Origin of the sequence: Geodermatophilus maliterrae (genome assembly GCF_041018925.1) — a bacterium.
In the GTDB taxonomy this organism is placed as follows: Bacteria; Actinomycetota; Actinomycetes; order Mycobacteriales; family Geodermatophilaceae; genus Geodermatophilus; species Geodermatophilus maliterrae.
Genome location: NZ_JBFNXQ010000044.1, coordinates 1 through 40,384, shown reverse-complemented (window position 1 = coordinate 40,384; position 40,384 = coordinate 1). Strand labels below are relative to the sequence as shown.

At 74.3% G+C, this 40,384-nt stretch carries 36 protein-coding genes and 1 pseudogene; 21 read left to right on the top strand and 16 right to left on the bottom strand.

What is annotated here, in order from left to right; all coding sequences use genetic code 11:
- The 5 genes from ABQ292_RS14600 to folP all read left to right on the top strand — a co-directional run.
- Window positions 1–471 (top strand): sarcosine oxidase subunit gamma (locus tag ABQ292_RS14600; RefSeq protein ID WP_369207574.1); only part of this gene is annotated, 471 nt, incomplete at its 5' end.
- A 52-nt stretch (window positions 472–523) separates the two neighbouring features.
- Window positions 524–2,998, top strand: a complete 2,475-nt coding sequence (locus ABQ292_RS14595; RefSeq protein ID WP_369207572.1) for a GcvT family protein — start codon at window positions 524–526, stop codon at window positions 2,996–2,998.
- A gap of 98 nt (window positions 2,999–3,096) precedes the next feature.
- Window positions 3,097–3,717 (top strand): cyclodeaminase/cyclohydrolase family protein, encoded by a 621-nt coding sequence (locus tag ABQ292_RS14590; RefSeq protein WP_369207570.1) that lies wholly within the window; start codon window positions 3,097–3,099, stop codon window positions 3,715–3,717.
- Window positions 3,714–4,553 (top strand): bifunctional 5,10-methylenetetrahydrofolate dehydrogenase/5,10-methenyltetrahydrofolate cyclohydrolase, encoded by an 840-nt coding sequence (locus tag ABQ292_RS14585; RefSeq protein WP_369207568.1) that lies wholly within the window; start codon window positions 3,714–3,716, stop codon window positions 4,551–4,553. The genes ABQ292_RS14590 and ABQ292_RS14585 overlap by 4 nt, the downstream gene beginning before the upstream one ends.
- Before the next feature lie 91 nt (window positions 4,554–4,644).
- Window positions 4,645–5,526: a dihydropteroate synthase gene (gene folP, locus ABQ292_RS14580; protein WP_369207566.1), complete on the top strand. Its 882-nt coding sequence runs from the start codon at window positions 4,645–4,647 to the stop codon at window positions 5,524–5,526.
- A 109-nt stretch (window positions 5,527–5,635) separates the two neighbouring features.
- Here folP and ABQ292_RS14575 read toward each other — a convergent pair whose 3' ends face one another.
- The gene (locus tag ABQ292_RS14575; protein ID WP_369207564.1) at window positions 5,636–6,304 is read right to left on the bottom strand and encodes a GntR family transcriptional regulator; all 669 of its coding nucleotides are present in this window, start codon (window positions 6,302–6,304) and stop codon (window positions 5,636–5,638) included.
- Window positions 6,305–6,448: 144 nt separating this feature from the next.
- Here ABQ292_RS14575 and ABQ292_RS14570 point away from each other — a divergent pair, with 144 nt between their 5' ends.
- Genes ABQ292_RS14570 through ABQ292_RS14560 form a run of 3 tightly spaced genes read left to right on the top strand, consistent with a single transcriptional unit; the run spans window position 6,449 to window position 10,077 of the window.
- A complete protein-coding gene (locus ABQ292_RS14570; RefSeq protein ID WP_369207562.1) occupies window positions 6,449–7,822 on the top strand; it encodes an L-serine ammonia-lyase in 1,374 nt (457 codons plus the stop codon).
- A gap of 10 nt (window positions 7,823–7,832) precedes the next feature.
- Complete coding sequence (gene purU / locus ABQ292_RS14565) at window positions 7,833–8,681, top strand: formyltetrahydrofolate deformylase (protein ID WP_369207560.1); 849 nt, start codon at window positions 7,833–7,835, stop codon at window positions 8,679–8,681.
- A gap of 19 nt (window positions 8,682–8,700) precedes the next feature.
- Window positions 8,701–10,077 (top strand): bifunctional folylpolyglutamate synthase/dihydrofolate synthase, encoded by a 1,377-nt coding sequence (locus ABQ292_RS14560; RefSeq protein WP_369207558.1) that lies wholly within the window; start codon window positions 8,701–8,703, stop codon window positions 10,075–10,077.
- Window positions 10,078–10,230: 153 nt separating this feature from the next.
- Here the strand turns inward: ABQ292_RS14560 and ABQ292_RS14555 are convergent, their stop codons facing one another.
- On the bottom strand, window positions 10,231–10,695 hold the full coding sequence (locus ABQ292_RS14555; protein WP_369207556.1) for a MarR family winged helix-turn-helix transcriptional regulator: 465 nt from the start codon (window positions 10,693–10,695) through the stop codon (window positions 10,231–10,233).
- Between the two features lie 77 nt (window positions 10,696–10,772).
- On the opposite strand from ABQ292_RS14555, the gene ABQ292_RS14550 reads away from it, so the two are divergent.
- Together ABQ292_RS14550 and ABQ292_RS14545 are read left to right on the top strand one after the other, a co-directional pair.
- Window positions 10,773–11,432 (top strand): NADPH-dependent F420 reductase, encoded by a 660-nt coding sequence (locus ABQ292_RS14550; protein ID WP_438940592.1) that lies wholly within the window; start codon window positions 10,773–10,775, stop codon window positions 11,430–11,432.
- Between the two features lie 30 nt (window positions 11,433–11,462).
- Entirely contained in the window at window positions 11,463–11,984 is a 522-nt protein-coding gene (locus ABQ292_RS14545; protein ID WP_369207552.1) for a VOC family protein, read from the top strand.
- A 1,568-nt stretch (window positions 11,985–13,552) separates the two neighbouring features.
- Here ABQ292_RS14545 and ABQ292_RS14540 read toward each other — a convergent pair.
- From ABQ292_RS14540 to ABQ292_RS14530, 3 genes are all read right to left on the bottom strand, one after another.
- Window positions 13,553–14,203, bottom strand: coding sequence for a response regulator (locus ABQ292_RS14540; RefSeq protein ID WP_369207550.1), 651 nt, complete (start codon window positions 14,201–14,203; stop codon window positions 13,553–13,555).
- Window position 14,204: 1 nt separating this feature from the next.
- Window positions 14,205–14,831 carry a hypothetical protein gene (locus ABQ292_RS14535; protein WP_369207548.1) on the bottom strand — a complete coding sequence of 209 codons (627 nt, stop codon included), beginning with the start codon at window positions 14,829–14,831 and terminating at the stop codon, window positions 14,205–14,207.
- A gap of 273 nt (window positions 14,832–15,104) precedes the next feature.
- The gene (locus ABQ292_RS14530; protein ID WP_369207546.1) at window positions 15,105–16,268 is read right to left on the bottom strand and encodes a sensor histidine kinase; all 1,164 of its coding nucleotides are present in this window, start codon (window positions 16,266–16,268) and stop codon (window positions 15,105–15,107) included.
- Between the two features lie 388 nt (window positions 16,269–16,656).
- Between ABQ292_RS14530 and ABQ292_RS14525 the strand changes: the two genes are divergently transcribed.
- The 3 genes from ABQ292_RS14525 to ABQ292_RS14515 all read left to right on the top strand — a co-directional run bounded on the left by ABQ292_RS14525 (window position 16,657) and on the right by ABQ292_RS14515 (window position 20,005).
- Window positions 16,657–17,526 carry a thioesterase family protein gene (locus ABQ292_RS14525; RefSeq protein WP_369207544.1) on the top strand — a complete coding sequence of 290 codons (870 nt, stop codon included), beginning with the start codon at window positions 16,657–16,659 and terminating at the stop codon, window positions 17,524–17,526.
- 624 nt (window positions 17,527–18,150) lie between these two features.
- On the top strand, window positions 18,151–19,341 hold the full coding sequence (locus ABQ292_RS14520; RefSeq protein ID WP_369207542.1) for a sensor histidine kinase: 1,191 nt from the start codon (window positions 18,151–18,153) through the stop codon (window positions 19,339–19,341).
- 4 nt (window positions 19,342–19,345) lie between these two features.
- Window positions 19,346–20,005 carry a response regulator gene (locus tag ABQ292_RS14515; protein WP_369207540.1) on the top strand — a complete coding sequence of 220 codons (660 nt, stop codon included), beginning with the start codon at window positions 19,346–19,348 and terminating at the stop codon, window positions 20,003–20,005.
- Window positions 20,006–20,021: 16 nt separating this feature from the next.
- On the opposite strand, the gene ABQ292_RS14510 is transcribed toward ABQ292_RS14515, so the two are convergent.
- Complete coding sequence (locus ABQ292_RS14510) at window positions 20,022–21,158, bottom strand: hypothetical protein (protein ID WP_369207538.1); 1,137 nt, start codon at window positions 21,156–21,158, stop codon at window positions 20,022–20,024.
- Window positions 21,159–21,456: 298 nt separating this feature from the next.
- Between ABQ292_RS14510 and ABQ292_RS14505 the strand changes: the two genes are divergently transcribed.
- Window positions 21,457–21,690: a hypothetical protein gene (locus ABQ292_RS14505; protein WP_369207536.1), complete on the top strand. Its 234-nt coding sequence runs from the start codon at window positions 21,457–21,459 to the stop codon at window positions 21,688–21,690.
- A 299-nt stretch (window positions 21,691–21,989) separates the two neighbouring features.
- Here the strand turns inward: ABQ292_RS14505 and ABQ292_RS14500 are convergent, their stop codons facing one another.
- Window positions 21,990–23,441 (bottom strand): serine hydrolase domain-containing protein, encoded by a 1,452-nt coding sequence (locus ABQ292_RS14500; protein ID WP_369207534.1) that lies wholly within the window; start codon window positions 23,439–23,441, stop codon window positions 21,990–21,992.
- Window positions 23,442–23,549: 108 nt separating this feature from the next.
- Between ABQ292_RS14500 and ABQ292_RS14495 the strand changes: the two genes are divergently transcribed.
- The 3 genes from ABQ292_RS14495 to ABQ292_RS14485 are packed head-to-tail and all read left to right on the top strand — an operon-like array spanning window position 23,550 to window position 27,054.
- Entirely contained in the window at window positions 23,550–24,497 is a 948-nt protein-coding gene (locus ABQ292_RS14495) for a TetR/AcrR family transcriptional regulator (protein WP_369207532.1), read from the top strand.
- A complete protein-coding gene (locus ABQ292_RS14490; RefSeq protein ID WP_369207530.1) occupies window positions 24,497–25,417 on the top strand; it encodes an ABC transporter ATP-binding protein in 921 nt (306 codons plus the stop codon). The genes ABQ292_RS14495 and ABQ292_RS14490 overlap by 1 nt, the downstream gene beginning before the upstream one ends.
- Window positions 25,414–27,054: an ABC transporter permease gene (locus ABQ292_RS14485; RefSeq protein ID WP_369207528.1), complete on the top strand. Its 1,641-nt coding sequence runs from the start codon at window positions 25,414–25,416 to the stop codon at window positions 27,052–27,054. Before ABQ292_RS14490 ends, ABQ292_RS14485 begins: the two co-directional genes overlap by 4 nt.
- Before the next feature lie 14 nt (window positions 27,055–27,068).
- Here ABQ292_RS14485 and ABQ292_RS14480 read toward each other — a convergent pair whose 3' ends face one another.
- The gene (locus ABQ292_RS14480; protein WP_369207526.1) at window positions 27,069–27,278 is read right to left on the bottom strand and encodes a response regulator transcription factor; all 210 of its coding nucleotides are present in this window, start codon (window positions 27,276–27,278) and stop codon (window positions 27,069–27,071) included.
- A gap of 200 nt (window positions 27,279–27,478) precedes the next feature.
- Here ABQ292_RS14480 and ABQ292_RS14475 point away from each other — a divergent pair, with 200 nt between their 5' ends.
- Window positions 27,479–27,973 carry an SgcJ/EcaC family oxidoreductase gene (locus tag ABQ292_RS14475; protein ID WP_369207524.1) on the top strand — a complete coding sequence of 165 codons (495 nt, stop codon included), beginning with the start codon at window positions 27,479–27,481 and terminating at the stop codon, window positions 27,971–27,973.
- 166 nt (window positions 27,974–28,139) lie between these two features.
- Here the strand turns inward: ABQ292_RS14475 and ABQ292_RS14470 are convergent, their stop codons facing one another.
- Window positions 28,140–29,021, bottom strand: a complete 882-nt coding sequence (locus tag ABQ292_RS14470) for a LysR family transcriptional regulator (protein WP_369207522.1) — start codon at window positions 29,019–29,021, stop codon at window positions 28,140–28,142.
- 145 nt (window positions 29,022–29,166) lie between these two features.
- On the opposite strand from ABQ292_RS14470, the pseudogene ABQ292_RS14465 reads away from it, so the two are divergent.
- Window positions 29,167–29,928, top strand: a pseudogene (locus tag ABQ292_RS14465) (EamA family transporter); the annotation flags it as partial.
- Between the two features lie 122 nt (window positions 29,929–30,050).
- Here the strand turns inward: ABQ292_RS14465 and ABQ292_RS14460 are convergent.
- Window positions 30,051–30,860 carry an IclR family transcriptional regulator gene (locus ABQ292_RS14460; RefSeq protein WP_369207520.1) on the bottom strand — a complete coding sequence of 270 codons (810 nt, stop codon included), beginning with the start codon at window positions 30,858–30,860 and terminating at the stop codon, window positions 30,051–30,053.
- 90 nt (window positions 30,861–30,950) lie between these two features.
- Here ABQ292_RS14460 and hutH point away from each other — a divergent pair, with 90 nt between their 5' ends.
- Window positions 30,951–32,504 carry a histidine ammonia-lyase gene (gene hutH / locus ABQ292_RS14455; RefSeq protein ID WP_369207518.1) on the top strand — a complete coding sequence of 518 codons (1,554 nt, stop codon included), beginning with the start codon at window positions 30,951–30,953 and terminating at the stop codon, window positions 32,502–32,504.
- 74 nt (window positions 32,505–32,578) lie between these two features.
- Complete coding sequence (gene hutU, locus ABQ292_RS14450) at window positions 32,579–34,249, top strand: urocanate hydratase (RefSeq protein WP_369207516.1); 1,671 nt, start codon at window positions 32,579–32,581, stop codon at window positions 34,247–34,249.
- Between the two features lie 89 nt (window positions 34,250–34,338).
- Here the strand turns inward: hutU and hutI are convergent, their stop codons facing one another.
- From hutI to ABQ292_RS14420, 6 genes are all read right to left on the bottom strand, one after another.
- Window positions 34,339–35,538, bottom strand: a complete 1,200-nt coding sequence (hutI, locus tag ABQ292_RS14445) for an imidazolonepropionase (protein WP_369207514.1) — start codon at window positions 35,536–35,538, stop codon at window positions 34,339–34,341.
- Entirely contained in the window at window positions 35,535–36,872 is a 1,338-nt protein-coding gene (locus tag ABQ292_RS14440; protein ID WP_369207512.1) for a formimidoylglutamate deiminase, read from the bottom strand. Before ABQ292_RS14440 ends, hutI begins: the two co-directional genes overlap by 4 nt.
- The gene (locus ABQ292_RS14435) at window positions 36,863–38,161 is read right to left on the bottom strand and encodes an allantoate amidohydrolase (protein WP_369207510.1); all 1,299 of its coding nucleotides are present in this window, start codon (window positions 38,159–38,161) and stop codon (window positions 36,863–36,865) included. The genes ABQ292_RS14440 and ABQ292_RS14435 overlap by 10 nt, the downstream gene beginning before the upstream one ends.
- A gap of 749 nt (window positions 38,162–38,910) precedes the next feature.
- Window positions 38,911–39,231: a YbjQ family protein gene (locus tag ABQ292_RS14430; RefSeq protein WP_369207508.1), complete on the bottom strand. Its 321-nt coding sequence runs from the start codon at window positions 39,229–39,231 to the stop codon at window positions 38,911–38,913.
- Between the two features lie 199 nt (window positions 39,232–39,430).
- Window positions 39,431–39,853, bottom strand: coding sequence for a MarR family transcriptional regulator (locus ABQ292_RS14425; protein WP_369207506.1), 423 nt, complete (start codon window positions 39,851–39,853; stop codon window positions 39,431–39,433).
- 131 nt (window positions 39,854–39,984) lie between these two features.
- Window positions 39,985–40,384: Rossmann-fold NAD(P)-binding domain-containing protein (locus ABQ292_RS14420; RefSeq protein ID WP_499803396.1), on the bottom strand; the 400-nt coding region annotated here is incomplete at its 5' end.

Sequence of the window (40,384 nt, the reverse complement as noted above, 5' to 3'; positions counted from 1 at the left end):
CTCGGCACCGTCGGCGCCGAGGCGTCAGCGGCGCTGGGCGTCGACCTGCCGACGGCGCCCGACACCTGGGTGCCGACCGGCACGGGTCGGGCCGTCTGGCTCGGCCCCGAGGAGTGGCTGCTCACCAGCAGCACCGAGGCACCCGAGGATCTGGAGGTCCGGGTCCGCGCCGCCGTCCGCCCGCTGGGCGGGTCCGCGGCGGACGTCTCCGCCCAGCGGACCGTCCTGCGGCTGACGGGGGCGCGGGTGCGCGAGGTGCTGGCCAAGGGCTGCAGCATCGACCTGCACCCGCGGGTCTTCGGCCGGGGCCGCAGCGCGCAGACCACGCTCGGCCAGGCGGGCGTCGTGCTGCTCGCCCTCTCCGACGCGGGCGAGGACTTCGCGCTCTTCGTCCGGTCCTCCTTCGCCGGCCACCTGGCCGACTGGCTGCTGGACGCGGTCCTCGAGTTCACCCCCACCTCCACCAGCTGACCGGCCCTCGTCGGCAGTCCCCGGATCCACCGGCACGTCAGGAGCGAAAGCAATGTCCACCACCCCTCGTGTGGTCATCATCGGAGCGGGGATCGTCGGCGCCAACCTGGCCGACGAGCTGACCGCCCGTGGCTGGGACCGGGTCACCGTGGTCGACCAGGGACCCCTCCCGCTGACCGGCGGTTCCACCTCGCACGCCCCGGGGCTGGTCTTCCAGACCAACGCCTCCAAGACGATGACGGCCTTCGCCAGTTACACCGTCGAGAAGTTCCTCGCCCTCGACGTCGACGGCGCGTGGTGCTTCAACCAGGTGGGCGGCCTCGAGGTCGCCACCACCCCGGAGCGGCTCGCCGACCTGCACCGCAAGCAGGGCTGGGCCACCTCCTGGGGCGTGGAGTCCCAGGTGGTCGACGCCGAGGAGTGCGTGCGGCTGCACCCGCTGGTCGACCGCGAGCGCATCCTCGGCGGCCTGCACATCCCCACCGACGGCCTGGCCAAGGCATCCCGGGCGGTCGTCGCCCTGGCCCGCCGCGCCGAGGCCAGGGGAGCCCGCTTCCAGGGCTCCACCCGGGTCACCGGCATCGAGCAGGCCGGTGGCCGGGTCACCGGCGTCCGGACCCCGGACGGGGTCATCCCCGCCGACGTGGTCGTCTCCTGCGCCGGCTTCTGGGGGCCGGCGGTCGGCGCCATGGTCGGCATGGACGTCCCCCTGCTGCCGCTGGCCCACCAGTTCGTCTGGACCGGCCAGGTGCCGGACCTGGTCGGCCGCAACGACGAGCTCAGCGAGGCGAGCCTGCCGATCCTGCGCCACCAGGACCAGGACCTCTACTACCGGGAGAAGGGCGACCGCCTCGGCATCGGCTCCTACGCCCACCGCCCGATGCCGGTGGAGCTCGGCGACCTGCGCGAGCTGCCCCAGGGCGACGACGTCCGGGAGTCGTCGATGCCCTCGATGCTGCCCTTCACCGAGGAGGACTTCGCCGAGCAGTGGGCGCGGAGCCAGGAGCTGCTGCCCTCGCTGCGCTCCTCGAAGATCGACAACGGCTTCAACGGCGTCTTCTCCTTCACCCCGGACGGCGGCCCGCTGGTCGGGGAGTCCCCGGACGTCGCCGGCTTCTGGATCGCCGAGGCGGTGTGGGTGACCCACTCCGCCGGGGTCGCGCGGTCGGTGGCCCAGCTGCTGGTCGAGGGCCGCAGCGAGATCGACCTGCACGGCTGCGACGTGCACCGCTTCGAGGACGTCCAGCTCGCCCCGGCGTACGTCAGCGAGACCTCCCAGCAGAACTTCGTGGAGATCTACGACGTGCTCCACCCCCTGCAGCCGAAGCTGTCCCCGCGCAACCTGCGGGTGAGCCCGTTCCACGCGCGCCAGGAGCAGCTCGGCGCCGTCTTCCTCGAGGGCGGTGGCTGGGAGCGGCCGCACTGGTACGAGGCCAATGCCCCGCTGGTCGAGGACCTGCCGGCGGAGTGGACCCCGCCGTCGCGGGACTCCTGGAGCGCACAGTTCCACTCGCCCATCGCGGCGGCCGAGGCGTGGAAGACCCGCACCGCCGTCGCGCTGTACGACATGACGCCCCTCAAGCGGCTGGAGGTCAGCGGACCGGGCGCCCTTCCCCTCCTGCAGCGGCTGACGACCGGCGAGATGGACAAGTCGGTCGGGGCGGTGACCTACACCCTGGTCCTCGACGGGGCCGGCGGCATCCGCAGTGACCTCACCGTCGCCCGGCTGGGCGAGCAGCTGTTCCAGATCGGCGCCAACGGCAACCTCGACCTCGACCACCTGCGCCGGCAGGCGCCCGCCGACGGCAGCGTGCAGATCCGGGACATCACCGGCGGGACGTGCTGCATCGGCCTGTGGGGCCCGCGGGCCCGGGACGTCGTCCAGTCGCTCACCTCCGACGACTTCTCCAACGACGGGCTGAAGTACTTCCGCGCCAAGCGGGCCCGGATCGCCGGGGTGCCGGTGACGGCGATGCGGCTGTCCTACGTCGGCGAGCTGGGCTGGGAGCTCTACACCACCGCCGACAACGGCCAGAGGCTGTGGGACGTGCTGTGGGCCGCCGGTCAGGGGCACGGCATCGTCGCCGCGGGCCGCGCGGCCTTCAACAGCCTGCGCCTGGAGAAGGGCTACCGCGCCTGGGGCCACGACATGACCACCGAGCACAACCCCTACGAAGCCGGCCTGGGGTTCGCCGTCCGCGAGCAGAAGGAGGGCTTCGTCGGGCGGGAGGCCATCGCCGGGATCAGCGACGACACCGTGCGCCGGCGGCTGTCCTGCCTCACGATCGACGACGGCCGCAGCGTCGTCCTCGGCCATGAGCCCGTCTTCGTCGACGGCCGCCCGGCCGGCTACGTCACCAGCGCCGCCTTCGGGCACACCGTCGGCCGGCCCATCGCCTACGCCTGGCTGCCCGCCTCGACGACCGTCGGCACGAGGGTCGAGATCGAGTACTTCGGCACCCGGATCGCGGCCACCGTCGCCGCCGAGCCGCTCGTCGACCCGGCCATGACCCGGCTCCGCGGCTGACACCGCTCCCGCCCCTCTCGCCGGACCGGCAGGCGGCCCCGACCACTCCCAGGGCCGCCCGCCGGCCCACGGCCTCGCACACCCCCGGAGGACCGCCCATGCGCACCGACACCATCGAGACGTTCCTGGCCCAGCTCGCCGCCAGGGTGCCCGCCCCGGGAGGCGGGGCCACCGCCGCGCTGCACGCGGCCCAGGCCGCCGCCCTGGTGGCGATGGTCGCCCGCTACAGCGACTCGGCGAAGTACGCCGAGCACGCCGAGGAGATCGCCACCGTCACGGCAACCGCCGACCGGCTGCGCGAGAACGCGCTGGGTCTGGCCGAGGAGGACGCCGCGGCCTTCACGGCGGTCACCGAGGCGTACGGACTCCCCAAGAGGACGGCGGACGAGGCCGCAGCCCGGTCGGGGGCCATCGCCGAGGCCCTGGTCGCGGCGGCCCACGTGCCGGCGGTCGTCGTCCGCGTCACCGAGCAGGTGCTGAGCCTGGCCGAGCAGATCCTGCCGATCGGCAACCGCAACGTGATCAGCGACGTCGCCGCCGCCGCCGAGGCGGCCCGGGCCGCGGCCACGACGGCCCGGGTCAACGTGGAGATCAACCTCGGCGGCATCAAGGACCCGGGGACCCGGGGAGAGCTCGCAGCGGTCGCCGACACCGTCGACGACCTCGTCCTGCGCGCGGAGAAGGTCACCGCCGCCGTCCGGGACGGGTTGGTCCGATGACAGCGACGTTGAGCGGGACCGAGCTGGCCGCCGGCATCCGCACCGGGGTCGCCGCCGCGGCCGCGGACCTCACGGCCGCCGGGACACCGCCCCGTCTGGCCGTGGTCGTCGCGACGGCGGACGAGTCCAGTGCCTGGTACGTCCGCTCCATCGCCCGGGCCGCGGAGAAGACCGGCATCGCCTGCTCGGTCGTCGACCTCGGGGAGACGGCGACGCCAGAGCGGATCCGCGCAGAGCTGGCCGCGCTCAGCGCAGATCCTGCGGTGCACGGCATCATCCTGCAGACCCCGCTGCCGGCCGACGCCGTCTTCGAGGACCTCGCCGCGTCGATCGACCCGGCCAAGGACGTCGACGGCGCCAACCCGCTCGGCCTGGGACGGCTGGCCGCGGGCCTGCCCGCCTTCGCGCCGGCGACCGCCGAGGCCGTGCTCGCGCTGCTGGACCACCACGGGATCCCCCTGTCCGGCGCGCACGCCGTCGTGGTGGGCCGCTCCACCGTCGTCGGCAAACCGGCTGCGCACCTGCTGCTGCAGCGGGACGCCACCGTGACCGTCTGCCACAGCCGCACCGAGGACCTGGCCGCGGTCACCCGGACCGCGGACGTGCTCGTCGCCGCCGTCGGGCGGCCAGAGCTCATCGCGGCCGAGCACGTCGCCGAGGGCACGGTCGTCATCGACGTCGGGACCAACCCGACGGCCGCCGGCGGGCTGGTCGGGGACGTCGACGCCGGCTCGGTCACCGGACGGGTCGCCGGGCTGACCCCGGTGCCCGGCGGGGTCGGCCCGGTCACCACCGCACTGCTCCTGCGGCACACGGTCACGTCCGCGCGCGGCTGAGGGAGGACCTCGCCACGCCTCGTGCGAAGAGCTCGTCCAGAGAGCTCGTCCGAGGGTCACCCGTGCCGGATCCGACAGATGGGAGCACCTCATGACCCGCCTGGCCGGGGCGGACCTCGCACACCGCCCGCCCGCGGGCACCGGCACCTCGACGCACGCCCTCAGCCGGGCGCTCGCGGCGAGACGGCCCGTGGTCTGCGGCATCCTCAACGTCACCCCCGACTCCTTCTCCGACGGCGGGCGCTTCCACGGCCTCGAGGCAGCCGTGGAGCACGGGTGCACCCTGGCAGCCGATGGCGCCGACCTCATCGACATCGGCGGGGAGTCGACACGACCCGGTTCGCGGCCGCCGACCCTCGCCGAGGAACCCGACCGCGTCGTGCCGGTGGTCGAGGCCCTGGTCGGGCAGGTCCCCGTGCCGTTGTCCGTGGACACCTCGCGTCCCGAGGTCATGAGGGCCGCGGTGGCCGCCGGCGCCAGCATGGTCAACGACGTGCGGGCGCTGCAGTGGCCGGGCGCTCTGCAGGCCGCGGCGCAGCTCGGCGTACCGGTGTGCCTCATGCACATGCAGGGCTCCCCGGAGACCATGCAGACGGACCCGCACTACCGGGACGTCGTCGCCGAGGTGCGCACGTTCCTCGCCGAGCGCATCGTTGCCTGTCTCGACGCCGGCATCCGGCCGGAGCACCTGGTGGTCGACCCGGGGTTCGGGTTCGGCAAGACGCTGACCCACACCGTCGCGCTGCTGGCGTCGCTCGACGCGTTCACCGGCCCGGGCGTCCCGGTCATGGTGGGGCTGTCCCGGAAGTCGGTGCTCGGGCAGCTGACCGGACGGACCGTGGGGGACCGGCTGCCCGGCTCGCTGGCCGCGGCGCTCGTCGCGGTCCAGCGAGGCGCGTCCGTGCTCCGCGTGCACGACGTCGCGGCCACGCGGGACGTCGTGGCGGTCCTGGACGCCGTCGGCACGAGGTGACCACCCCGTGTCCCTCCCGGGCGTCCCCCGGGCGTGCGAGGGGACTCCAGGGGGCGGCCTCGTCCCAGGGCCCGCCCTGAGCGTGTGCAGGGTGGGGGGACGAGGTTCTTCAGATCACCGCGCGGATCGCCCGTTCGAAGCCCAGGACGTGCTCACGGGCGAGGTCGTCGGCCCGGTCCGCGTCACCGGCGGCGATCGCGCGGAGCAGCCCCACGTGCTCCCCGACGTGCTCGTCCACCGTGGGCAGCCGGTCGAGGAACAGACAGAAGATCCGCGTCGCCAGGTTGTCGTAGCGGATCAGGACGTCCTCCAGGTGAGGATTGCCGGCCGCCCGGTAGACGGCACGGTGCACCGCGAGGTCCCAGCGCATGAGCTCCGTCCGGTCGAGCTGGGCGATGTCGAGCTGCTGGATGTGCGAGGCCAGCTCGTCGAGCTCGGCGTGTGCCGTGCGGACGGCTCGCTCGGCGGCCCGGCGGGCGGCCAGCGGCTCGAGCTGGGCGCGGATCTCGGAGGTGTGCGCCAGATCGGAGATGTCCATGCCGGTCGCGAAGGTCCCCCGCCGCGGATAGGACACCACGAGCCGGTCGCCCTCCAGCCGCTTCAGTGCCTCGCGCACCGGTGTCCGACCCACGCCGAGGTCCTTGGCCAGCTCGTCGTCGTCGATCGGATCACTCGGCCGGATGTCGAGCATGATCAGCCGGTCCCTGATCGCCCTGTAGGCCTTGTCCGCCAGGGACTCGGCAGCCGACGGGTCGAGATCCGGCGGTGCGACCGTCACGAACGGATCGGAGAGGTCCACGGCCGAGAGGCCTTGCCTCCTGAGAGGAATCGACATACTGTCATCCTACATCTGATATACCAGCTGTGTACCTAGCTTCGCGGTCGGTGCACTCGTCACACAGCGGTGGAGTGGGAGACACGGGTGTCCATCAGCGCCTTCGACCTGTTCAAGGTGGGCATCGGTCCGTCCAGCTCGCACACCGTTGGTCCCATGCGAGCTGCCTGCGCCTTCGTCTCGCGCCTGCGTGAGGAGGGGCTGCTCGGGCAGGTGGCCGGCGTGCGGTGCGAGCTGTTCGGCTCGCTCGGCGCCACCGGGCACGGGCACGGCAGCGTCAAGGCCGTCGTCCTGGGTCTGGAGGGGGAGCAACCGGACCTCGTCGACCCGCTCGCGGCCGAGCCGCGGGTCGAGACCATCCGCCGCGAGGGCGAGCTCCGGCTGGCCGGCGAGCACCCGATCGCGTTCTCGGTGGACGACGACGTCGTGCTGCACCGGCGCAAGCGGCTGGACTTCCACAGCAACGGGATGCTCTTCCTCGCCGTCGACCCCGCGGGGGAGGAGCTCCGCCGCCGCGAGTACTACTCGGTGGGCGGTGGCTTCGTCCTGGACGAGGACGAGGCCGGCAACCCGGTCATCACCGAGGACCGCACGCCCGTCCGGTACCCGTTCCACAGCGGCGAGGAGCTGCTGGCCCGCACCCGGGACACCGGGCTGCGGATCAGCGACGTGATGCTGGCCAACGAGCTCTCCTGGCGGACCGAGGCCGAGGTCCGCGCCGGTCTGCTGCACGTCTGGTCGGTGATGCAGGAGTGCGTACAGCGCGGCAGCCGGACCACCGGCGTCCTGCCCGGTGGGCTCAAGGTCCGTCGGCGGGCGGCCGCCTTGCACGCCCAGCTGGAGGGCCAGCGCGACGAGACCGACCCGCTCCGCGCGATGGACTGGGTGACCCTCTACGCCCTGGCGGTCAACGAGGAGAACGCGGCCGGCGGGCGGGTGGTCACCGCGCCGACCAACGGTGCCGCCGGCATCGTGCCGGCCGTCCTGCACTACTACCGCGACTTCATCGACTCCTACTCCGACGACGGCGTCGTCCGGTTCCTGCTCACCGCGGCCGCGATCGGGCTGCTGTTCAAGGAGAACGCCTCGATCTCCGGTGCCGAGGTGGGCTGCCAGGGCGAGGTCGGGTCGGCCTGCTCGATGGCCGCCGCCGGTCTCGCCGAGGTCCTGGGCGGCAGCCCGGAGCAGGTGGAGAACGCTGCCGAGATCGGCATCGAGCACAACCTCGGCCTCACCTGTGACCCGGTCGGCGGGCTGGTGCAGATCCCCTGCATCGAGCGCAACGCCGTCGGGTCGGTCAAGGCCATCACCGCGGCTCGCATGGCCGTGCGCGGCGACGGCCGGCACCACGTCCCGCTGGACAAGGCCATCAAGACCATGCGCGAGACGGGTGCGGACATGAAGGACAAGTACAAGGAGACCGCTCGTGGCGGGCTGGCGCTCAACATCGTCGAGTGCTGAGGAGGCACCCGTGTCCCACCCGTACACCCTCACGCTCAGCTGCCCGGAGCGCCCGGGCATCGTGCACGCGGTCAGCTCGTTCCTGTTCGAGCACGGCTGCGACATCGTCGAGCACCAGCAGTTCGACGACGCCGTCCGCGGGCAGCTGTTCCTGCGGACCGAGTTCGTCTGCTCGCAGGACACCGACGCCACCCGCCTGTCGGCGGAGTTCGGTGCGGTGGCCGACGAGTTCGGCATGACCTACCAGCTGACCGGCGACCAGCCGCCGCGGGTGGTCGTCATGGTGTCCAAGCTCGGCCACTGCCTGAACGACCTGGTCTTCCGCTGGCGCGCCGGCAGCCTCGGCGCCGAGCTCGTCGCCGTGGTCTCCAACCACGAGGACCTGCGCCCGATGGCTGAGGCCGCCGGCTTGCCGTTCGTCCACGTGCCCGTGACGCCGACCACCAAGCGGCAGGCCGAGGAGCGGTTGCTCGAGCTGGTCGACGAGCACCGGGCCGACCTGGTCGTGCTGGCGCGGTACATGCAGGTGCTCTCCGACGAGGCCTGCGCAGCTCTGCGCGGCCGGGCGATCAACATCCACCACTCCTTCCTGCCGGGCTTCAAGGGCGCCAAGCCCTACCACCAGGCCTTCGACCGCGGTGTGAAGCTGGTCGGTGCGACGGCGCACTACGTGACGCCCGACCTGGACGAGGGCCCGATCATCGAGCAGGAGGTCATCCGCATCGACCACACCTTCGATCCTCGCGCGCTGGCCACCGTCGGTCAGGACGCCGAGGCGCTGGCGCTGTCGCGGGCCGTGCGCTGGCACTGCGAGCGGCGGGTGCTCCTCAACGGTCACAGCACCGTCGTCTTCCGGTGAACCGGCTACCGGGGGTCTGATGTCGAGCAGGACGGCGGGCCTGCTGTCCCCTGACGGTGCGCCCTCGTCGCGGGCCGCGCTCCACCGGGTCCACCGCCACCTGTACGAGGAGCTCGGGCCGCAGCGGGGTCCGGCCGGCGCGGGGCTCGCCCGCGCGAGGGCCCTGTTCGGGGCGCTGGGGGAGCCCCAGGACCGCTTCCGCGCCGTGCACGTGGCCGGCACCGCGGGGAAGGGGTCGGTGAGCACCTTCGTGGCGAGCCTGCTCCGGGCGCACGGATTCCGCGTCGGTACCCATCTGTCACCGCACGTCTACAGCCTCCTCGAGCGGTTCCAGATCGACGGAGAGCCGGCGCCGGCCGAGCTCGTCGACGCAGCGCTGGCCCGGATCCGGCCGGCCGTGGAGGCGGTGGACCAGGCCGGGCACGGTCGGCCGTCCTTCTTCGAGACCACCAATGCCATCGCCTTCGACCTGTTCGCCGATCAGGTCGACTACGGGGTCGTCGAGACGGGGCTCGGAGGGCTGTTCGACTCCACCAACACGATCTCCCGGGCCGACAAGCTCGGGGTGATCACCCCGATCGGCCTGGACCACCAGGACGTGCTCGGCGCCACGCTCCGCGAGATCGCGGCGCAGAAGGCCGGCATCCTGCCCGTCGGCGGTCGTGCGGTCGCGGCTCGCCAACGCAGTGCCGAGGTGGAGGACGTGCTGAGCACAGAGGCCGCCCGCCGGGGCTGCGATCTCCGGTGGGTGGATCTGGGCCCCCCGGCGGTGCGGGCCTGGACGAGGCCGGGCGGCACGGAACCGCAGCTACGGGGCCAACCGTCCCTGTCCCTGGGACTGACCGGGCAGCACCAGGCCGGCAACGCCCACCTCGCGCTGCGTGCCGTCGAGGCGATCGCCGCGCGGGACGGATGGTCCCTCGATCCTGACGCCATCTGGCTGGGCGCGCGGAGCGCCACGCTGCCCGGTCGCTTCGAACGCCGTGTGATCGGCCGCCGGACCGTGGTCCTCGACGGAGCACACAACCCGATGAAGCTCGCGGCGTTGGTGGCAACCCTGCGGGAGGTCCATCCCGGTGCCCGGTTCCCGTGGGTCCTCGCCGTCAAGCAGGACAAGGACCTCGAGGCCGTCGTGCGGGTCATCGTCCCCACGGCATGCCTGGTGGTCGCCACGCAGTTCGTCACCGGCGACGGCGACCACCTCGCCGGCACGTCCGTCCCCGCCGAGCAGATCGCGATCGCGGCACGGCAGTGCGGGGTCGAGGCCGTGGTGGAGGAGGACCCACAGTGCGCGGTGGCCCGTGCCGCGGGGGGAGCCGAGGCCGGGCTGCCGGTCGTGGTCAGCGGCTCGTTCCACCTGCTCGCCGCCGTGCGTCCGGGAACGACGGCACGGTGAGGTCCGACCTACCGAGGGCGTGGGACCACCGTGGTGATCGCCACCAGGCACCTCGGCGACCCGGGCGGGGCCGCCCTCGGCCTCGTTCCCGGCGATGAGTCGTGGAGTCGGCGGTGCGGGCGACTCCGGCGGCGGGTGCCGCCGTGACGGTCGTCAGCGACCGGCGGCGAGACCGGGTTCCCGCACGGCGCGGAGCCGGTCGAGGAGGGCGTCGAGCGTGCCGCGGTCCTCGTCGCTGAAGCCAGCGAACACCGAGCGCAGGTTGGCCGCGTGGACCTGTGCCGCCTCCTGCAGCTTCGCCCGTCCGGTGTCGGTCAGGCTGGCGTAGGAGACCCGCCGGTCGGTGGGACACGGCACCCGCTCGACGTAGCCGGCGGCCTCCATGCGGTCGACCAACCGGGTCACACCCCCCGTCGTGAGGCTGACCTCCTCGGCGAGGCTGCCCATCGTAAGTCGGCCCGCCTCGGATCGCCCCAACCGCACCAGCACCTCGAACCACGCATGCGGGAGGTCGCAGCGGGCCTCCAGGTCGGCACCGAGCCGCCGCTCGAGGCGGCTCCGGGCCTCCAGTAGTCGGCCGAAGGTCGTGATGAGGGCGTCGTCGCGGCTGGAGATCAAGAGCACATGATGAATCTAGCGTGTCAGTAGTTGACAGTTCAAGTAATACGCCATAGGGTCTTCTTCACACTCAACATCTGAGCCGTCAACCACTTCAGGAGGGTGACATGCGCATCGCGATCATCGGAGCGGGCAACGTCGGCGGCGGTATGGCGGGTGCGGCCGTGGCAGCGGGCCACGACGTCGTGCTCAGCGCGGCGCACCCGGACAGGGCGAGGGCCACGGCGGAGGCGACCGGCGCCCGCGCGGCCGAGGGCAACACCGTCGCCGTCGAGGGGGCGCAGGTCGTCGTCCTCGCCGTCCCCGGCGTCGACGCGCCTGCCGTGGCTGCAGAGCTGGCCCCGACCCTGGGCGGCGCCGTCGTCGTGGACGCCACGAACCCGCTGAACGAGGCCTACAGCGACCTGGCCATCACCGGGACCTCCGGCGCGGAGGCCGTGCAGCAGGCGGCCGGCGCCGTGCCCGTCGTCAAGGCCTTCAACACCGTCTTCGCCAGCCGCTACGCCGCTCCCACCGAGAACGGGACGCCCCTGCAGGTGCTCCTGGCCGGGAACGACTCCGACGCCAAGGCCCGCGTCGCCGAGCTGGCCACCTCACTGGGCTTCGCCCCGATCGACGTCGGCGGCCTGCGGCTGGCTCGCTCGCTGGAGGAGATCGCCTTCCTCAACATCACCCTGAACGCGACCAAGGGCTGGTCCTGGCAGAGCGCCTTCCAGCTGGTCGGCCCCACCGCCTGAACCCACGCACGCACCTCTCGAGGAGACGTCATGACCATCGCCGCCGTCCGGCTCAACCACGCCGTCCTGTTCGTCAGCGACCTCGAGCGGGCGCTGTGCTTCTGGACCGGCGCCTTCGGCATGGAGGTGGCGGCACGTGAGCCCCGGGCCGACGCTGCCTTCCTCCGCTTGCCTCGCTCGGGCAACCACCACGACCTGGGGCTGTTCGGCATCGGCGCCGGTGCCGCGCCGCGGGCCCGCGGCACGGTGGGGCTGTACCACCTGGCCTGGCAGGTGGACACCATCGACGAACTGGAGGACGCCCGGCAGACGCTCGTGCAGATGGGCGCCTTCACCGGCGAGTCCAGCCACGGCGCGACGAAGAGCGTCTACGGCATCGACCCGGACGGCAACGAGTTCGAGGTCATGTGGATGCTGCCGCGTGAGGCGTGGGGCGAGTACCAGAACGCCGCCCCGGTGGACCGGCTGGACGTGGCAGCCGAGGTGCAGCGGTGGTCCGGCGTCGGTACGGCCGGCCGCGTGCTGCCCGGGTCGGTGGAGGCCGAGGTGTGACCACCACGTGGACCGCACCGGTCCGATCGCCGAGGGCGGCGGGTACGCCTGCTTCGCCGGCCACGAGTCGCTGGACCTGCGGATGCGCATGGCCCTCCGGCCGCGGCGGACTCATCCGGCCGTGACACCGGTGGACGGGGGATCCGCCGCCCGTCCCCGGTTCCCGGCCACCGCATCGAGCGCCTGTCCGGTTCCGTCCTCGGGAGCACCGACGGCCCTGACCATGGACCTGAGCAGCAGGCCGGCCGCGGTGGTTGCGGCAGCAGCGATCGCGGAACGGAGCAGACGGTGTGTGCGGTTCACGGCAGCCTCCCGGAGTGACGGGTGCCCGATCTCTACTCCGGTGGGTCGATCGGCTCAACGCCCCGCTCGTCGGTGGTCACGTCGCCCGCCCGTCCGGCGTGATCAGTGCCGTTTCCTGGGTGCACCGGGTCAGCGCGACGTAGAGCGCGGTTCAGCCGCGTGGCGCGGCGGTGATGCCGTCGGGTCGACACGACCACGGTGGCGTCGAACCCCGGGCCCGTGGCCGCGCCGGCGCTCGATGTGGGCCGGGAAGCGGCTGGACGGCCCGAGGACCAGCGCGCCGCGCGTGGCTCCCACGATGGCTCGTCACAGCCGTGCGCCGCTCTCACGCGCGGTCGCGCGTTCGGCCGGGCCGTCCCCTCAGGCAGGTGCGATGGGACCTGTTGGCGTATCCGGAGGGGAGTCGAGCCCGTCGACCGGTGCTCATCACGGGGACGGCGTAGGGGTCGTCCTCGCGGGCCACGTGGACGTGCACGACGCCCTCCAACGGGTCGTACCTGCTCATGGCTGACTCCTCAGCTCGTGCGATGTGGTGGGTCTTCCGGGGTGACGGTCCCAGGCGTGTCACCCGCGCCGGGTGGCCGGCTCGCGACGATGGGCCGGACAGCGGGTCGCGGGCTCAGGCGGCCCGTAGCACCTCGCGTTCAGGAACTCCTCGTGCCGCGGCATACGCGTACGGATGCGTGAAGGCGTACCGGGCCTGCTCGGCATCGACGTCCAACGAGAGGCAGGCGCCGGAGGTCCAGTTCCACACGACGACGGTTGCCGTGGGAGGTGTCTCGATCCCACAGCAGCGCGACCTCGACTGCCCCGTGCTCCCGGCGTGCCAGCTCGACGAGCCGGACCTGGTCCGACCTGCTGCGCGACATGATCACTCACCCCGATCGAGGGTCTGGCGTGGCCTCTGCTGTTCGTCGGGCACGGCCGCTGGAGACCGGTCCGGCCACGGTGACGCGACCGCCCCACCGGTCCCACGCACATCGGGTGAGCCGACGGGCCGTTCCTGGCCTGCGTCGAGTCTCGACGCAGGCCAGGAGCACGGGTATCCGTCATCCGGCAGATCCGTGGGGTTCGGAGGGGTCCGCTTCTGCCCTTGGAGCGAGTGCTCCCCGGTCACCCGGAGGTCGGCCGCGACCGCCAGGTGCACCCGACGAAGAGGTGAGCATGCCCGGGCCGGCCGGGCCGCAGGGCCCAGTCCTTCGGCCTCGACCCCCGGTCCTCGGGCCATGCCGACGCCACCGAGGACCGGCAGGGTGGCGTCGGCGTCAGGCCAGGCCCGACTGGTAGGCGAAGACGACCAGCTGGGCGCGGTCCCGGGCGCCGAGCTTGACCATGGCGTGGCTGACGTGCGTGCGGGCGGTGGCGGGGCTGATCACCAACCGGTCGGCGATCTCGTGGTTCGTGAGTCCTTCGGCGACGAGGGCGACGACCTCCGTCTCGCGTTCGGTGAGCTGGTCGATCCGGGGGTGGGGGGTCAGTGGGCGCGGCGAGTGGCTGACGAACTCGCGGATCAGCGTGCGGGTGACGGAGGGCGCGAGAAGCGCGCCGCCGTCGGCGACCGTGCGGATGGCCTCGAGCAGCTGCGCCGGTGCGGTGTCCTTGAGCAGGAACCCACTGGCCCCGCCCCGCAGCGCGTCGAAGACGTACTGGTCGTGCTCGAAGGTGGTCAGCACGATCACCCGGACGTCCGACAGGTCGGGTCGAGCGGCGATGCGGCGGGTGGCCTCCAGCCCGGTGATGCCGGGCATCCGGATGTCCATCAGCACGACGTCGGGGTGGGTGCGAGCGGCTTCGGTGACGGCGGCCAGCCCGTCGGCGGCCTCGCCGACGACGGCGAACCCGTCCTCGTTGTCCAGCAGCGCGCGCAGCCCGAGGCGGACCAGGTCCTGGTCGTCGACGATCAGGACGCCGATCACCTCACGCCTCCTCGATCACCCGGACGGTGCTCTCCCGGGGCCGACCGCTGTCCCACCGACCACGGCGGATGCGTCCCCAGGGCTTGAACACCGACAGGACCATCGCCACCAGCAGCGCGGTGGTCGACACCGTCGGCGGGAACACGAGGTCGGAGAAGACCGGCAAGGACCCGCCCCCGTCCAGTGTGCCGCGGGCGTCGGCCGCCAGCCGGGTGACCTCCGGTCCCAGCAGCAGGACGACGAGCGTCACGAGGAGGACGTTGAGCACCAGCTTGACGGCCACCCACCAGTAGCGCAGGAGCCCGTACTTGGTGCCGGTCCCGAGCAGGACCCCGCTGGCCAGGGTCAGGAGGCCCAGGACGAGCAGCGGCCACGTGGCGAACGTCGCGATGCTGACCAGGGCGGCGGCGGGAACGGTCGGGTCCTCGGCGGTCGTCGCGGCCAGCACCAGGAGGCCGAGGACGACGGCGAAGCCGAGCCAGGATCCGGCGGCGCAGACGTGGACCAGCAGGAGGGCCTTCCGGGGCCGGGCTCCCAGCCGCCATGGTGGTGGGGCGGGTCTCGGAGTCGCCGCGCGGTCGTGCGTCGGAAGCCGGCGCACGCGTTCGGCACCTGCAGTGGTGGTCATCGATCCCTCCTCGGACCGAGATGGGCTGTACAGGTGCGCCGGGGGAGACCCCGGCGACCGGACGTCGTGAACCGCGCCGCGGGAACGGCCAGCCGGGTGGACGGCGGGACCGCCTGAGCCTGCGGTCCCCGCCGACCCGTGCGGAGACGGTGGCGTCCATGGCCACGATCGTGGGGTCCCACCGAGGCTCCGCCATCGGGCGCCGGACGCATCTGTCCCTACGCCCGGCGACGTACCGCGCGCCGCGTCGCGCAGGGCTCGCCAGCCGGGCCCTCAGCGCCCGCCTCCGGGAGCGGGCAGCGTCGCCCGGACGACGAACACGCGGGGATCGCCCTCCGGGCCGACGCTGAACGTGCCGCCGACCTGCTGCACCCGGCGGCGCATCCCAGCGATGCCGAACCCCTCGCCCGAGGCGTGCGGCAGCAGGTCGTCGTTGCGCGTCTCCAGACGCACGGAGTCGGCGCCGTAGTGCACCCGTACCGCGGCCCGCGCGCCGGCTCCGTGCTTGACCACGTTGGTCAGCGACTCCTGCAGCACGCGGTACGCGACCACGTCCACCGAGGCAGGCAGCCGTCGGGCGACGCCGGTGACGGTGAGGTCCACCGGCACCCCGGCGGCCTCCACCCGATCGCGGAGCTCGGCGAGCCGGTCGAGCCCCGGGGCCGGACGCACCGTCTCCTGCCGACCACGGGGCGTCAGCGCGCCCAACGTGGCCCGCAGTTCTCCGAGCGCCTCAGCGCTGGCCCGGCTGATCGCCGCCAGGGCCTCGTGCGCCTGCTCCGGCCGCTTCTCGCTCAGGTGCAGGGCGATGTCGGCCTGCATCTGGATGGCCGCGAGACCGTGGCCGACGATGTCGTGGACCTCGGAGGCGATGGTGAGTCGCTCGGCGTCGACCAGTCGGCGTTCGCGCTCCGCGAGCTGCTGAGCGCGGGCCTCGAGGACCAGTCGCCTGGCCACGCCCGCGGTGTAGGGCACGGCCACCCAGGAGGCGGCCGGCACCAGCGCCGCCAGGGCCGGGAGGCCGGAGGGGTGGGAGAACACGTGGCCGACCAGTGCGACCAGCGCCGCGCCGGCCCAGCCCGTGGCCTGGCCCAGGGGCAGACGACGAGCCACGGAGTAGACGCCCACGGCGAGCATGACCAGCACCGGGCCGAAGGGGTACCCCAGTGCCAGGTACGTGCCGGTGCACACCACCGAGCCGGCGAGGGAGGCGGCGGGTCGCCGGCGGCGCCAGCCGGTGGCGACGCCGGCTCCCACGACGAGGGCCAGGGCCAGCAGATCCACGTCGCGGTCGGTCCCGGACACCCGGTCGATGGCGGGTGCGGTGGCCAGACCCACCGTCACGAGCGCCACCGCCAGCCCCGCGTCGCCGACCCACGCCGGCCTGCGGACCCGGTGCACCCACGGAGGTGCATCGGCCGTACCGGCGGCGCTCACGGTGCGGTCCCTCCTCGCGACCGGCCCTCGCCTGCGCCGGGGAGGGCGGAGGCGGGGCGGCCCGGAGATCGTGGCGGGCCCAGTGTGGACTCCTGGCGCTGCCCGCGGGCGGATGACCGGCGCCCACCCCCGCGCCACCCGACCGAGGACGCGTCGACAGTCTGTCGGGGCACCGGGCGGAGGTCGACCGTCGCGCGGCGCACCCGCCGCTACGCGCCACGGCGTAGCCCGGGTCCGCCGACCACTCCGGCGCGGCGAGGGCACCCCCCTCCTGGTGAGGGGGGGCGGACGGCCTCTGCCGGTGGAGGGATCCGGCCCCGCGTCCGACCGCAGATCTCTGCCTCCTGGCCCGTGCCGCCGCGCGAGTCCTCCGCGCAGGCTCGTCGTCATGACGAGTCACGTGGACACGCGACCGCTCCCGCCGTTCGCCCCCGGTCCGGCGACCTCGGAGTTCGACGTCGACACCGCGGTCAGCACGACCGGTCCCGGCCGGTTCGCGGCGCGGATCACCGACCGGTGGAACGCCCTCGGCGGCGGACCCGACGGCGGCTACCTCCTCACCCCGGTCCTGCGTGCGATGGCCGTCGAGGTGCCCGGCGGCACCCCCCTGGTCGTCTCCGCCTCCTACCTCGCAGCGGCGAGACCAGGGGAGGCCGCAGTGTGCAGGACGACCCTGCGGGTGGGGCGACGCTTCACGACGGCGGAGGCCTCGCTGTCCCAGGGCGACCGGCAGGTGGTGCACGCCGTCGCCACGTTCGCCGGGCCGGAGGCGCGCGTGGCACCCGGAGCCGGCGGCGGGGCGGCGCCGGACGTGTCCCCGCCCGAGGACTGTGCCGAGCCACTGGCCGGCGTCCGGCTGCCCGGGGTGAGCATCACCGATCGGATCCACCACCGGTTCCCGGAGGTGCCGGGCTGGTGGAGGGGGCGACCGACGGGGAACGCGTCGATGGACGTGTGGATGAGGTTCCGGGACGGGCGGGACGCCGACCCGGTGGCACTCGCCCTCCTGGTCGACGCCGCCCCTCCGGCGGTGCTCGAGCTGGGCGCGCCCGCCTCGACGACCCTCCGGATGACCGTCCACCTGCGGGCGCGGCCGACGCCGGGGTGGCTGCTCGCCCGTGTCGCCACCCGCCACGTCATCGATGGCCACCACGAGGAGGACGTGGAGATCCGGGACCGGGCCGGCCGCCTGGTCGCCCAGTCACGCCAGCTCGCCGTGCTGCCGGCCGGGCGCCCGCTGAAGATCACCGGCCGCTGATCGCGATGGCCACTGTGCCTGTGCGGCCGGCCCGACCGTGGGTGGTCGCCGCCGCCTACGCCGTGCCGCTGTGCGTGCTGCCGTCCTCGATCTGGCGGGTGCAGCTCGTGGTGTCCGGCCAGCTGCCGATCGGGGACGGGGGCTGGTACCCGCTGCTGCTGAGCGCACTGTCGGTGCTCGCCGCGCTGCTGACCCTCGGCCTGGTCCACCGATGGGGCGAGGTCGTGCCCCGCTGGGTGCCGGGGATCGGAGGACGGCCGATCCCGGTGCGGGCCGCCGTCCTCCCCGCTGCGGTCGGTGCGGCACTCGTCACCGGGATCTCCGTGTACGCGGTGGTGAACCTGCTGTTCGGTCTCGTCGAGCGTGGTCCGGTCCTGGTCGACACCGGTGCGCAGCGGAGCCTGCAGCCGCCCGACGACCACCTGGCCTGGCTGTACGCGCCGCTCCTGGCGTGGGGTCCGCTGCTGGCGCTGGTGGCCGTTGCCCACCACCGCCGACGGACGCGACGGCGACCGACCGCTGCCGCCGGCCGTGACGAGGTCAGCACGGCGGGCACGCCGTCCCCCACGGCCGGGCGTGGCCGGGACCCGACGACACCGGTCGGCGCGGTCCTAGTCTGCGACCGTGTCGGGGCCGCCGGGCCGGGTGATCGCCGTGGCGCTGACAGCCGTCCTGGCGGCGCTGGCCACGTCCGCCTGGACCGGGCTGATCCCCGCGGTGCCGCTGGCGGTGGCACTCGGGGGCGCGAGCGCCGTCCTGTCCGGCTGGCCGCGTTCGCGTTCGTGGCTGGCCGGGGTGGCGCTGCTCGCGTCCGCCGTGTCCCTCGCCACCACGTCCGCGCGCTTCCTGACCTCGTACCGGTTCCCACCGACAGCGGCACTCCTCGGGCTGGTCGAGGTGGCCGCCCTCGCGCTGGTGCTGGTCCTGGCCGTCCGCTGGCTCCCGCTGCGGCCACTGGTCCCCGCCGGCGTGCTGGTGGCGGCGGCCGTCGGGACCTGGATCCTGCGGATCGTCCCGGAGTCCACTCCGCTCGGCCTCCTCGGCGCCCTCTCCTCGTGGTCCCCCGTGCCGGTCGTCGCCGCGCTCGCCGGCGGGTACGGACGGCGGGCCGACCGGCGACGGCGTCTGGCGGTGCAGGAGGCCCGGCGCGCGCAGCGGCTGGACCTGGCCCGGGACCTGCACGACTTCGTGGCCCACGACGTGACGGGCATCGTCGTCCAGGCACAGGCCGCGCAACTGGTGGGGGCCGAGGACCCGCAGGCGGCGCTCGACGCACTGCGGCGCATCGAGGAGGCGGGTCAGCAGGCCCTGGCGTCGATGGACGAGGCGCTGCAGGTGCTCCGCACGGAACCGGACGGCGCCGTCCCCGATGACGACGGAGCGGTCGGGCGGGGCGGCCTGGCGGAGTTGCCGCAGCTCCTCGCGCGGTTCGCGGACAGCGGCGGACCGGCGGTGGACGCGCAGGTGGACCGCCGACTGGTCGAGGGGCTTCCGGCACGGGTCAGCGCCGTCGCCTACCGGATCGTCGTGGAGGGTCTGACGAACGTCCGGCGGCATGCCACGCACGCCCGCGAGGTCTCGGTGCGGATCGACGACGGTGGTGCGGGGGACGCGCTGACCGTGTCGATCGTCAACGACCTGCCGCAGGGGGGCGAGGTGCTGGCAGCCCGGGACCCCGGCGTCGGTGGCGCCGGTCTGGCCGAGCTGGCCCAGCTGGTGCGGGACCAGGGCGGCGAGCTCACCGCCGGACCCGAACGGGGGAACTGGCGGCTGACGGCGCGGCTACCGCTACCCGGCCCCCGTCCGTCAGCATGACGTCGTGGCGGCGCCGACCCGGATCCTGATCGCCGACGACCAGGAGAACATCCGCAGCGGCTTCCGGCTGATCCTCGACGCCCAGCCGGACATGGCGGTCGTGGGTGAGGCGGCCGACGGTGAGCGGGCTGTCGAGCTCGCCCGCCGACTGCGCCCCGACGTCGTCCTGGCGGACGTCCGCATGCCCCGCATGGACGGCCTCGAGGTCACCCGGCGGCTCACCGGGCCCGGGGTGCCCGACCCGATCCGGGTCATCGTGGTGACCACCTTCGACCTCGACGAGTACGTCGCCGAGGCGCTGCGACACGGTGCGTGCGGCTTCCTCCTCAAGCGCTCCGGCCCGACCCTGCTGATCGAGGCGATCCGGGCGGCCATGGCCGGCGACACGCTGATCAGCCCGCAGATCACCGTCCGGCTGCTCCGGAGGCTGGCGGTCTCGTCACCGGACACCGAGGGTGCGACGGCGACCGGCCTCACGCCCCGCGAGATGGACGTCGCGCGCGCCGTGGCGACCGGCAGGACGAACGCCGAGATCGCCCGGGAGTTGTTCGTGTCGCCTGGCACCGTGAAGACCCACGTCGCCAACATCCAGGAGAAGCTGGGCACCCGGAACCGGGTCGGCATCGCCGCCTGGGTGTGGGCACACGGCCACGCCGTCCCGTAGTCGGCCACGGCGGGCGTCACAGCCGGCCGCAGTGAGGGCAGCGCCCCCGTCGGCGCAGGTGGTAGGCGAAGGTCGAAGCTCCCAGCGCGACGCCCCACAGCGGCCAGAGCAGGCCAGGACCCGCGGTGCCCCAGTCCTCCCCGACGGCTCCCGGGGGCAGGTCGCCCAGCACCAGCGCGCGCAGGCCGCTCAACCCGGAGCTGAGGACGAAGACGGTCACCAGGGCGGCCGGCAGGATCGCCGTCCGCGGCCGCACCGCACGTCCCCGGAGTCCCGGGATCCACCGCGGGTAGACCTCGCCCCACCGCTGGACCAGGCCGAGCGTGAGCACCGCGCCGCCCACGGCGAGGGTGGCCATGAAGGCGCCGGCCAGCCAGATGTCCGGGGAGTCCGCCGACTGCTCACGGAGGAGATCGCGCGTGACGCCCAGCGGGATGCCCAGCGCCCAGGCGAACCTCGTCGTCGCGTACACGAGCGGGACGGCGACGGCCAGGTAGGCCGCCCACCGGCCCCACCGGGCCGCGCACTGCGCCGACGCCCACGTCCCGGTCCGCTCGCTGCGGCCGCAGGACTCGCACGCTGATCGCCCCCGGCGCTGGTGGACGAGCGTGGCGGCGGCCCACAGCAGTCCGCCGGTGACCAGGATCACCTGGTTGACCACCGGCCACGGCAGCTGGCTGGCCACGCTGACGCCGGGCGGCCAGTCGAAGGGTGCCCCGATCAGCACGATCGGCACGTGCGCGGCCGCGATCAGCAGCCGGCCGTCGGGAACGACCAGGGTCAGCACCACGGCAGCCAGCCAGCCCGTTCCTGCCAGGACCGGGGAGCCGGCGTGGCGCGCCCCGCGCGCGACCATCACGACGGCCAGCGCCGCGGAGAGGAGACCGAGGACGGCGATCACCGGGGCCGCCGAGGCCTGACCCACGTGCGCGAGGAGCGACTGCCCGGCGGCGTGCGGGTCGTTCGCCGACCCGAAGGGGAAGCCGCCGCCGCCGGCGGCCCAGTAGACCCCGACCGTGCCGTACGCGGCGGACCAGCCGGCCGCTGCCCAGCCCACCCACTGCGGCCAGCGGTCCAGGGCACGTGGGGATGGCCCGGGCACGCCCTGGGACGGAGGCGTCTTCGCCGGTGCCGCTCCGGAGGGTTCTGTCACGGATCCAGGCTCGGGGTCCCGGCAGGGCGCGAGTACCTGCCGAACGGGGGAGATGGCAACCGTCTGGGGTCCGCCCTCCGCCCCCCGGCACAGGACGAGCACCCGCGCTCCTGCCACGTCGGTCGGCAGACCGTCCGGCGTGCTCCGGTGCGACGCCGAGGCGGACCGGTACGGCCGGTCGGCACGCCCCGGGACGCATCCGGGGAACCGCTCGACGGCCGACGCGCAACGGTCGCCTCGGCGTCGGGTTCCGAGGACCGATGTCCTGTTCGAGGAGGGAGCCCCATGACGACCCCTCGTGCGGCAGCGGTGGGCACGGGTCGGCGCCGCCGCGGCGGCGCTCTCCATCGGCATCGGCGCGCTCGTCACCCTCGACCTGCGGGACCAGCTCTCCGACGACGAGGCGCTCCTCACGCTCGCGGGGAGCGCCGTCGAGGTGGTGGGACTCGTCGGCGCGCTGGCCTGCTGTGGTCTCGTGCTGCGCGAGGCGTTCCGCACCAGGCGGGCCGCCGGTCCCCGCGATGCCCGGTGACCTGTACCGAGGACGGGCCGTCCCCGCCGGCAGCAGTGCACCGGCGGCCACCTACCCCGGACCGCACGGAGGGTCGGCGGCGGGCCCGCGGTTCCAGAGCCGTCCGGAGTCGCCCACCTCGCGGAAGTCGGGGTCGGGGGAGCGGCGTGCCCGGCGCGGCGACCGGCGGGTCCCCGGGGCGAGCGGCTCCGGCTCGCCGGCGACGGCCTCCGTCACGCGCACCACGCCCCACTGGATCGCCGGGCCGGGTGCCGCACGAGCGGGCCGCCGGTGGGGAACGCGGATCCCGCGACGCGTCGTCACGTGGCCCGGCGTACTCGCGTGAGAGCGACGGCTCGGGACAGGGCGACGGCGAGCCCCGCCATCCCCGACACCCCCAGGACCGCGATGACGTCGGGCATGGCGAGGACCAACCGGTACCAGCCGAAGACCCGGCCGGAGAACCGGTCGACGAGCGAGGAGGTCGACAGGGCCAGCACCGTCGGCAGCAGGGGCCAGCCGATGCCCAGGCCTGCCCGCCAGCGCCGCCTCCCGTGCCGGCGGGCCCAGCCGGGGGAGCGCCGTACTCCCGTCAGCCCGACGGCGGCGACCGGGATCACCAGGGCGGCGAGCAGCACGCCGAGGTCGCCGACGCCGAAGCCGGGCTCGGGGACCTCCCCGGCGGTGAGGTGGCGGATGAGCCCGCGCTCGAGGTCGGCCCACCCCGTCAGTGCGTGGTTCGTGCCCGCGAGCACGGCGAACGCGTACCCGCTGTCGGGCAGCAGGACCTGTGCGGCGTGGAAGGTCGAGAGCACGCCGGTGTGCGACAGCACCGCCGGCGGACCCGGATCGAGCGTCCAACCCATCGCGTACGAACCCGCCACTCCGGGCGGTGGCGTGTGGGTCAACCGGAGCCAGCGGGCACCGAGCAGGGAGCGGCCACCGAACCTGCCGTCGTTCTGCTGCACCACCAGCCAGTTGGCGATGTCGCGGGCCGTGGAGAGGACGCCCGCCGAGCCGCCCACGTACCCGTCCAGCTCGTCGCGGGGGACGGGGACGCCGAAGGCCAGGACGTGTCCCTGCGCCAGGTCCGGCGCGACTCCCCGTGCCTCCGTCGAGCCGACCACGGCGGTCGAGTGCGTCATCGCCAGCGGTGCGAGGACGTGTTCGCGCAGATGGTCCCCGAAGGGCCTGCCGGTGACCGCTTCGACGAGGCGGGCGAGTACCGCGTAGTTCCGTTCGAAGTAGTGGAACTGCGTGCCCGGCCGGCTCACCGTCCGGGCGTCGCGCAGCGCCGCGACGGCTTCCTCGATGCTCTCGGGTTGGGGCAACCGCACGTCCGGGAAGCCGGCATCGGCCATCCCGCTGGTGTGGTTGAGCAGGTGTCGCACGGTGATGTGACGCCCGGCAGCGCGGTCGGCCACCGTGAACCCGGGGACGTAGCGCTCGACCGGGGCATCGAGCTCCACCCGGCCCGCCTCCACCAGTTGCAGGACCGACACGGCGGTGAACGACTTGCTCAGGGAGGCCAGGAAGAAAGGTGTGTCCGGCGTGACCGGACGGTCCTGGCCGGCCTGCCCGTAGCCGCGCAGGTGGACGACGTCGTCGCCGTGCGTGATCGCGAGGGAGAGGCCCGGAACGCGATTGGCCCGCATCCACGCGGTGACGAAGCCGTCGATCGGCGACGTCGGTGAGCGGGGCGTCGTCGATGCGGGGATGCCGGCGGGGCCGAGCAGGGCGAGTGCCGCCGCGAGGACCAACGCCGCGCTCACGGCCACGGCCCAGCCTCGGCGCGTCATCGCCGACCGCCGAGCCGGAACAGCTGAGGCCGGCTCCGGTGGTCGGCAGGGCACGCGCCGACCCCCTCCGGCCGACATCGGATGACTGCTGGGACCTGCACGGACACGGACACCCTCTCCCTCCGGGTCCTCGCCCGGACCGACGCACGTCGCAGGCATCGCCGTCGTGGTCCAGGCTCCGGCTCCCGCACACCGGCCGGGCATCTCCCGGACGGCCGAGCAGCGGCAGCCACGGGCGCCGGTCTCCGTCGTCCTGGGGATCCGCGATCGGCCGTTCCAGCGGCGAGCCTCGAGTGGTCGACGGCGCTTCTCGACGGACGGCTCACGACCCACGGGCCGAACCTCTTGCGGTCGACTGAACAACCGTTCAGAGTCTCGACCATGCGTTCAGCGGCGGTGTCGGACCTGACGGCGCGGGCTCGCATCCGCGACGCAGCCATCAGGCGGTTCGGTGCCGACGGGTTCGCTGCACCGGTGCGCGCGATCGCTGCCGAGGCCGGCGTGAGCCCCGGACTGGTCATCCACCACTTCGGCTCGAAGGACGGGTTGCGTGCCGTCTGCGACGAGCACGTCCTGCGGCTGATCCGCGAAGCCGAGACCGAGGCGTTCACGGCGTCGGCTCCGGGGGACCTGCTCGGACACCTCGCCGAGCTCGACCGGTACGCCCCCGTGGTCGGTTACCTGGTCCAGGCGGTGCTGGCCGGCGGTGACCTGGCAGTCACGCTCCTCGAGCGGATGACCCGGGACGCCGAGAGGTACCTCGCCGACGCCGTCGCCGCGGGTCGGATACGGCCCAGTCGCGACCCGTCCCGGCGTGCCGCCTTCCTGGTCGACATCGGGATGGGCGCGGTCCTGTCCTTCGTCCGCCGGCACCCGCCGGTCGACGGCGACTACCGCGCCACCCTCCGCGCGTACGCGAGTGCCAACTCCCTGCCGGCCCTCGAGCTCTACACCGAGGGCCTGCTCACCGATGCCACCGTCCTCGACGCCTACCTGGCGATCGACGATCCACCACCTGGGAGTGAGTGATGTCCGAGGGGCCGGCCGTGGCGATCCGCGGCCTGATCAAGGACTTCGGCGACGTCCGTGCGGTCGACAGCCTCGACCTCGCGGTGGAACCCGGCCAGGTGGCCGGCTTCCTAGGCCCGAACGGGGCCGGCAAGTCGACCACGTTGCGGATCCTGCTCGGGCTGCTCCGTGCCGACTCCGGCACCGTGTGCCTGCTCGGCGGCGATCCCTGGACGGATGCGGTCGCGCTGCACCGCAGGCTGGCCTACGTGCCCGGGGACGTCTCCCTGTGGCCCGATCTCACCGGCGGTGAGGTCATCGACCTGCTGATCCGACTCCGCGGCCGTCCGGACAGTGGGCGCACGACGCAGCTGCTGGAGCGCTTCGAGCTCGATCCGACGCAGCGGGCCCGGAGCTACTCGAAGGGCAACCGCCAGAAGGTCGCGCTGGTGGCCGCGCTCGCAGCCGACGTCGAGCTGCTGGTGCTCGACGAGCCGACCTCCGGGCTGGACCCGCTGATGGAGGCGGTGTTCATCGAGTGCCTGCGCGAGGCGAAGGACGCCGGGCGCGCGGTGCTGCTGTCGAGCCACATCCTCGCGGAGGTGGAGAAGGCCTGCGACACCGTGACGATCATCCGTGGCGGGCGCACGGTCGAGAGCGGCACCCTCGACCAGTTGCGCCACCTGACCCGGAGCACCGTCACGGCGGTGACCGGCGGCGACCCCGCTCCGCTGGCCGCGCTCCCCGGGGTGCACGACCTGTCGGTCGACGGACACGAGGTGACCTTCCAGGTGGAGAACGCCGCCCTCCCCGCGGTCACCGGCGTCCTCAGCGGACTCGACGTGCGGAGCCTGGTGTGCACGCCGCCGTCCCTGGAGCAGCTGTTCCTGCAGCACTACGGCGACGAGCTCGCCCCTCCCGAGTCGGTGGGGATCCGATGAGCACCCGGACGCTGATCGACGCCCCCGGGCCGGCCGCGCCCTCGTACGCCGGCGTCGGCGCCCTGCTGGTGGCGACCCTTCGTCGCGACCGCCGCCGGCTGCTGATCTGGGTGCTCGCCCTCGGCGGCGTGAGCGTGTACTCGACGGTCGCCCTCGGCAGCGTGTACCCCACCGCCGCGGACCGGCAGGCGCGTGCCGCGGTCGTCGACACCCCGGCCGGCATCCTGCTCAGCGGGCCGGGCTACGGCATCCCCGACGGTTACACGCTCGGCGCCATGATCGCGAACGAGCTGAGCCTCTCGATCACGATCGCCGTGGCGGTCATGTCCATCCAACTGGTGGTCCGGCACACGCGGGCCGAGGAGGAGAGCGGCAGGGCCGACCTGATCCTGGCCGGCGCCGTCGCGCGCCGGGCACCGCTGCACACCGCGCTGCTGATGGCCGGGCTGGCCGACCTGGCCGTCGCCGTGATCGTCGCCGCGGGGTTGATCGGCTCGGGGCTGACCGCGCTCGACTCCGTGGCGCTGGCGACGGGGTGCGCACTGACCGGCCTGGTCTTCGCCGGTGTCGCCGCGGTCAGCGCGCAGCTCGTCGGACACGCACGGACGGCGGCGGGTGCGGCGTTCGCCGTCCTGGGGGCCGCGGCGTCGATCCGTGGTGTGGGTGACCTGGTACAGGACGGCGGGAGTGCCCTCTCCTGGTTCTCGCCCATCGCCTGGGCGCAGCAGACCCGCGCCTTCGTCGACCTGCGCTGGCCGCCACTGCTGCTCTCCGCCGTCGTGGCGGCGCTCCTGGCGCTGGTCGCCGTCAGGCTCTCCGGACGGCGGGACGTCGGCGCAGGTCTGCTTCCTCCTCGGCGCGGTCGTGCGGCCGCATCGCCGCTGCTCTCGGGTGTCGCGCCGCTGCTCGTCCGCCTGCAACGGGGGGCGATCGCCGGGTGGGTCCTCGCGCTGCTGCTCGCCGGTGTCGTCTTCGGCTCCCTCCACGACTCCGCGACGCAGATGGTCGCCGGCAACCCGCGGCTGGCCGAGGCGTTCACCGTCGAGGACGGGGCGTCCCTGGCGGACTCCTTCGCCGCGGCAACGGCCTCCTACTTCGGCCTGCTCACCGCGGGATTCGCGGTGGCGTCGGTGCTGCGGCTGAGGAGCGAGGAGACGGCCGGCCGGGCGGAGCTGCTGCTGTCCGCCCCCCTGGACCGGCGACGCCTCCTCGCGTCGGTGCTGGCGGTCACCGGAGGCGCGGCGGCGCTGCTGCTGGCCGCGGCCGGTCTCGGCAGCGGCCTGGCGTCGGCCGTGGTGGCCGGGGACGTCACCTCGGTCGGTCGCGGCCTCGGCGCGGCGCTGGTGCACCTGCCGGCGGTCCTCGTGTCGACCGGCTTCACGGCCCTCCTGCTCGGGCTGGCGCCGCGACTGGCCGGGCTCGCCTGGGCGTTGCTGGTCTACGCCGTCCTGGCAGGCGTGTTCGGCCCGCTACTGGGGCTACCGGACCGGGCGCTGCGGCTGTCACCGTTCGGCTGGGTGCCGGCGGTGCCGGCGGAGGCGGTCGACGTCGGGTCCTTGGCCGGTCTGACGCTGGTCGCGGCAGTGCTCGGGGTCCTTGCGGCGATGGGGTTCCGGCGGCGCGACATCCCCGCCTGAGAGCGTCCCGACGCTCAGCGGCCGCCGCGGCGCACGAGACCGCTCTCGTACGCACGGATGACGATGTGCACCCGGTCGCCCAGGCCGAGCTCGGCCAGGATCCGGCCGACGTCTGTCTCGACCGTGGGTTCGGCGAGGTGGAGACGAGCCGCGATCTCGGCGGTCGTGGCTCCGCGGGCGGTCTCGATCCGTACGTCCCCCGGCTGCGGCCGTCGGGATCGCACCCACGACGGCGAAGCCGCCCTCGTCTGCCACGGCCCTCGCCGCCTCCGCCCGGTGCCGACGTGCCAGGCCCCGGAGCCGCACCCCGAGAGGCAGACCCGACCGGGGACGGCGTGCACCGAACCTCCCGATCGGCGGATGGAGACAGCCGACGGGCTCCCCGATGGTGGAACCCGTCCCACGATCCCGACGGGAGAACGCGATGACCGACCCTGACGACCTCCAGTTGACCCAGTTGTTCCAGCGCATGTGCCAGGCGTGGTCGGACGGCGACGCCGTCGCCTACGGCACCTGCTTCACCGAGGACTGCGACTACGTCTCGTTCGACGGCACCCGGGCGCAGGGCCGCGCCGCCATGGTGGAAGCACATGACCGGCTGTTCCGCGGGGTGCTCTTCGGCTCCGCACTGGTGGGCGAGGTCGAGGCCATCCGTCACCTGGGTGAGGACGTCGCGCTGCTCCACGGGACCGGTTCGGTCCTCGTCGCCTGGCGGACGGAGCTGCCCAAGCGGCGGCTCACCCGCAACACCCTCGTCGCCGTGCGCACCGACGAGGGATGGCAGTTCACCGCCATCCACAACGGCCGCGTCCGGCCGATGGCGATCCCCGCGCCCGACTCAGCGGTCTCCCGCCTGGCGCGGGTCGTGGTGCGCACCTCGTCGGCCGTCGGCCTGGGGCGGACCGGACGAGCCGCCTGAGTCCGCCGCCGACGCCGCGGCGCGGCGTCACCCCGTGGATGCCCCTGTCGCGAGCAGGGGCATCCACGGCTGTGGAGCGCCCAGCGTCACCACCGGTGCGCCCGACGGTGCAGCGACGGGCGTCCCAGGTCAGGCTGCGGGCCTCGCCGATGCGCAGCCCGCGGGGTCAGCGTCCCCGGGGGCCGCCGGGGGTGCCGGATGCGTACTGCTCGCACATGAGTTGCAGGAGCGCCTCGATGTCGGGTGGGGGGCTGTCGGTCCACCAGGTGAGCCACACCGGGACGGGTGGTGCGTCGCGGACGGGCCGGTAGACGACCCCGGGGCGGGGGTGCTGGGTGGCGGTGGCCTCGGCGGTGATGCCGAGGGCCTGGCCGGCGGCGATGACGGTGAGCCACTCGTCGACCCCGCGGACGGTGCGCGTGGCGGCGGGTGCGGCCGGTGGGGCCCACAGCTCGTCGGTGGTGGTGCCGGTGAGGCTGTCGAGGGCGACGGTGCGGCCGGCGAAGTCGTTGAGGCTCACGCTGCGGCGGCGGGCCAGCGGGTCGTCGGCGGCGACGGCGGCGTAGCGCCGTTCGACGCCGAGCAGGGCGGTGCGCAGGCGCGCGTCGCTGACCGGGCGGCGCAGCACGCTGACGTCGGCGGTGCCCTCGGTCAGACCCGCGGTGGGGGAGATGGACTGGACGAAGACCAGCGCCGACCCGGGATGGCTGTCCGACCAGCGCCGCTGCACCGCGGTGGTGTGCCGCCCCAGCGCCGCCCAGGCGTAGCCGATCCGCACGTCGCCGCGGGTCTGCTCGGCGGCGCGCTCGATCGCGGCGACCTCTTCGAGGACCCGCCGTGCGTGCCCGACGACACGGGCACCGACGGCGGTGAGCGACACCTCGCGGGTCGTGCGCTGCAGGACGCGGGCGCCGAGCGCGCGTTCCAGCGCGGCCACGGTCCGCGACACCGACGCCTGCGACACCCGGAGCGTCGCAGCCGCGCCGGTGAACGTGCCGGCGTCCACGACCGCCAGCAGCGCCCGCAACTGCCGCACCTCCACGTCCATACGTCAACCGTATCGCCGGACGCGAGATCGGCATTTCCCTCATGGCGGCGGCGTGCTGATACTCGGGCAGGTGACCACAGCCCGGGCTCGGATCAGCGACCAGCGCACGTGGCGGTCGGGACGGTCGCCACTGCGCGGAGGGGCGATGATGCTGTCCAGCGCGCTCAGCAACCAGGTCGGGGCCGCCCTGGGCGCGCACGCCTTCGGGACGGTCGGCCCGGCCGGCGTGGTGGCGGTGCGCCAGGTGGTGGCCGCGGCGGTGCTGCTGCCGCTCGCCCGTCCGCCGCTGCGGCGGATGACCTGGTCCCAGTGGTGGCCGGTGCTGGTGCTGGCGGTGGTGTTCGGCTGCATGAACCTGTCGCTGTACACGGCCATCGACCGCATCGGGCTGGGGCTGGCGGTGACGCTGGAGTTCCTCGGCCCGCTCGGGGTCGCGCTGGCCGGCTCGCGCTCCCGCCGGGACCTGCTGCTCGCCGGCGCTGCCGCGGCCGGCGTCTACGTGCTGGTCCTGCCCGGTTCCTCCAGCGACCACCTCGGGCTCGCTCTGGGCCTGGCGGCCGCCGCCTGCTGGGCGGCCTACATCGTGCTCAACCGCGTCGCCGGCGCCCGCCTGCCCGGACTGCAGGCCCCGGCCCTCGCCGCCACGGTGTGCGCGCTGGCCCACCTCCCCGTGCTGGTCCTGCTCGCCGCGGACGGCCGGCTCGCCGGCGCACCGCTGGGCTACGCCCTCACCGCCGGGGTGCTGTCCTCGGTCGTCCCCTACGCCGCCGACCTGACCGCGCTGCGCTTCGTGCCGCCCCGGTTCTTCGGGGTCTTCATGAGCATCCACCCCGTACTGGCCGCGCTGGTCGGCACCGTCCTGCTCGACCAGGCCCTGGCAGCGCACGAGTGGACCGGCATCGCCGTGGTCGTGGCCGCCAACGCCGCCGCCGTCGCCACCACGCGCCGCCCTCGTGAGACGAGGGAGCCCGGCGCGGGGAGTGCTGCGCGGAGGGACGCCCACCGCGCGCGGGACCGCCGGTCACGCGCTCACGCCCGTGCGGGGGAGCGGCCTCCGATCCGGCGGGTCAGCTCGGCCGCGGCCCTGGTCACCCGGAGAGCCAGCCGTGTCCGAGCGTCGGTGTCCACGACCTCGGACGGGAAGGTCACGGCGACGCCGGCCACGGGATGCCCGGAGTGGTCGTAGACGGCTGCCGCGACCGAGGCGAAGCCCGGTGTCACGTGTCCGTCCTCGGTGGCGTACCCCACCTGGCGGGCCTCGGACAGGACGCGCCGCAGGGCGGACAACGACGCCGGTCCCGTGCCGTGTCGCTCGACGAACGCGCCGGCGTCGGGGAAGAGCGCGCGGACGTGGGGCGCCGGCAGGTGGGCCAGCACGATCCGCCCGCTGGCGGTGAGCTGGGCCGGCAGTCGAACGCCGACGTCGGTGACCAGGGGAGGCCGACCTGGTGCGCGTTCCTCGACGACGTAGAGGACCTCGCGTCCGTGCAGCACCGCCAGGTGCGCGGTGTGACCGACGGCGTCGACCAGCCGGCCCAGCACGGGTCGGGCCAGCCGGGCGAGCGGCTCCTGCCGCAGGTAGGCCGTGCCGAGCTCGAAGGCGCTCACACCGAGGCCGTACCGGCGTTCCTCGGGCAGGTGGACGACGAAGCCGGCGGTCACCAGCTCGGCCAGCAGGTGGTACGTCGTCGACCGCGGAAGGCCGAGGTCCCTGGCCAGCGCTGCCGCCGGGACCGGTCCGGGCTGGCGCGCCATCGCCTGCAGGACCGCGAGGGCCTGCCGGGCCGCAGGTACTCCTCCGCGGGGCTTCGAGGGGCCGTCATCCGCGCTCGCAGCCACTCCTCCAGGGTATGGCGGTGTCTGGCATCCCGGACAGCACTCCGGCTAGACGGCTGGGATCTGCGCCGTCCGGGGTGTGCCATGGGTCACGTGAGTGCAGAGCAGATCGCAGTGGGCACCGGGCCGGTCGACGCCGACGACGTCGTGCGGGTGGCCAGGCACGGCGTCGGCGTCCGGCTCGCGGAGGACGCGGTGACCGAGATCGCCCGCAGCCGGGAGGTCGTCGAGTCGTTGGCGAGCGACGAGCGGGCGCACTACGGCGTCTCCACCGGTTTCGGCGCGTTGGCGACGACGCACGTCCCCGCCGAGATGCGGGCCCAGCTGCAGCGCAGCCTGATCCGCTCCCACGCGGCGGGCAGCGGTCCGGAGGTGGAGCGCGACGTCATCCGCGCGCTGATGCTGCTCCGGCTGTCCACGCTGGCCACCGGCCGCACCGGCGTGCGGGTCCAGACGGCCCGGGCCTACGCCGCGATGCTCGACGCCGGCCTCACCCCCGTGGTGCGCGAGTACGGCTCGCTGGGCTGCTCCGGCGACCTGGCGCCCCTGGCCCACGTCGCTCTGGCGCTCATGGGTGAGGGCGAGGTGCGCGACGCGGACGGAAGACTGCGGCCGGCCGTCGAGGCCCTGCGCGCGAACGGGGTCGAGCCGGTCGAGCTGGCCGAGAAGGAGGGTCTCGCGCTGGTCAACGGCACCGACGGCATGCTGGGCATGCTGGTGATCGCCCTGGCCGACCTGCGCCGGCTGCTGACCACGGCCGACGTGGCCGCGGCCATGAGCGTGGAGGCGCTCATGGGCACCGACGCCGTCTTCGCCGCGGACCTGCAGGCGCTGCGGCCCCACCCCGGGCAGGCCGACTCGGCGGCCAACCTGCGTGCCCTGCTGGCCGGCAGCGGGGTGATGGCCAGCCACCGGGGGCCGGCGTGCACCCGCGTGCAGGACGCCTACTCACTGCGCTGCGCGCCGCAGGTCCACGGGGCCGCGCGGGACACCGTCGCCCATGCCGACGCGGTCGCCGGCCGGGAGCTGGCCTCCGCCATCGACAACCCGGTGGTGACCGTCGACGGCCGCGTGGAGTCCAACGGCAACTTCCACGGTGCCCCCGTCGGCTACGTCCTCGACTTCCTGGCGATCGCGGTCGCCGACGTGGCCAGCATGAGCGAGCGGCGCACCGACCGCTTCCTCGACGTCGCCCGCAACCACGGACTGCCACCGTTCCTGGCCGACGACCCCGGGGTCGACTCCGGCCACATGATCGCCCAGTACACCGCCGCGGGGATCGTCAGCGAGCTGAAGCGGCTGGCCGTACCGGCCAGCGTCGACTCGATCCCCTCCTCGGCGATGCAGGAGGACCACGTGTCCATGGGCTGGGCCGCGGCACGCAAGCTGCGCCGCGCGATCGACGGCCTGACCCGCGTGCTCGCGATCGAGGTCCTCACCGCCGCCCGGGCTCTGGACCTGCGCGCCCCCCTGGAGCCGGCGCCCGCCACGGCGGCGGTGCGGGACGCCGTCCGGGCGACCGGTGTGGCGGGCCCGGGCCCCGACCGCCACCTCGCCCCCGAGATCGATGCCGTCGTCGAAGCGGTGCGCACCGGCGCCGTCCTCGCCGCCGCCCGGGAGGCCATCCCGGCCCACGCCCTGTCCTGATCCGACCGGATCCGCGCCACCACGGCGGGGTGCCGCCGAACCGGACCACCCACACACCGCGAGGAGTACCCGTCATGAACGGAGCACGGCCGGTCCGCGCCCACCGCGGGACCACGCTGACCGCCAGGAGCTGGCAGACCGAGGCACCGCTGCGGATGCTGCAGAACAACCTCGACGCGGAGGTGGCCGAACGCCCCGACGACCTCGTGGTCTACGGCGGCACCGGCCGTGCGGCCCGGGACTGGGGGAGCTTCGACGCCATGGTCCGCACCCTGACCACCCTGCGCGAGGACGAGACGATGCTGGTCCAGTCCGGCCGCCCCGTCGGGGTCATGCGCACCCACGAGTGGGCGCCGCGGGTCCTCATCGCCAACTCCAACCTGGTCGGGAACTGGGCCACCTGGCCGGAGTTCCGCCGCCTGGAGCAGCTGGGCCTGACCATGTACGGGCAGATGACCGCCGGCTCGTGGATCTACATCGGCACCCAGGGCATCCTGCAGGGCACCTACGAGACCTTCGCCGCCGTCGCCGCCAAGCGGTTCGGCGGCACGCTGGCCGGCACGCTGACCCTCACCGGCGGCTGCGGCGGCATGGGCGGTGCCCAGCCGCTCGCGGTCACCCTCAACGGCGGCGTCTGCCTCGTCGTGGACGTCGACGGGAGCCGCCTCCGCCGCCGGGTCGAGCACCGCTACCTCGACGAGGTCGCCACCGACGTCGACGACGCGGTCACCCGCTGCCTGGCCGCCAAGCGCGACCGGCGGGCCCTGTCGGTGGGGCTGGTCGGCAACGCCGCCACCGTCGTCCCCGAGCTGCTGCGGCGCGGGGTCGAGATCGACGTCGTCACCGACCAGACCTCGGCGCACGACCCCCTGAGCTACCTGCCCGAGGGCGTGGACCTGGGCGACTGGCACGACTACGCCGAGACCAAGCCCGAGGAGTTCACCGACCGCGCCCGGGCGACCATGGCCAAGCACGTGGAGGCCATGGTCGGCTTCCTGGACGCCGGGGCCGAGGTGTTCGACTACGGCAACTCCATCCGCGACGAGGCCCGACTCGGCGGGTTCGCCCGGGCGTTCGCCTTCCCCGGCTTCGTGCCGGCCTACATCCGGCCGCTGTTCTGCGAGGGCAAGGGACCGTTCCGCTGGGTGGCGCTCAGCGGAGCCCCCCAGGACATCGCGGCCACCGACCGGGCCGTCCTCGACCTGTTCCCCGACGACGACCACCTGCAGCGCTGGATCCGCGCGGCCCAGGACAGGGTCTCCTGGCAGGGGCTGCCGGCGCGCATCTGCTGGCTCGGCTACGGCGAGCGCGACCGGGCCGGACTCCGGTTCAACGAGCTCGTCGCCTCCGGTGAGGTCAGCGCGCCGATCGTCATCGGCCGGGACCACCTCGACTGCGGCTCGGTGGCCTCCCCGTACCGGGAGACCGAGGCGATGGCCGACGGCTCGGACGCGATCGCCGACTGGCCGCTGCTCAACGCGTTGGTCAACACCGCCAGCGGTGCGAGCTGGGTGTCCATCCACCACGGCGGCGGCGTCGGCATCGGCCGCTCCCTGCACGCCGGCCAGGTCAGCGTGGCCGACGGGACGGAACTGGCCGCGGCCAAGCTCGCCCGCGTGCTGACCAACGACCCGGGGATGGGCGTGATCCGGCACGTCGACGCCGGCTACGACCTCGCCCGACAGGTGGCCGAGGAGCGCGGCGTCCGCATCCCCGTGCAGGAGGGGGACGGACCGACCCGCTGACGCGAGCGGCGACACGGACGAGTCGGCCGGGCTCGCCCGCCGTGCCCGTGGACGGCGAACGGTCCCGTCGGCGCGCCGGACCGTGCGGGTCATGCCAGGGCGGGGGAGCGGTCGCCGCCCGTGGCCACGCCGCCGCGCCACACCTGCGCCACGAGCGGCACCCCGGGCCGGTAGGACAGGTGCACGTGGGAGGGCGCGTCCAACAGGACCACGTCGGCTCGGGCGCCGACCGCGAGGTGACCGACGTCGGTCCGCCGCAGCGCCCGGGCTCCGCCGAGCGTGGCCGCCCAGACCGCCTCGTCCGGGGTCATCCGCATGTCCCGGACCGCGACGGCGATGCAGAAGGGCATGTTGGTCGTGAAGCTCGACCCGGGGTTGCAGTCGGCGGCCAGCGCGACCGTGACCCCGGCATCGACCAGGCGGCGGGCGTCGGGATAGGCCGCCCGGGTGGAGAACTCCGCCCCCGGGAGCAGGGTGGCGACCGTCCGGCTGGACGCCAGCGCTTCCACGTCGTCGTCGGTGACGTGGGTGACGTGGTCGGCGGAGGCGGCGTCGAACTCGACGGCGATCTGCACCCCCGGCCCGGGACCGAGCTGGTTGGCGTGCACGCGCGGGAGCAACCCGCGGGCGACACCGGCACGCAGGACGGCCCGGGTCTGGTCGGCGTCGAACGCGCCGCGCTCGCAGAACACGTCGATCCACCTCGCCGCCGGCGCGCAGGCCTCGAGCATCGCCGTGCACACCAGGTCGACGTAGTCGTCCGGACGGTCCGCGTACTCCGGAGGGACGACGTGGGCACCGAGGAAGGTCAGCTCGTCGGTGTGCTCGGCGGCGACCTCGAGGCTGCGCTGTTCGTCGTCGACGGTGAGGCCGTAGCCGGACTTGCACTCCACCGTCGTGGTGCCCGACCGCAGCGCCTCGCCGACGAGGCCGGCGGTGGTGCGCGAGAGCTCCTGCCGGGACGCCGCCCGGGTCGCCGAGACGGTGCTGCGGATCCCGCCGGCGGTGTAGGGCCGGCCCGACATCCGGGCGGCGAACTCCGTGGCACGGTCGCCGGCGAAGACCAGGTGACCGTGGCTGTCGACGAACCCGGGCAGGACCGCCCGGCCGCCCGCGTCGACCCGCTCGGCCGCGGCTCCCTCCGGGATGGCACTGCGGGGCCCCACCCAGGCCACCACGCCGTCGTCGAGGACCAGGGCGGCATCGGGTAGCAGGCCCAGGGGGCCCTTCCCGAGGGACGGGTCGTTGGTGAGGAGGCTGCCGATGCCGTCGATGAGCACACTGCTCACGGCAGCACCGCCGAGACGGCCGAGCCGAGAGCCTCGGGGACGTCGTCCACCCGGGTGTGCCGCCCGTCCGCCACGATCCGGCGTCCGCCGACGACGACCTCCTGCACGTCGGTGGCGGTCGCGGCGAACACGAGCGACTCGAGGAGGGTGGCCGGCTGTGCGCCGGCCAGGCGAACCGAGTGCAGCCCGACCGTGACGAAGTCGGCGAGGGCCCCCACGGCCAGGGTCCCGGCGTCCGGCCAGCCCAGGCAGGCGTGCCCGTCCCGTGTGGCGGCGCGGAGCAGGTCGCCGGCCGGCCAGTGGCCGCGCCGCTCGGTCGCCAGCCGCTCGCCGAGCTCCACGCCGCGGGCCTCCTCGAAGACGTCGATGACGGCGTGGCTGTCGCTGCCGACCGACAGCGGCGATCCGGCGTCGGCCAGGGCGCGGGCCGGGCCGATGCCGTCGGCGAGGTCCCGCTCGGTCGTGGGGCACACGCAGGTGGTCGTGGCCGACCGGCCCAGCAGGCCGATGTCGGTGCTCGTCACGTGGGTGGCGTGCACGGCGGTGGACCGCGGGCCGAGTGCGCCGGAGTCGGCGAGCAGCTGGGTCGGTGACCGGCCGGTGGCCGCCAGGCAGTCCTCGTTCTCCGCCCGTTGCTCGGACAGGTGGAAGTGCAGGGGCGCCTGCCGCTCCTCGGCCCACGCCGTGACGGTCCCGATCTGGTCGGCGGGCACCGCGCGCACCGAGTGGAGCGCCGCGCCGGTGCGGGCGTGGGGAGCGCCGCGCAGATCCGACGCGCGGTGCGCCCAGGCCTCGGCGTCCCCGTCACCGAAGCACAGCTGCGGTCCCCGCAGGGCCCGCCCCGCACCGCCGGTCAGGTAGCAGGTGTCGAGCAGCGTGATCCGGATGCCCGCGTCGGCGGCGGCCGCGAGCAGCGCCTGCCCCATCGCGTTGGCATCGGCGTAGGGGGCTCCGCCCGGGCCGTGGTGCACGTAGTGGAACTCGCCGACACAGGTGATCCCGGCCAGCGCCATCTCGGCATAGGTGGCCCGGGCCAGCGCGTGGTAGGAGTCCGGGGTCAGGGCGGCGGCGACTGCGTACACGTCCTCGCGCCAGGTCCAGAACGTCCCACCGGAGTGGTGCGTGCGTCCCCGCAGGGCGCGGTGGAAGGCGTGGGAGTGGCTGTTGGCCAGGCCGGGCACGGTGACGCCCCGCAGGTGCACCGCGTCGGCGGGGCGGTCCGCTCCCGGCTGCACCGCCGTGATCCGTTCGCCGTCGACCTCGATCAGCACGTCGGCTCGGACCTGGTCGTCCCCGAGCCAGGCGTGATCGGCGAAGAACCGCGTCACCGGCATGCGAGGTCCCCGGTGACGAGGTCCTCCAGCACCGTCGCCAGGGCGCGCACCCCGGTCGCGCAGTCGTCAGCAGGAGCGTGTTCGGCCGGGCTGTGGCTGACGCCGGTGGGGTTGCGGACGAAGAGCATGGCGGTGGGCACGCGGGCCGAGAGGACCCCCGCGTCGTGTCCGGCGCCGGTGGGCAGGGCGGGGATGCCGCCGAGCAGGGTGCCGATGCGGTCGCGCAGCCGTTCGTCGAAGCCCACGACGGGGGTGTACGACTCCTGGGACACCTGCACCGTCGTGCCGGAGAAGGCGGCCGCGCGCTCGGCGGTGGCGGTGATCTCGGCGACGAGCCGGGCGACCGTGGCGTCGTCGGGAGCGCGGCTGTCCAGCCAGGCCTCGACGGTGGAGGGGATGGCGTTGGTCCCGTTCGGGGAGACCTGCACCCTGCCGAACGTCGCCACGCCACCGGCCTGGTGGGCGAGCGCACGGGCCGCCAGGACCGTGGAGGCGAACGGCAGCATCGGGTCGCGCCGATCCACCAACCGGGTGGTGCCGGCGTGGTTGGCCTCGCCGTCGAAGCGGCAGTGCCAGCGTCCGTGCGGCCAGATGGCCGTGGCCACGCCGACCGGCTGGTCGTGGTGCACCAGCGACCGGCCCTGCTCGACGTGCAGCTCCACGTAGGTGCCGATCCGGGCGAGGGCTTCCTCGTCCTGGCCCATGGCGGTCGGATCCGCTCCGGCGCGACGCATCGCCTCGGCGAGCGTGACGCCGTCCCGGTCACGCAGCCCCCGCGCCCGGTCGGGGTCGAGCGCGCCGGTCAGCAGCCGGCTGCCGGTGCACGCCACGCCGAACCGGGCGCCCTCCTCGTCGCTGAAGTCCACAACCGCGATCGGGCGCTCCGGAGTCACCCCGCGGGCGCGCAGCTCGTCCACGGCCAGGAAACCGGAGACCACGCCGAGCGGGCCGTCGTAGGCCCCGCCGTCCGGGACGCTGTCCAGGTGGCTGCCGGTCACCACGGCACCGGGTGCCGGCGCGCCCCACCAGGCCCACTGGTTGCCGTTGCGGTCCCGCTCGCAGGACATCCCGCGCCGCGCTGCCTGCTCGGCGAACCAGTCGCGCATCTCCGCGTCCGCCGGCGTCCAGGCGAACCGTCGGTAGCCGCCCGTCGTGGGGTCGCGGCCGACGTCGGCCAGTGCTGCCCAGCTCCGCTCGAGGCTCCGGTCCAGCGACCCGGTCCCCGCCGGCCGACCGCCTTCCGCGGCCGTCGGGTGCTCCTCGTCGGGCGGGAGCTGCTGCGTCTGCATGCTCCTCATCGCACACCGTCCGGGCGCCGGCGACACAGCCCCGCCCGGCCATGACCGTCTCGGATCACAGACGCGCGGAGTCGGAACACCGCGGCGACGCGTGCGGCTGGGGACCTGCGGCTGGGCGGGGCGTCGTGGTGTCCCCGCGTGACCGGGTCGAGGCCGACGTCGCCGACCAGTGTCCCGCCGCCGGCAACGGACACCACCGCCTCACCAGGGCACGACCCACGTGGTGGAGAGCTGGGGTCGCACGAGCCGGCGACGCCCGGCGTCGCCATGGCCGCCAGCGCGTGACCGCTGTGGGCCGGTCCGCTCGTGTGAGTGGTCCTGAACGGAGGTGCCCCCGCGCCGCACGGGCGCCGCGCGTGCTCGGCTCCTACCGCAGCAGCCCGGAGTCCGCCGGTTCGCGACAGCAGCGGCTGCCGCGCATGCTGAGTGCAGCGAACGAGCTCCTGGAGCGCGGGCGAGTTCGTCAGACCCGGCCGCGTTGAGCCCAGGCAGGCCGGGTCGCCCCGCAAGTGACTGCGTGGGCTCCGGATCGCGCGAGCACCCGCACGGACGGCGGCACGCCGCTCAGCCGGCCGCGGCCGCCGGTGCCGCGGCCGCGGGGCCCGGCGGCTGTGGGCCAGGACCACCACCGCAGCGACGGAGCGGAGCGACCCGACCGGTCCGACGGGCGGGGGGTGCAGCACGACGATCGACGACGACACGGGACGGTACCGAGGCATCGAGCTCGGTACCGGGGCTGTTCAGAGCCGGGCCAGCCGACACGCTGTGCCGTAGGCGCAGACCTCGCTCCAGGTGCCGCCCATCTCCGTCGTGTCGAAGCGCATCGCCACCACGGCGTCAGCGCCCTTGGCCTCGGCGGCGGCGGTCAGCCGCTCGAGCGCCTCCTGTCGGCTCTCCTCCAAGTTCTTGGTCAGGCCCTTCAGCTCACCGCCGGTCAGCGACTTCATCGCCGCGCCGATCTGGGCACCCGCGTGACGCGAGCGAACGGTCAACCCGAAGACCTCTCCGAACACCTCCTCGACCCGGTGGCCCGGCACGTCGTTCATCGTCGTGATGAGCACGGGATCACGCTCCCTCGGTATCGGTCCGTGGCGGTGGCGCAGTGCAGTGTTCGCCAGATCGGCGGTCGGTACCAGCGGGTCGGCCCTGCGCTGGAGTGCGGCGGGCTCGTCCAGCAGCGACTCGCGGACCCGCTGGTGGCTTCGCGGCGCGTCTCCCACCCGGTGAGGTCGAGCAGGAGCCCGAGGTGACGTCCGGGTCTCACGCCTCGTCCAGGAAGCCGGCCAGGAGCTCGCGCAGCACGCGCGCTCGGTCTGCTCCCAGGCTGGTCTCGAGCTCGCGCAGGATCGCCGCGGCCTCGGTCGCCAGGGCCATGCCCTCGTCCGAGGGGCGGACCAGTCGGCCACGGCGACGTCGTGGATCGTCTCCGACCTCGACGAGTCCGAGCTGCACCAGGCCGTGGACGAGTTGGTGGGTCGCCTGCCGTGAGTTCCCCAGGCGACGCGCCAGTTCCGCCGGTGGCGTCCCTGCCTCGTCGATGTAGGCGAAGAGCAACGACTGCGCCGACGAGAGGCGAGGCCAACCCCGTCGCGCCAGCTCGGCCAGGGACCGGTGGTCGAACCATCGGCTGGCGAGGAGGAGCAGCAGCGCGAGGGGAGGCTCGAGTTCGCCACCCTTGTCCACCGGGCGAGGGTAGTGAGGTGCGGATCGGCGTCGAGCGACCCGTGCACCGGGCCTGCGTCCCCCGGATGACGCGCCATCGAGCAGCCGTGCTCGCTGGACGCGCTCCGCTGGTCGACGTCTGCGGTGACGACTCACCGCCAGGCGTCGGCGTGTGCCTCGGCGAAGGCGCGCAGGGTCGTGGGGGAGCGGCCGAGCAGCCGCCCGAGGTCGCCGGTGGTGCGGTCGGCCAGGCCGAGCCGGGTGACGGTGTACAGGCCGGTCATGACGGCGGCCGGCCCGGCCGGGATCCCCGACCGGTGTGCGTGCCGGAGGAAGGCGACCGCGCCGGGGTGCCGGTAGACCACCGGCCGGCCGAGCACGGCCGAGAGCGTCGCGGCGACCTCGGACCAGGTGGGCGCCTCGGATGCGGTGAGCTCGTAGGCCCGGCCCTCGTGGTCGCGGCAGGTGAGTGCCCGGACGGCGACCTCGGCCAGGTCGCCGACGTCGACGACGGCGGTGCGGCCCTCGCCGGCGGGCACCGTGATCTCCGAA

What these genes read in the sequence shown, in the direction of transcription:
- hutU (WP_369207516.1), top strand. Translation starts at nt 32,579, where the DNA reads ATGAACGGAGCACGGCCGGTCCGCGCCCACCGCGGGACCACGCTGACC.
- ABQ292_RS14470 (WP_369207522.1), bottom strand. Translation starts at nt 29,021, where the DNA reads ATGGACGTGGAGGTGCGGCAGTTGCGGGCGCTGCTGGCGGTCGTGGAC.
- ABQ292_RS14590 (WP_369207570.1), top strand. Translation starts at nt 3,097, where the DNA reads ATGCGCACCGACACCATCGAGACGTTCCTGGCCCAGCTCGCCGCCAGG.
- folP (WP_369207566.1), top strand. Translation starts at nt 4,645, where the DNA reads ATGACCCGCCTGGCCGGGGCGGACCTCGCACACCGCCCGCCCGCGGGC.
- ABQ292_RS14485 (WP_369207528.1), top strand. Translation starts at nt 25,414, where the DNA reads ATGAGCACCCGGACGCTGATCGACGCCCCCGGGCCGGCCGCGCCCTCG.
- ABQ292_RS14560 (WP_369207558.1), top strand. Translation starts at nt 8,701, where the DNA reads ATGTCGAGCAGGACGGCGGGCCTGCTGTCCCCTGACGGTGCGCCCTCG.
- ABQ292_RS14595 (WP_369207572.1), top strand. Translation starts at nt 524, where the DNA reads ATGTCCACCACCCCTCGTGTGGTCATCATCGGAGCGGGGATCGTCGGC.
- ABQ292_RS14535 (WP_369207548.1), bottom strand. Translation starts at nt 14,831, where the DNA reads ATGACCACCACTGCAGGTGCCGAACGCGTGCGCCGGCTTCCGACGCAC.
- ABQ292_RS14440 (WP_369207512.1), bottom strand. Translation starts at nt 36,872, where the DNA reads ATGCCGGTGACGCGGTTCTTCGCCGATCACGCCTGGCTCGGGGACGAC.
- ABQ292_RS14475 (WP_369207524.1), top strand. Translation starts at nt 27,479, where the DNA reads ATGACCGACCCTGACGACCTCCAGTTGACCCAGTTGTTCCAGCGCATG.
- ABQ292_RS14545 (WP_369207552.1), top strand. Translation starts at nt 11,463, where the DNA reads ATGACCATCGCCGCCGTCCGGCTCAACCACGCCGTCCTGTTCGTCAGC.
- ABQ292_RS14585 (WP_369207568.1), top strand. Translation starts at nt 3,714, where the DNA reads ATGACAGCGACGTTGAGCGGGACCGAGCTGGCCGCCGGCATCCGCACC.
- ABQ292_RS14495 (WP_369207532.1), top strand. Translation starts at nt 23,550, where the DNA reads ATGACTGCTGGGACCTGCACGGACACGGACACCCTCTCCCTCCGGGTC.
- ABQ292_RS14490 (WP_369207530.1), top strand. Translation starts at nt 24,497, where the DNA reads ATGTCCGAGGGGCCGGCCGTGGCGATCCGCGGCCTGATCAAGGACTTC.
- ABQ292_RS14525 (WP_369207544.1), top strand. Translation starts at nt 16,657, where the DNA reads ATGACGAGTCACGTGGACACGCGACCGCTCCCGCCGTTCGCCCCCGGT.
- ABQ292_RS14435 (WP_369207510.1), bottom strand. Translation starts at nt 38,161, where the DNA reads ATGCAGACGCAGCAGCTCCCGCCCGACGAGGAGCACCCGACGGCCGCG.